The 57,671-nt window shown below is 41.4% G+C and carries 41 protein-coding genes (2 of these 41 cut by a window edge); 34 read left to right on the top strand and 7 right to left on the bottom strand.

From position 1 onward, the window contains the following. The 3 genes from ISALK_RS04030 to ISALK_RS04040 all read left to right on the top strand — a co-directional run. A protein-coding gene (locus ISALK_RS04030) for a diguanylate cyclase domain-containing protein (RefSeq protein WP_160719303.1) crosses the window boundary here: on the top strand, positions 1-165 show its end. It extends 1,089 nt beyond the left edge of the window; only the last 165 of its 1,254 coding nucleotides appear in the window; its start codon lies beyond the left edge, outside the window; it ends in the stop codon at positions 163-165. A gap of 143 nt (positions 166-308) precedes the next feature. After that, positions 309-2,162 (top strand): HD domain-containing protein, encoded by a 1,854-nt coding sequence (locus tag ISALK_RS04035; protein WP_160719305.1) that lies wholly within the window; start codon positions 309-311, stop codon positions 2,160-2,162. A gap of 165 nt (positions 2,163-2,327) precedes the next feature. After that, positions 2,328-5,072 (top strand): winged helix-turn-helix domain-containing protein, encoded by a 2,745-nt coding sequence (locus ISALK_RS04040; RefSeq protein ID WP_160719308.1) that lies wholly within the window; start codon positions 2,328-2,330, stop codon positions 5,070-5,072. 30 nt (positions 5,073-5,102) lie between these two features. On the opposite strand, the gene ISALK_RS04045 is transcribed toward ISALK_RS04040, so the two are convergent. The 5 genes from ISALK_RS04045 to ISALK_RS04065 form a co-directional block, all read right to left on the bottom strand. Then, the gene (locus ISALK_RS04045) at positions 5,103-6,701 is read right to left on the bottom strand and encodes an ABC transporter permease (protein WP_160719310.1); all 1,599 of its coding nucleotides are present in this window, start codon (positions 6,699-6,701) and stop codon (positions 5,103-5,105) included. Continuing rightward, the gene (locus ISALK_RS04050; RefSeq protein ID WP_160719312.1) at positions 6,698-7,588 is read right to left on the bottom strand and encodes an ABC transporter ATP-binding protein; all 891 of its coding nucleotides are present in this window, start codon (positions 7,586-7,588) and stop codon (positions 6,698-6,700) included. The genes ISALK_RS04045 and ISALK_RS04050 overlap by 4 nt, the downstream gene beginning before the upstream one ends. Before the next feature lie 177 nt (positions 7,589-7,765). After that, positions 7,766-9,262, bottom strand: a complete 1,497-nt coding sequence (locus ISALK_RS04055) for a sensor histidine kinase (protein ID WP_160719314.1) — start codon at positions 9,260-9,262, stop codon at positions 7,766-7,768. Further along, positions 9,255-9,938, bottom strand: coding sequence for a response regulator transcription factor (locus tag ISALK_RS04060; protein WP_160719316.1), 684 nt, complete (start codon positions 9,936-9,938; stop codon positions 9,255-9,257). The genes ISALK_RS04055 and ISALK_RS04060 overlap by 8 nt, the downstream gene beginning before the upstream one ends. Continuing rightward, entirely contained in the window at positions 9,916-10,533 is a 618-nt protein-coding gene (locus tag ISALK_RS04065) for a DUF4342 domain-containing protein (RefSeq protein ID WP_160719318.1), read from the bottom strand. Before ISALK_RS04065 ends, ISALK_RS04060 begins: the two co-directional genes overlap by 23 nt. A gap of 329 nt (positions 10,534-10,862) precedes the next feature. On the opposite strand from ISALK_RS04065, the gene ISALK_RS04070 reads away from it, so the two are divergent. Genes ISALK_RS04070 through ISALK_RS04080 form a run of 3 tightly spaced genes read left to right on the top strand, consistent with a single transcriptional unit; the run spans position 10,863 to position 14,031 of the window. After that, positions 10,863-11,810, top strand: coding sequence for an ABC transporter ATP-binding protein (locus ISALK_RS04070; protein ID WP_160719320.1), 948 nt, complete (start codon positions 10,863-10,865; stop codon positions 11,808-11,810). 12 nt (positions 11,811-11,822) lie between these two features. Next, on the top strand, positions 11,823-12,977 hold the full coding sequence (locus ISALK_RS04075; RefSeq protein WP_160719322.1) for an ABC transporter permease: 1,155 nt from the start codon (positions 11,823-11,825) through the stop codon (positions 12,975-12,977). Continuing rightward, entirely contained in the window at positions 12,970-14,031 is a 1,062-nt protein-coding gene (locus ISALK_RS04080) for an ABC transporter permease (protein WP_160719324.1), read from the top strand. The genes ISALK_RS04075 and ISALK_RS04080 overlap by 8 nt, the downstream gene beginning before the upstream one ends. A gap of 102 nt (positions 14,032-14,133) precedes the next feature. Here the strand turns inward: ISALK_RS04080 and ISALK_RS04085 are convergent, their stop codons facing one another. Next, positions 14,134-15,309, bottom strand: coding sequence for a dicarboxylate/amino acid:cation symporter (locus ISALK_RS04085; protein ID WP_160719326.1), 1,176 nt, complete (start codon positions 15,307-15,309; stop codon positions 14,134-14,136). Positions 15,310-15,646: 337 nt separating this feature from the next. On the opposite strand from ISALK_RS04085, the gene ISALK_RS04090 reads away from it, so the two are divergent. From ISALK_RS04090 to ISALK_RS04210, 25 genes are all read left to right on the top strand, one after another. Continuing rightward, positions 15,647-15,802 carry a hypothetical protein gene (locus tag ISALK_RS04090; RefSeq protein ID WP_160719328.1) on the top strand — a complete coding sequence of 52 codons (156 nt, stop codon included), beginning with the start codon at positions 15,647-15,649 and terminating at the stop codon, positions 15,800-15,802. A 419-nt stretch (positions 15,803-16,221) separates the two neighbouring features. Continuing rightward, a complete protein-coding gene (locus ISALK_RS04095; protein ID WP_160719330.1) occupies positions 16,222-16,821 on the top strand; it encodes a DUF1819 family protein in 600 nt (199 codons plus the stop codon). Beyond that, positions 16,818-17,399, top strand: a complete 582-nt coding sequence (locus tag ISALK_RS04100) for a DUF1788 domain-containing protein (RefSeq protein ID WP_160719332.1) — start codon at positions 16,818-16,820, stop codon at positions 17,397-17,399. Before ISALK_RS04095 ends, ISALK_RS04100 begins: the two co-directional genes overlap by 4 nt. Before the next feature lie 36 nt (positions 17,400-17,435). Beyond that, positions 17,436-21,023: a BREX system P-loop protein BrxC gene (gene brxC / locus ISALK_RS04105; protein WP_160719334.1), complete on the top strand. Its 3,588-nt coding sequence runs from the start codon at positions 17,436-17,438 to the stop codon at positions 21,021-21,023. A 12-nt stretch (positions 21,024-21,035) separates the two neighbouring features. Continuing rightward, a complete protein-coding gene (gene pglX, locus ISALK_RS04110) occupies positions 21,036-24,713 on the top strand; it encodes a BREX-1 system adenine-specific DNA-methyltransferase PglX (RefSeq protein ID WP_160719336.1) in 3,678 nt (1,225 codons plus the stop codon). Between the two features lie 15 nt (positions 24,714-24,728). After that, a complete protein-coding gene (pglZ, locus tag ISALK_RS04115; protein ID WP_160719338.1) occupies positions 24,729-27,293 on the top strand; it encodes a BREX-1 system phosphatase PglZ type A in 2,565 nt (854 codons plus the stop codon). A gap of 17 nt (positions 27,294-27,310) precedes the next feature. Then, complete coding sequence (locus tag ISALK_RS04120) at positions 27,311-29,014, top strand: nuclease-related domain-containing DEAD/DEAH box helicase (protein ID WP_160719340.1); 1,704 nt, start codon at positions 27,311-27,313, stop codon at positions 29,012-29,014. A gap of 15 nt (positions 29,015-29,029) precedes the next feature. Beyond that, positions 29,030-29,998, top strand: a complete 969-nt coding sequence (locus ISALK_RS04125) for a hypothetical protein (protein WP_160719345.1) — start codon at positions 29,030-29,032, stop codon at positions 29,996-29,998. A gap of 13 nt (positions 29,999-30,011) precedes the next feature. Beyond that, the gene (locus tag ISALK_RS04130) at positions 30,012-31,628 is read left to right on the top strand and encodes a RecQ family ATP-dependent DNA helicase (protein ID WP_160719349.1); all 1,617 of its coding nucleotides are present in this window, start codon (positions 30,012-30,014) and stop codon (positions 31,626-31,628) included. Between the two features lie 21 nt (positions 31,629-31,649). Further along, positions 31,650-33,695: a protease Lon-related BREX system protein BrxL gene (gene brxL / locus ISALK_RS04135; protein ID WP_160719353.1), complete on the top strand. Its 2,046-nt coding sequence runs from the start codon at positions 31,650-31,652 to the stop codon at positions 33,693-33,695. 5 nt (positions 33,696-33,700) lie between these two features. Next, positions 33,701-34,285 carry a hypothetical protein gene (locus tag ISALK_RS04140; RefSeq protein ID WP_160719356.1) on the top strand — a complete coding sequence of 195 codons (585 nt, stop codon included), beginning with the start codon at positions 33,701-33,703 and terminating at the stop codon, positions 34,283-34,285. Positions 34,286-34,389: 104 nt separating this feature from the next. Beyond that, positions 34,390-35,793: a hypothetical protein gene (locus tag ISALK_RS04145; RefSeq protein WP_160719358.1), complete on the top strand. Its 1,404-nt coding sequence runs from the start codon at positions 34,390-34,392 to the stop codon at positions 35,791-35,793. Between the two features lie 80 nt (positions 35,794-35,873). Further along, positions 35,874-37,937 (top strand): DUF262 domain-containing protein, encoded by a 2,064-nt coding sequence (locus ISALK_RS04150; RefSeq protein ID WP_160719360.1) that lies wholly within the window; start codon positions 35,874-35,876, stop codon positions 37,935-37,937. Positions 37,938-37,985: 48 nt separating this feature from the next. Next, positions 37,986-39,224 (top strand): topoisomerase IV, encoded by a 1,239-nt coding sequence (locus tag ISALK_RS04155; RefSeq protein ID WP_160719362.1) that lies wholly within the window; start codon positions 37,986-37,988, stop codon positions 39,222-39,224. 346 nt (positions 39,225-39,570) lie between these two features. Beyond that, positions 39,571-42,837 carry a sigma factor-like helix-turn-helix DNA-binding protein gene (locus ISALK_RS04160; protein ID WP_160719364.1) on the top strand — a complete coding sequence of 1,089 codons (3,267 nt, stop codon included), beginning with the start codon at positions 39,571-39,573 and terminating at the stop codon, positions 42,835-42,837. Between the two features lie 51 nt (positions 42,838-42,888). Beyond that, positions 42,889-43,311: a hypothetical protein gene (locus ISALK_RS04165; RefSeq protein ID WP_160719366.1), complete on the top strand. Its 423-nt coding sequence runs from the start codon at positions 42,889-42,891 to the stop codon at positions 43,309-43,311. Between the two features lie 441 nt (positions 43,312-43,752). Continuing rightward, complete coding sequence (locus tag ISALK_RS04170; RefSeq protein WP_160719368.1) at positions 43,753-44,034, top strand: phage integrase N-terminal SAM-like domain-containing protein; 282 nt, start codon at positions 43,753-43,755, stop codon at positions 44,032-44,034. A gap of 180 nt (positions 44,035-44,214) precedes the next feature. Beyond that, entirely contained in the window at positions 44,215-44,571 is a 357-nt protein-coding gene (locus ISALK_RS04175; RefSeq protein ID WP_160719370.1) for a PadR family transcriptional regulator, read from the top strand. 12 nt (positions 44,572-44,583) lie between these two features. Continuing rightward, a complete protein-coding gene (locus tag ISALK_RS04180; protein WP_160719372.1) occupies positions 44,584-45,306 on the top strand; it encodes a permease prefix domain 1-containing protein in 723 nt (240 codons plus the stop codon). Positions 45,307-45,413: 107 nt separating this feature from the next. Further along, positions 45,414-45,887, top strand: coding sequence for a hypothetical protein (locus tag ISALK_RS04185; RefSeq protein ID WP_160719374.1), 474 nt, complete (start codon positions 45,414-45,416; stop codon positions 45,885-45,887). Positions 45,888-45,963: 76 nt separating this feature from the next. Next, positions 45,964-48,300 (top strand): hybrid sensor histidine kinase/response regulator, encoded by a 2,337-nt coding sequence (locus ISALK_RS04190; RefSeq protein ID WP_236660262.1) that lies wholly within the window; start codon positions 45,964-45,966, stop codon positions 48,298-48,300. 185 nt (positions 48,301-48,485) lie between these two features. Beyond that, positions 48,486-50,093, top strand: coding sequence for a GGDEF domain-containing response regulator (locus tag ISALK_RS04195; RefSeq protein WP_160719378.1), 1,608 nt, complete (start codon positions 48,486-48,488; stop codon positions 50,091-50,093). 117 nt (positions 50,094-50,210) lie between these two features. Further along, positions 50,211-51,266, top strand: coding sequence for a HEAT repeat domain-containing protein (locus ISALK_RS04200; RefSeq protein ID WP_160719380.1), 1,056 nt, complete (start codon positions 50,211-50,213; stop codon positions 51,264-51,266). A 7-nt stretch (positions 51,267-51,273) separates the two neighbouring features. Further along, positions 51,274-52,677, top strand: coding sequence for a glycosyltransferase family 2 protein (locus tag ISALK_RS04205; RefSeq protein ID WP_371723503.1), 1,404 nt, complete (start codon positions 51,274-51,276; stop codon positions 52,675-52,677). Positions 52,678-52,850: 173 nt separating this feature from the next. Further along, the gene (locus ISALK_RS04210; RefSeq protein ID WP_160719382.1) at positions 52,851-54,284 is read left to right on the top strand and encodes a polysaccharide deacetylase family protein; all 1,434 of its coding nucleotides are present in this window, start codon (positions 52,851-52,853) and stop codon (positions 54,282-54,284) included. Between the two features lie 123 nt (positions 54,285-54,407). Here the strand turns inward: ISALK_RS04210 and ISALK_RS04215 are convergent, their stop codons facing one another. Next, on the bottom strand, positions 54,408-54,890 hold the full coding sequence (locus ISALK_RS04215; RefSeq protein ID WP_160719384.1) for a diguanylate cyclase domain-containing protein: 483 nt from the start codon (positions 54,888-54,890) through the stop codon (positions 54,408-54,410). A gap of 249 nt (positions 54,891-55,139) precedes the next feature. Here ISALK_RS04215 and ISALK_RS04220 point away from each other — a divergent pair, with 249 nt between their 5' ends. The 3 genes from ISALK_RS04220 to ISALK_RS04230 all read left to right on the top strand — a co-directional run. Then, complete coding sequence (locus ISALK_RS04220; protein WP_236660255.1) at positions 55,140-56,063, top strand: MBL fold metallo-hydrolase; 924 nt, start codon at positions 55,140-55,142, stop codon at positions 56,061-56,063. A 283-nt stretch (positions 56,064-56,346) separates the two neighbouring features. After that, on the top strand, positions 56,347-57,114 hold the full coding sequence (locus ISALK_RS04225; protein WP_160719388.1) for a SurA N-terminal domain-containing protein: 768 nt from the start codon (positions 56,347-56,349) through the stop codon (positions 57,112-57,114). 180 nt (positions 57,115-57,294) lie between these two features. Beyond that, positions 57,295-57,671, top strand: the 5' end (the start) of a protein-coding gene (locus ISALK_RS04230) for an acyltransferase family protein (RefSeq protein ID WP_160719390.1). It continues 778 nt past the right edge of the window; 377 of the gene's 1,155 nt are visible here — the first part of the coding sequence; its start codon is at positions 57,295-57,297; the stop codon falls past the right edge of the window.

Consider the following 57,671-nt stretch of genomic DNA (forward strand, 5'->3'; position numbering starts at 1 on the left):
GACAGAGCCGTAGATTCCATCCCCGTGAGCATTGCCCTGGGCGTTGCTACAAAAGAAAGAGAAGAGGAGCGGATCGAAGATATCTTTAAAATCGCCGAGGACCGGATGTATGAGAATAAAGAGGATACCAGGGATCAACGGCCCGATATTCATTGTAATTGTTGATAAGAAGAGGTTCTGCAAATTAAGAACCTTCTTTTTATGCCCGGATTAAAAAACTGTCGAAACCTGTCGAATTGATTTTTTTGTGGTATACTTATTATGTGATGGATCAATCTTTTGTCCTGTACATAGAAAGGAAGAAGTATATGAAACAACAAATATTAGTAGTGGATGATAATAAAATCAATGTGAAACTGCTAGAGAACATGCTGAGTCCCGAGGGCCCGGCAATTGTAACGGCTTTTTCCGGAAAAGAAGCCCTGGAAATGGCAAAAACGGAGTTGCCGGATGTCATTCTACTAGATATTATGATGCCGGATATCGACGGTTATGAAGTCCTTCGACGGTTAAAATCCAAGGAGGGAACCAAGGATATTCCCGTGATAATCATCACCGCCCTGTCCTCGAAGGAAGACCGGATCAAAGGCCTGAAGCTGGGAGCCACGGATTTTATCTTAAAGCCCTTTTCCAAAGAAGAGGTTGTACTCCGGGTAAAAAACTGTCTCAGCCTGCTTGAAACCCAGAAAGCCTTAAGGCGAACCCTGGACAGTCAAACCTTACTGCTGGACCATATCGATCCCATGGTATGGTATTTGGAGGATGAGAAAACCCTGGGAAAAATCAACCAAAGTTTCGCCACTTTTTTTTATCGGACCAAGGAAGAAGTGGAGAACACCTCCCTGGAAGTTCTTTTATCCAAAGAGGAGTACCAAATGGTGATCGACAGTAACACCAGGGTATTTCAATCCACCTGCAAAACCCGGGAAAACCACGAAATTACCAACGGTTTCGGGGATAAAAGAATGCTTGGGGTAACAAAAACTCCGAAGATAAGTGCTAGCGGAGGGGTGGAATACGTGATCTGCTCCGCCGAGGACATCACCGAGCAAAATAAAAAGGCGAAGAAAATGAAACACCTGACCTTCCACGACGCCTTAACCAACCTTTACAACCGGGCCTATTACGAGGAGGAGCTGAAGCGTCTCGATGTGAAGCGAAACCTTCCCTTAAGCGTGATCACCCTTGACGTGAACGGCCTAAAGCTGGCCAACGATATTTTCGGGCACCACACCGGGGACCAACTGTTGTTGGCGGCGGCCACGGTGCTTCGGGAGGCCACCCGGGAAGATGACATCATCGCCCGGTGGGGCGGGGACGAGTTTGTGGCCCTGCTGCCGGCGACCACAAAAGAGGACGCCCAAGGCATCGCCCGGCGGATCGCGGAGCTGACAGAAAAGCATAGCGTGGGACTGATTCCCTTAAGCCTTGCCACCGGCGTGGCCACAAAGGAACGTTCTATACAGGAAGCCCAAGACATCTTTAAGCGGGCCGAGGACCGGATGTATCGGAACAAAACCCACGTCAAGGATGATGAGGACAATCTGATGCTGCAGCGCTTTTTATTGAAGTTCTACGGCATTGAATACAAAGACATGCAGCACAGCCCGGAACTGTTAGAAGCCGGGAAGTTACTGGGGGAAGCCCTGGAACTGGATCAGCCGGAACAAAAGCGCCTGGAGCTGCTGATTAAGTATCATGACATTGGAAAAATCGCCCTGCCCGGAGAGGTGCTGAATAAAAACAAAGAACTGACGGAAGCAGAATGGGAGCAATACAAAAACCATGTGGAGGTCGGATACCGGATTGCCAACTCTTTTAAGGGCATCGGATCCATTGCGGAAGAAATCCTTCATCACCATGAACACTTTGACGGCAAGGGTTTTCCGGGAAAACTTCAGGGAAAGGAAATTCCCTACCTTGCAAGGGTCCTGGGGGTCCTGGATTTTTACGACGGTCTTCGGTGCAGAATCTACTATCCCTTAGAGAAGGACCGCTACTTTAAGGAAGGGCTTTCCTCTGAAAGGGCCGCCGCAGAGTTGCAACAACGAAGTGGCACCCATTTTGACCCGACAATTGTCCGAGTGTTTCTAGAGCAGGTGGTGCCGGAGTTGAAAGGATCATTGAAAAATCGGGGATTATCCGAAAGAGTAATGCAGTAACATTTATCCGCTGAAAAAGGGCAGCCCTTTTTCGGCGGATTTTTAGGTTGCGGCAGTAGGTATGTTTTTGAAGGGGCAGCAATAATGTTTTTGAGTGAACCCAATTATTTGTGGTATGATAAAATAAATGACAAAATATTCACTTAATATAAAGGAGGAAGCCCCATGGACCGTAAAACCATGATTTTGGAACGGAAAATTGCACCGCCGCCGATGCCTTCCAACATCATTTCGAGAACCGGACTCTTAAGGGAATTCAATGAGAAGATAGGTAGCGCGGCCCCTTATCCTCAAATTATTTTAATCACTTCCCCCGCAGGATATGGAAAGACCACCTTCGCCGGACAGTGGATCGCCGCCGGAAAAGAGCCCGGGGTGTGGTTCAACATCGACGAAAACGACAATGATCTTCACCGGTTTTTTACCTATGTAATCCACGCCCTAAGAAAAGAGCATCCCGACCTCGGCAAAGGAAGTCTGGATATGCTCAGCCGCTATAATGCCTTAGCAGAGGGGAGCCTCACCATCGAAGGAATCCTCACCCCCCTGATGAATGAGCTCTACGACTTACAAGAGCCTCTTTACCTCCTGTTGGATCATTACCACCATATTACGGATCCCGGCATCCATAAAGCCATGTATTTTTTCCTCGAAAATCTTCCGGAAAATGTTACCCCTGTAATCCTCAGTCGAAAAGAGCCTCCCTGGCCTCTTCATCAGTGGCGATCCAAAGGAGGGCTTTTGGAAATTACCGAAGACGGCCTCGCCTTTTCCTTAGAGGAGACAAAAACCTATCTGAGAGAAAAAGCAGGGCTTTTAATAGCCTCGGAAGATATTAACGCCCTGCAGGAAAAAACCGAAGGATGGGTTACGGCCCTGCAGCTGATTACGGGATCTTTTGGACAGTCCCCGGATATTGGGGAACTCATCCGGGCCCTCTCGGGAGATCATCAGCAAATTCTACGTTACCTTACCGAGGAGGCCCTGAATCGTCAGCCGGAGAAAATCCGGGAATTTTTGTTGGATACCGGGGGACTTTCCCGTTTTTCCCCGGAATTCTGCAACGTCCTGCTAGGCAGGGAGGACAGTGAAGAAATTATTCGGTTCCTTCTAAAGGGAAACCTTTTTATCGTAGCCCTGGACACCGGGGGAAAATGGTTTCGCTACCACTCCTTGTTTCAGGAAATTCTTACCCGTCACCAAAGCCGGGAGCAGCGAATGCCCACGAGGGAATTATACCGAAGGGCGGGAAAATGGTTTGAAGAGGAAGGGGACCCGGCGGAAGCCATTCGAGCCTACTTAAAGGGAAAAGACTACTCAGAAGTAGGGGAGATTCTGGACTATAAGATTGATCATCTTTGGGAGACGGAAGGCTTTAAACAGATCCTGCAATGGATGGAGCAGCTGCCGGAGGAAGTGCGGAATCAGTCTCTTCGCCTTACCGTGTACTCCGGCTATATGTATCTGTTAATCGGGAACCTTGAGGCGACCATGAAGTGTTTTGCCACCGCAGAAAAAATTGACGACCCGAGTGACATGGAAGCCTTGGGAATTCTTGAAACCCTTCGAACCACCTTTCATCTTGTTAACGGCAGCATGGAAGAAGGGTTCCAAAGTGCCCGAAAAGCCCTTCAAGTCCTTCCGGACAGTTCCTACTTTTGGAAAATATCCGCATCCATCGTCTATGGAGATGTAAAAACCTTCAGCGGCGATCTGATCGGTGCCTATGAAGTCTTCCAAGACGCCTATCGCCTAAGCCGACGGGCAGGCAATGCTCTTAGCACCGTTTCTGCGGCCATGAATATCCTGAAAGTTCTCTGGATGAGAGGAGAGCTTCATGAAGCGAGACGCTTTGCGGAAGAAACTTTGAAAATCGCCAAAGAGGAAGGCTATGCCAACCTCCCGAGGATGGGAGTGGTATGGGTGTTTTTAGGGGAGCTTCTCCGGGAGAAGGGAGATTTTGAAGAAGGGGAACGGTGTGCTAACCGCGGCCTTTCCCTGTGTGAACCGGAAAAAATGCTCTACGGGATGTGCTGTATTTTTAGAAGCGCCCTCAGTCTTTCACGGAAGGATTATGATGCAGGGCTGGAATATTTGGGACGGTTGGAGGAGATGAACCGGGAGACAGTGCTTCCGGTACTGATTATTCATTTGATGAATTCCTGGAAAAGCCGGCTCCTGATGGAGAAGGGAGAGATCGACCGGGCCCGTGAGCTGATGAATGAAGTGGACAGGGATGATCTGACTACCATTTTCTTTCCCTGCAGTCCACCGGTTATGAATGCCCGGCTTCTGCTGATGGAACAGAAAACGGAGCAGGGCCGGGAGGCTGTTCAGTTCTTGGAAAATCTCCCCCAGTTTGATGTATCCAGAAGACTGATGATCGAGCTACTATTGATGAAAGCCCATTTAGAGGAACTGTCCCGAGAACCTGAAAAAGCTGAGACCCTCGTAGTTAAGGCCCTGAAAGTCGGGAAAGGGTATGGGTTTTATCAGATATTCCCTGATGAAGGAGGGCCGATAAAAACGGTATTTGAACGGCTCCTTACCCGTGAAAGCACCGGAGCCGATGCAAGTTATCCCGTCTTAAAAGAGGATACCGGTCTTTTGCAGTACCTTCAAAGAATTGCTGAGGCCATGGGAATCGTTCCTTCCCGTGAAAAAAGCCCTGAAAGTTTAAGCCCCGACGCTTCCCATCCCCCCTATGAGGAACTGGTGGAGGGGCTGACCGATCGGGAACTGGAAATTTTACGAAGCATCAGCCGGGGACTTTCCAATGTGGAGATCTCCAACACCATGCATCTTTCCATCCATACGGTAAAATGGCATAATAAAAACATTTTCGGAAAGCTCGGTGTGAACAACCGCACCCAGGCAGTGGCCCGGGGGCGGGAGCTCAAGCTGATTTAGAGTTTCTTTATTACGCTTTACGCCGTTCATCTAGGGCAAATCCAGGGGCCGTGTACGAATTCGAAGGGTCCCCAGAATCAAGGTTACCACCCCGAGGACCGCAAAGATCCAGTATCCTATTCCCTCCAGATCCTCAAAGAGATAAGGAACGTGGGTAAAGGGGGAGAGGTTCTGCAGAAACTGGGGCAGATCCATGGCGGGACCGAAAAAGGGTCCGAAGCCGAGACCGATAATAAGCATAGCCCAGGGAACTGCAGGAAACAGTTTGTGGGAAAGGGAATAGGCAAAGAGGGAGATTCCCGTAACCGCCAGAAAAGCGGGAAACAACAGCATGGATGTCTCCAAAAGCATGCCAACGGTAAAGGTCTCCTGAGGTGCCGCTAGTCCCGTGGCCAAACCAATGGCCAGAAGTATTAAAAAGCTTCCCAGAATTGTCATCAATAAATGACCTCCAAGCCAGGTTCTTCGGGAAACCGAGGCGGACAGTACGGATTCCACACCGCCGCTGCTTTCTTCTCCCGCAAGGATCAGTAAGGCCTGAATGACGTAGATCACCATTAAGCTTCCTAATATACTGATGATGCTAAGCAGCATCATTTCCTCGGAGAAAAGGGCCTCCGCCTGCTCCAAAGCGCCCAGGGCCTCGGAAAACTCATCGCTGATGGCTCCGAAAAGGGCACCCAGGGAAAGGGAGATGATAATCCAGATGAGCATCAACTTTCGATGGAGTCTCCAGGCAAGTCCCAGAGGAGACCGCAGGAAAGGCGATGCCTCGGTCCGGCCTTTCTTCGACGGAAGGATTCCCGCGCCCAGATCCCTTCGCTGAAGCAGGAGATAGGGGATGGGAAGGAGCACAAGGATGGCCGCCGCATAGAGTAAGAGAAAAATCCACTGATTATCATGGAACGCATGGATCTGCTGATACCATCCATAGGGAGACAAATAGGTGTACCACTGACTCTCCACGGTCAGGGTATCGGGATGGAACTCTCCTAAGGCATTAGCCGTACCGGAGATCAGAAAGGTCACGGCCATAATCATTCCGGCAAGTCCCGAAGCTCCCCGGGAGGTGCCGGCCAGCTGTGCAGTAATGGCTCCCACTAGGGCAAATAACATTCCGAAGAGCCCGAAGCTGATTGCCGCAAGCAGGGAGCCCTCTGTGGGAAGTCCGGACCCCCGAAAGATTCCAAAGGTGATCAAAGTCAACAAGAGGTTCAGGATTGCCATGAATACCAGTACCGAGGTCACGGTGCTGTAGCGTCCCACCGCGGTGGAGCCGAGAAGCTCCAGTCGTCCCAGCTCTTCACTTTGACGGGTATGACGAATGGCGGTCAAAAACCCGAAGAGGCCGAAAAAGGTGATGATCGTGGTGGAGACCCTAAGCATGGTAAACCCTCCCAGACTTACTCCCGAGGCCGGGGCCAGAAATATCCTGGTTGCGGGACTGCTGGATTGGGCTATGGTCATAGTAACAATGTCCTCCGTGGTGGGCAGTAAATTTCGAAACATCATCGTGAACAGCAGGATCATGCCGCCGACCCCAACAAGCCAGATCAATGCACGGATCCGATCCCGTTTTATGGCAAATTTCAATAATTGGAAAGTGTTGAAGGTGTTTTCGTTTTTCATGAAACTTCCTCCTCCCGGTAATGATCGATGAAGATATCCTCCAGTTTCGGCGGATGAGATTTGACGGATGCGATGGTATATCGGCTGAGCACCCTAAACAGATCATTGATGTGGTGCTGTTCCACTTCGAAATCCAGCTGATTGTCGGTTTCTTTCAGATTGTGGACATAAATCAGGTTTTTCAGCGTATCCTTTATATTCTCGGCCACGATGGTAAAGTGGGTCCGCTTTAAGTGTTCCATCTCATGAATCTCCCCGGTTTCCACAATGGTGCCTTCCTTGATGATGGCGATCTTGTTGCAGAGGCGTTCCACCTCCGCTAAAATATGGCTGGAAAGCAGGATGGTTTTTCCCTGCTGGTGCAGCTCCCGGACACACTCCTGAAACACCCTTTCCATCAGAGGATCCAGTCCCGAGGTGGGCTCATCAAAGATGTACAGATCCACATCCGAAGACAGTGCGGAGATCAAGGCTACTTTTTGCCGGTTTCCTTTGGAGTAGGTCTTGAATTTCTTTCCCGGATCCAGCTGGAACCGCTCGATCAGTTCTGTTCGCTTACTTTTGTTCATGGAACCCCGAAGGTCTCCCAAAAGATCGATGATTTCTCCGCCGGTAAAGTTGGACCACAACTGCACATCTCCCGGTACATAGGCCAGGTTCTTATGAATCTCCACATTTTTCTCCCAGGCGTCCTTCCCGAAGACCTCCACGGTGCCCTCATGCTTTTTCAACAGTCCCAGTAAAATTCGAATCGTCGTGGTCTTTCCCGCGCCGTTGGGTCCGATAAAGCCCATAATATCCCCCTGATTTACCGTAAGGTTTAAGTTGTCCAGGGCTTTAAAAGAACCGTAATACTTGGTTAAATTTTCAATGTTGATCATTTTCATGGTGATCCCTCCTTGATTATTTGTCTTTATCATATCAGGAGAAAGGAGGGGTTGGCCCCACCCTAAAGTGGGGTTTTAGAAAAAAAGACAAAAAAAATTTGCAAAAATATTTTGTTCCCGGGGATACTATACTTGAATATGAAAAAAGCCCGGTTCAGGGCTTTTTTCATTGAAAATTTACTCGAAAGATTTATCATTAAGGCTTGCCTCGGGAAGTTCGATGGTAATTCGGGTGCCGATCCCTTCCCGGCTTAAAACTTCCAGGTTGCCCTGATGCTTTTCAATGATCCATTTGGCGATGGAAAGACCCAGTCCCGCCCCGCTGGCGGTCCCTCCCCGGGCACTTTCCGAGCGGTAAAACCGGTCAAAGATACGGGGCACCACTTCGGGCTGCATACCTTCTCCCTGATCCTGCACCTGAATATAGGCCTTTTGGTCGTTGTAATAAATCCGTAGTAGAATTTCATCCCCCTCCGGGGTATATTTGATACTGTTGTCCACTAAAATCCGGATTGCCTGTTTGATTAATTGCGGATCCCCTTTAAGATATACATTGTCCACAGCATTAATTTGAAAGGGATGCTTCGAATCAATGAGCTTGGCTTCCCGAATCACCATGGTTCCCACCTCGGAAAGGTTCATCACTTCCGGCTGCAGCGGCAGGTTCTCGCTGTCCCCCCGTGCTAAAAAGAGCAGTTGTTCCACCAGGTTTTGCATGTTTTCCGTCTCGCTTTTTATGGCATGGATGGATTCGTCCAGGGTTTTCGGATCGTTTTTTCCCCAGCGGTCCAGCAGGTTGGCATAGCCCTGGATTACCGCAATGGGGGTTCGGAGTTCGTGGGAGGCATCGGAGACAAAGCGCACCTGCGCCTCATAGGACTGATTGATCCGATGGAGCATCTCATTAATGGCTCCCGCCAAGTCCTTTAATTCATTCTGGGTCTGCTCCAGGGGAATGCCTTTTCCCATCTTTGTTGTATCAAACCCGCTGATCACCCGGGCCAGATCCTCAAGGTCCTTCTGATCCGTGATTCTTCCGTCGGAGTCCAATCCCGCCCGCAGTTTGTTTGTGGTTTCCGCCAGTTGCGACAGGGGTCTGAGTACCCTTCGAATGGAATTTCGATTGTTTTTCAGACTGACTAATAGATAGAGGAATTCCAAAATAATCAGTACAATGAGGATGAAAAAGAAAACATGAAAATCCCGCTCCAGGGTATAGGTAACGTGATGAAAACCTCCCTCAACCGGGATACTGATATCATAGCGGGCTCTTTCCAATCGACTGAACAACGCTTCCCCTGAAGGGTCCTGGGCTAAACTGAAACTTCGAATGCTGTCATCCAAGGGAAAAGGAAGCCAATGCAGAATAGTGCTGAAAAATACGTTTCCGTCCGGTTCCGTATCCGAGAAGCGAAGGTGATAGGAACCGATAAAGATTTCTGTATCCTCTGTAAGGGAAAGCTCCTGACCATAACGGGTAAGAAGATCCTCAGCGCTCTGCTCGGCTCGCCAGAGGGTGGTGGAAAAGTAAAGAATGGAGATAAAAAAGTTCATAAGAAAAAAGGCCGCAATCAAAATGCCTGCCATTTTCAGGTTCAGTTTAAGTACTAAGGAGGAACGGATCTTATCAGGGATTACGGGATCCTTTGGGGTAGTTGCTGTATTTTTACTCATCTTTAATCACATATCCCACTCCCCTTACGGTGTGAATTATTTTAATCCCAAAGGGTTCTTCGATTTTCCCCCTGAGATAGCGGACATAAACGTCCACGGCATTGGTTTCTCCCTGAAAATCATATCCCCAGATGCTCTCTACAATCCTTTCCCGCTCCATAACGATGTTTTTATTTTTCATCAGGTATTCCAACAAATCAAACTCTTTTTTGGTAAGATCCACCGCCGCAGAATCCACCCTAACACTCCGCTTTTGAGAATCCATGGTGAGGGGACCGATTTTCAATATGTGGGAGGACGGGGCTTCTTCCTTCCCATTATGGGCTCGTAAATGCACCCGGATTCGGGCTAAGAGCTCTTCAATGGCAAAGGGTTTGGTAATATAGTCGTTGGAGCCTCCGTCAAGGCCCATGACCTTATCCATAACCGAATCTCGGGCCGTAAGAAGGATGACGGGAACCCGGGAAAACTGACGGATTCTTCGAAGGACTTCAATGCCGTTGATTCCCGGCAGCATAATATCCAGCAGAATTAAATTGAAGGGCTGAACCTTCAAAAGCTCCAGCCCGTCCCGTCCATTGGTCACCTTTGTAACCTTATAGCCTTCATAGGTGAGTTCCAGCTCCACAAAGCGTGCAATTTTTTCTTCATCCTCAATGATCAGTATGCTCTCCATTTTTCTCATCATCCTTTTTTCGAAAATCCTTGGCGGTATCCTTCGCGGTTTGGGTTACGGAATCTACGGCTCTAAGGGTGGCATCGGAAACCTTATCCACGGTTTCATTAACTTTGGTCTTTTCAAAATCCGCTCCTTGAAAGCGGTAACGGTAGCCTAAAACAAGGCCGAGAATAGATACGGGGATAACGACCCAAAAGGCGAAGAACAGTAAAAGCACCAACAGGGTAATGGGGATCATCATAATGCTTTCCCCGTCCTTTTCAACCCGAAGGCTGTTGACGTTTCCTTTATGGAGCATTTTACCCGCCCATCGGAAAAAATCTCCTAAGACTTCTCCGAAAGAGATGCGGTCCGCCTTATCCTTAGATTGTTCCCCTTGGCTTTCTTTTTTCATTTCCTCAGGCGTTACCTCCGGCTCTTCCGCCGAGCGGTAATACCCGCCTTCCTTGGGAGGCTCCATCCGGTTTTCCCTCTCAAGAATAATCACGGCCTCTAAAATATCCCCATTGGCCCTCTCCAACACTTCCTTTGCTTCTTCATAGGTGATGTCTGCATGTTCTTTCAGTTTTTTTACCTGCTCTAAATTTGTCATGATGATAACCTCCTTTTATTATTAAATTCATCATAACAAGAAAAGATTTGAGGGCCATTGAGGTTACATTAAAATCAGATTAAAAAATCCTTAAAGTTTTTCAAGATCATGAGTCTTTCTTCTTATTTTACTACAGGGAGGGGACTGCGTCCAGAAATACCATGGGAATCAAGGCTGGGCTCCATTTTTCTGTGTTTTTTTTAGAATTCCAAGAGGAATATCAAAACAAACAGCGAATACGTACTATATCGATAAAAAACGATGCTTCAATCCTAGCGGAAATGGTATATACAATATAGGATGAACAACAATCACAGGGAGGAAAAACCATGGAAAAGACAGTAAAGGACAGTGAGAATAACAGCACCAGGGAAGACATCATTGAAGTGAAAAATCTTAGAAAAACCTATAAAAACGTAAAGGCCGTGGACGGGATTGACTTAAAGGTGAAAAAACAGGAGATCCTGGCCATCCTCGGGCCCAACGGGGCGGGAAAGACCACCACGGTGGAAATGCTGGAGGGCCTTCGAAAACCCACCGGGGGAGAGATTTACTATTTCGGTGAACACGTGAAAGTGGTGGATGAAAAGATTAAAGAACGCATCGGGGTCCAGCTGCAAAAGAGCACGTTTTTTAAGAATCTGAAGGTAAAAGAGATCATTACCGCCTTCGGCGGCCTCTACGAAAAGCGGCTGCCCACGGAGATGCTGATCAAGAAGTTCAGTCTGGACGAGAAGAAAAACGATTATATGAAAAACCTTTCCGGAGGCCAGGTGCAGCGGGTGGCCCTGGCCTGTGCCGTGGTCAACGACCCGGATATCGTATTTTTGGATGAGCCCACCACGGGACTGGATCCCCAGGCAAGAAGAAACCTGTGGGATGAGATCAAAGCCTTAAAGGAAGAGGGAAAAACCGTGGTACTGACCACCCACTACATGGAGGAGGCCGAGGCCCTGGCGGACTACGTCTACATCATCGACCACGGCAATATCATCGCCAAGGGCACCGTGGAGGAGCTGATCAACAGCCTGGAGAAATCCTCGGTGGTGGCCTTTGAAATGGATCAGAAGGACTTTGATCCGAAAACCCTGTTTAAAGAAGAGGTAAAATCCGTGAACGGTCGCTATGAGGTCCGAACCAACGACGTGGAAAAATCCCTGGCAAAACTCTTTCAGTACACCCGGGATCACCAGGCACATATTGCCAACATGCGGATTCGAAAGCCCAATTTAGAGGACGTATTTCTAAGTCTTACGGGTAGAAAACTACGGGAATAGGAGGGAGTGGAGATGAAACTGAAAAGCTTAACCATTGCCATGCTGAAAGACCAGTTTCGGGACTTTGAAACCGTGTTTTGGACCATTCTCTTTCCCACGGGGATGCTGGTGCTCTTTATCAGCATTTTCGGCCAGGTTTTCGGAGACGGCGGGGTGGAGGCCCGGGTAAACTACGGGGTCCATTACCAGGAGCCCACCTACGGCATCACCGACGGGGTGGTCCGGGGAATCTTTCACGAAATGGAGACCACGGACCAGGGGGACTTTTCCTTTCGGGAGGTAAGGGACCTTAAAGAGGGACAGGACCTTATCCAAGAGGGAGCGATCGATCTTGTAATCAGCTTTCCCGAGGGCTTCTCCCGGTTAAACCCGGTGTTTGAAGGAGAACCCCCTAAGGAGACTCCGGTAACCAGCCTCACACTGTATCATTCCTCCCGGGCGGAGTCCCTATTGGCCAAGGACATTTTCCACTCGGTGATTGACGAGACGAACCTGCAAATTTCCGCCCAGGGCCAGGAAGTGCCCATGGAATTTCAAAGAGTGGCGGTGGGAGCCCCGGAGACCGGAGATTTTAGCTACGAGAACTTCATCTTTCCCGGAATGATTCTGTTGGCCCTGATGACCATCAGCTTTTTCAATCTGCCCCTGGGCCTTGTGGATTATAAGGAGCAGGGGGTGTTTAAAAAGATCAACGCCTCTCCGGTAAAGGGGAAGGACTACTATTTAGGCATCCTTCTGTCCCAACTGGTGGTTTTGATCCTGGCTTTGGGGGCCCTGTACACCGCGGGACTGTTCTTTGACATCTCCCCCCGGGTATATCAACCGCCCTTTATCGCCTTTTTGCTTTATGCTTCGGTGACGGTGCTGTCCTTCGGACTGCTGTTTACCGCCTTTTTCAAAAACACCGCCACCTTGGCGCCCTTTAGCAATATTTTATACTTTATCACCATGTTTCTCAGCGGACTGTACTTCGAAATCCAGGCCATCCCCATATTTTTACGGTGGTACTCGGTGATCAACCCGGTAACCCATTTGGTGGACGGCCTCCGGGCGATTATCGTGGAAAACCCCCTACCCCAAACCAGTGTAATCATCCCCGGGGTATGGTTTCTCATCTCCCTAGGGGTGTATACTTTTAATCAAAAGCAGGTGAGCCGCAATGAATAAACGACTGATCCATGCAACGAGAACCTTTATGAAGGAAACCTTTCGAAACAAACTGGATATTTTCTTCACCGTCTTCTTTCCGATTCTCTTTATTGTGATCTTCGGAAACATGTTCTTAATGGGCAGTGACCAGGACCAGATTTGGCGGGTGGGGCTGATCGCCGAAGAAGCCGGGGAAATAGAGCCCTATTTTGCGCCCCATAGGGTAACGGTCTATGACGATGAAGAAAGCCTCAGCACCGCCGTGGAGGAGCGCAGGGAGCAAGTGGGGGTGGACTACCGACCGGGGGCCGCCACCATCTATCTGTTGGAGGATTTACAAAGCATGGGGGAGGGGATTTTCCTTCAGGGCTTTGTGGAAACCACCCTTCGCCAGTACGCCCTGGGCACCGATCAGCAGTTTATTGCCCTGGAGGATGAGCTGGTGGCCGTAGGGGCCGAGGCCGCCTTTGAAATCGACTATCTGATCACCGGGGTAATGGCCCTGTCCCTTCTATCCGGAGGAATGTTTGCCACCATCGGCGTCTTCGGCCGGTATAAAAAGCAGGAAGTGATCAAACGGTTTATGGCCACCCCGATGAAACCCTGGGAGTTTGTCACCGGGGCCAGCTTTACCAAGATCCTGTTGAACTTCGCCGCCATTATGATCATCATCTATCTATCCCGGCTTCTCTACGGGGTAAGTCTGGACTTTCACTGGGGGATTTTCCTGGCGATCATTCTTACCTCCAGCATCGGTATGATGGGCTTCGGGGTATTGGTACTACTAGTCTTTCGAAAAACCGAAACCGCCCTGACCGGAGCCTCGATCCTGTATGTGATCATGACCTTTTTCTCCGGGGTCTATTTCCCCGTGGCCTTTATCCCCGATCAGTTTCAGTGGGTCAGCAGGATTCTTCCCGTTACCTACCTGATCGAAGTCCTTCGCTACGGCGCCGGGATTGAAGCCATGGACGCCGGCTACTTTCTGATGTTAAACGGCGTTTTCGTAATTTTGGGAGGGGGCCTGTTGGTCCTTGCCTCTAAACGCTTTGTGGATTCGGAGAAGCAGTAAGGATAGATCCTGAAGGTCCCTCGTGAAGCAGTCCAAAAGAAAAACCCTTCCGCATCCATCGCCGAAGGGTTTTTTTAATGGCACCGAGTCCAAGTCGAAATCTTAGGATTTCGCGGACTGGGGCTTATTGGCAAAGGTATCGATAAAGGAGGCAATGGCTCCGTCACCGGTGATGTTGCAGGCGGTACCGAATCCGTCCTGGGCCATGTAAAGGGCAATCATTAATCCTTGTTGGGCTTCGGTAAAGCCAAGGATACTGGACAGTAGTCCCAGGGCCGCCATAACTGCGCCGCCGGGCACGCCCGGTGCCGCCACCATGGTAACCCCCAGCATGACAATAAAGGGTAAAAACTCAAGGAACTGGGGCGTCTCTCCACCCAGTACCATTACCGCCACGGCGCAGGCCACCAGGGAGATAGTACTTCCCGCCAGGTGAATGGTTGCGGAAAGGGGAACCACAAAGTCCGCCACCCGTTCGCTGACACCGTTGGCCTTGGTGCTTCGTAGGGTTACGGGAATCGTCGCCGCACTGGACATGGTACCTAAGGCCGTGGTATAGGCGGGCACCATTTTTTTAATGGCGGCGAAGGGATTTCGTCCCGTTCGGGTAGAGGCTAAGGTGTACTGCAGGATAATGTATCCCAGGTGCATTAGAATAATTAGAATAAATACCTGTCCGAATACCTGCAGGGTTTGAAAGGCTTCCCCGGAAGCGGCCATATCCGCAAAAATACCGGCAATATGAATGGGAAGGAAGGGAATGATCACCTTCTTGATAAAGCCCACAATGATGGTTCGAAACTCTTCCATAAAGGTAAACAGTACTTCCTGGGCCTTTTCATGGCGTAGGAAGTTGATTCCCAGGCCGAAGATAAAGGCGGTGACCAACGCGGTCATAACCCCCATGATCGGTGGAATTTCCAGCTCCAAAAAGGAGGTCAGTCCCACCGCATCGGGATCCCCGGCGGTTCCTCCGTCAATGATTCCCGGGATGATCAAAATGGAGATGAAAAAGGCTACAATTCCCGCCGCTAGGGTGGAAAGGTAGGCCATCCCGGCGGTACCCGCCAAGAGTTTCCCCGCTTTTGATCCCAGTTCTGCAATTCCCGGTACGATAAATCCGATGATAATCAGGGGCACAATGTAGCCCAGCAGCTCACCGAAGATGTGGGTAAAGGTATAAAGAATCCGACCGATCCACTCCGGGAAAAACAGACCGATTAAAATTCCGGATATAATACCGATAATCAGTCTTGGAAGTAATCCAATGTTTTTCATAGTATCTCTCCTTTTCTAATAGATTTTAGTATCACGGCCCCATTTTAACATGGGAAAACCGATTCTTTCAACCCATTGAAATAGCCTCAAAAAACCGACTTTTCACCGAAGAAGGGCTGGTTGCAAAAGTTTTAACAAACTAAACGGCAAAAAAACCCTCCGAAGTTCTTTAATTCAAATTATTCAAACGAAATTTCTTGGAGACATTTTCCATAACAAGCAGGAATTTCGAACAAAGAAATAGAAGTAATACAAGTAGCCCTGATCTTAATCCTGGCAGGGTATTTTATGGTGATTATTACAAAGGCGGCTTTTAAAAGAGAAAAGGAGAGTAAGGATGCAGATGAAAACCAGAGGTATTTCAATGCTGATAAGCTGTGTGGTACTTACCGCAGCCCTAAGCGTATTTACGGACCTTGGGCTGTGGGTGTTGTTGGTGCCGGCGGTGTATGGGTTTGTGTTTTTTGCCAATGTTGTTGAGGCCAGGAAATAATGTAGATTATACTAAAAAATTAATAGGGAGGCCATTATGAAAAATGGGATTGGTTTTTCTTTTATGGTTAGCGGTTTTTCACCTCACTATGCATTAGGCAATTACTCAAAGGTTCTTAAATCCATTTCTTTAAATAGGATTAAGAACCTTTAATGATTATCTGTGGCTACTTTCTTTGTTGGAAAACAAAAAATGTCGAAAACCATGTCGAATGGTTTTCGTTGTGAATTCTTTAAAAATAAAGGGTTTGATAGAGGTTTTGTAGAATAATATGGTAAGGTATGTAAATTTCAGAAGATGTTACCGGTATAGTATAAAACTTTTATAACAAATTTTTCAAACCCATAGTCTTGCTACTTCTCCAATGATATAATAAACATATAAAAACTGGCCATCAAATAGGAGAGGAATGGAAACTAATGGGAAAATACAAGTCTACAATTAAATCACTTTCATTTCTGCATTTAGAGCTGAAAAAAGCTTCGGAACTGAGGTTGGAAGGTTTCAATGATAAAGAAATTAAAGAACGCATACGGGAAGATAACATCTTTATGCTTAAATCGGATAACCGAAAACGGGCGATTGCTTCAGAAATAGTGGCGCGATTAAGTCAACTGGATGAAGCATTAATGGAAATGATTACTACAAAACACAGCAGTATCGGAAAACTCATTACGCTGTATAGCATTATGAAAAAAGACCAGCTTTTTCTCGCTTTCATGCAGGAGGTGTACCGGGACAAACTAATACTAGGGGATCACCGGGTGACCGCTAAAGACTTTAATCTGTTTTATCAGGGAAAGAGGGAACAGGAGGAAGTGATGGGTACCTGGACAGATTACACCTATAAAAAGTTAACCCAGGTTTATAAGCGAATACTCGTGGAAGCGGGACTCGCTAAGCGTGTGAATAAGGACATTGAAATCCAACCGGCGATTATTGATTATGATTTGGAAGAAAGTATTAAAGCCGTTGGGGATGAAGATTATGTAAAGATTTTACAAGGAGTGAGACAATGAGTGATATCTTAAAAAAGCTGGATAAGATCAAACCGATCATTGAAGACCCAAGATTCTTAGAAGGTAAAGGATTGGGTAATGAAATCGGCTTCTACATTTTTGATTATGACCCGAAAGAGGAACTATTGGTTCGGGATCATATAAGACTGTTAAAGGAGAAATGCACAAAATCCGGTGGAGAGACGTTAATACAGGAATTTGATTTATACGAAATGATGCTTGATATATTGGAAGATAAAGGCTACCTTCAAAAGGTTTTCGACATGGAAAAGAAAAAGGGTACGGAAGCTTTGGTAAAACCGATTAAAAACACTCTTCGCTTAACAATGAAAAACGATTTAATCGTAAAGTATATAAAAGAGCGACTAGCCGATGACAAAATTGTATTTCTAACCGGAGTAGGAAAAGCCTGGCCTCTCATTCGAAGTCATACGGTACTGAATGTCCTTCACTCGGTGATTGATCATGTACCTGTGGTAATGTTTTATCCAGGTAGTTATACCGGTCGAGAGCTCTCACTGTTTAATGAAATAAACGATCAGAATTATTATCGTGCCTTTCAGCTGGTTGGGGAATAATTATTTGAAATTAATCTAAAAGGGGGAATACAAACAATGAAACTGCACAAGATGTTTAATAAAGAGATCGATCGTGATATTAAAGGTGTTATAAAAATCGGACAGGAAGACGATGAAAATGTCTATCAGGAGCTGGAAGAGTATGTGGTTACTCGAGAGCTGGATCGGCACTTTAGTCGTTTTTTTGATGCTTATAAAGAAGGTATCGGCGATTATACGGATAAGATGGGGATCTGGATTTCCGGTTTCTTCGGCTCCGGTAAATCTCACTTTTTAAAGATCCTTTCCTATCTGTTAAAAAACCGAACCGTAAACGGCAAGAAAGCCGTGGAGTATTTTACTGATAAGATTGATGATCCCATGGTGATGGCGGATATTACAAGAGCCGGCAATGTCAGCTCTGATGTAATATTATTTAATATCGACTCTAAATCCGATTCCGATACCAAAAGTGATAAAGAACTGATTGTGAAAGTCTTTAATAAAGTTTTTAACGAAATGCAGGGATTCTCCGGAGCCAGTCCATGGCTTGCGGACCTGGAGCGCTTAATGACCAAGGAAGGAACTTACGGGGCTTTTAAAAGCAAGTTCGAAGAAATTAACGGTGAGCCCTGGGAAGAAATGCGGGATGAATACTATTTCATTGAGGACGATATCGTAGAAGCCTTAACCCTTACCACAAAAATGAGCGAAGATGCTGCACGTAATTGGTTTAATAAGGCTCAGGACAGTTATTCCTTAAGTGTGGAAAAATTCGCGAACAAAGTAAAAGAATATATTGAAGCAAAAGATCAAGAGCATCATGTAATCTTTCTGGTAGATGAGATGGGTCAGTATATCGGAGAAGACAGCAACTTAATGCTAAACCTACAAACCGTAGTGGAAGATCTGGGTACGTACTGCGGCGGAAAAGCTTGGGTGGTGGTTACTTCTCAACAGGCCATCGACTCTATCAGTAGTAAGGTTAGAGGCAATGACTTTTCCAAGATTCAAGGACGGTTCAATACCCGTCTCTCATTATCCAGTGGTAACGTGGACGAGGTTATTAAAAAACGTATTCTTGCCAAAAGTGAACCGGCTGAGGAAACCCTGGAGCTGATTTATAATGAAAAAGAAGCGGTCCTAAACAACCTAATTACCTTTAGTGCCGATACGGCTGAAATGAAAACCTACAAAAATGCGGAAGACTTTGTATCGGTCTATCCTTTTATACCCTATCAGTTTAATTTATTACAAAGTGTATTCACGGCGATCCGTCGTCATGGAGCCAGCGGAAAACACCTGTCGGAAGGGGAGCGGTCCTTACTTAGTGCCTATCAAGAAACCGCCGTTCAAGTAAAAGACGAAGAAGCAGGCGTACTTGTACCCTTTTCTTCCTTTTATGAAACCATAGAAACCTTTTTGGATCATGATGTTCGTACCGTGATGATCCATGCAGAGGACAACGACCGATTAAACAGCTTCGATGTGGAAGTATTAAAGCTGTTATTCCTAATTAAATGGGTGGAAGAAATTCCGGCCAATATTGAAAACCTTGCAACCCTTCTTGTGAAAAACATTGATGACGATAAAATCGAAATTAAAAAGGCTATTGAGCAGTCCTTAGGGAAGCTCATTCGAGAGACCCTAATTCAGAAAAATGGCCAGGAATATATTTTTCTTACCAATGACGAGCAGGATGTAAACCGACAAATCCAAGAAATTCAGGTGGATATTAAGGAAGTCATTAAAGAAATCGGGGAAGAGATTTTCACTGGAATCTACGGGGAAAATAAATTTAAGTATAACCATAAGTATCACTTTTCCTTTAATAAAATCATTGATGATCGACACATCGCCAATCCTCACCATGAATTTGGCATCAAGATCATCACTCCCTATTTCGATATGGGTGGGGCTTTAACCGAGCAGGAAATGAAAATGATGTCCTCCAGGGAAAATAACTTAATCATTAAACTGCCGGAAGACACTGCTGCCATTACTGAAATGGAGGAAGTGAAAAAAATCACCACATATCTTCAACGAAAAGGCGGACAAACAGGGAATACCAGCATTGATGAAATTAAAATCCGAAAGGGACGTGAACGAACCGAACGTAGTGAGCGGGTAAAGCACTTATTAACCGAAGCCCTACGAGAAGCGGAATTTTATGTGAACTCGCAAAAACTGGATATGAAAACCAAAAGCCCGAAAGAACGGATCAATGAAGGGTTAAAAGCCGTTGTAAACAATATCTATAATAAACTAAGCTACGTTAAAGCATTTGTGGAAAGCAATAAGGATTTACATGACCTGTTATTTAATGATGAAAACCAAATCGAATTTTTCGGTGAAGACAAAAAAAATGGCAATCACTTAGCCGAGGATGAAGTCCGTCGCTACGTATACCTGGCTAAGGAAAGAAGTATGGCGATAACGGCAAAAACCTTAATGGAGCATTTCAGCAAACTTCCTTATGGGTGGCTGGATAACGATATTCGGGGGATTTTAATCGCACTCCTACGAAAAGAAGAAATCCGCTTTCAGCTGGGAAGTGAATACATCCAATCGAAGGACGATAACCTGATTACCTACCTAACGAAAAAAGAGTATACCGATAGACTGGTCATTGAAAAACGGGATAAAGTCAACTTAAAACATCTGCAAATAGCAAAGGAACTGGGAAAAGACCTCTTCGGGTATGCGTCACTACCCGATGATGAAGATGGTTTAATGGTACGGTTGAAAGAACTGGCGAAGGAAGAACTTGGTGAGATCAATAACCTTCTTGTTCGCTACGAACAGCGAAAAGACTATCCCTACCCGGGACGAAGGATTTTGGAAGACGGAGAAGCCCTTCTTAAAGAAATTTTAGAGATCAAAGAACCCGCCGGATTTTACCGAAAACTGGTGGATTTAGAAGAGGAACTGCTAGATTACAGTGATGATGTAAAGGAAGTAAAAGGGTTTTTCAATAACCAAAAAGAAATTTTTGATAAAGCGGCGGAAAAGCTTAAGATTTATCATGCCAATGAAACCTATGTTACGGACCAAGAACTAATCGATCTGGTAAAGAAAATTGAAGACATAGTTACGGATCGTACCCCCTATACAAGGATAAAGGAATTACCAAACCTTTCCAATGAATTTGTCGAGGGCTATACGGACCTATTGGAAAAAGAAGCAAAACCGATAAAAGTCATTATCGATGAAAAAGAAAGCATTGTTTTGGAGGAGTTGGAATCCTCAGAGTTTAAGGAAACCTTGGAAAAACCTTGTAAAGAGAAATTTAAGAGTCTTCGAAGCCGATTGGAATCCGCACAAAACTTCCATGAAGTAATTGCGAAAAAAGATGAGGCTGATCGCATTAAAACCGCTTGTTTAAAAGAATTGGATAAGAAAAAAGAAGAAGCTCGAAAAGAACGGGAAAAGGTAGATGAGGTCCCGAAGGTAAAGCCCGGAGAAAAAACGCCTCCTCCCTATAAGCCGGCACCACCAAAACAGAAAAAACGAATCAGTGCCGTAGAACTGTTTAACACCGTACAGGAAATAGAAACCGAGGAACAGGTGGACGAACTGGTGGATAACATTCGCAAAACACTAAAAGAAGAACTTAAAAATAATACCAAGATCACATTCTCCTAGGGAGGGACGAAAATGAATAAAACTGCCATTAAAAACTTTGCCGTAAGGGCAAGACGACAATTAATTGAAGAAGTTAGTCAAAAGGCCTATGAAGTGGGAATTGAAGAGGGAAAAACCCATGAGATTCAGGACTTCGCCGGAGGTTTTCGGATTAAAGGACGGGAGAACGGACGAGTATTTAAGGACTTCGAAAAATCTCAACGAAAAAAACTGATAGAAAAACTGAGTGAAAAAGGGTATGAGCAGCTGATTGAAGAAGTTGCTTATACCTGGTTTAACCGTTTTATCGCCATTCGTTTTATGGAAATCAATGAATATCTTCCATCCAAAACAAGGGTCTTATCCTCAGAGGAAAAGGGAAAAACGGAACCGGATATCCTAACCCATGCTCTTCAAATTAATTTGGATGTGGAGAATGAAGATAAACACCGAAAGAAAATTTTCGAATTGGAAGAAACAGGAGATAGAGAGGATCTTTACAAGTATTTATTGGTAAAGCAGTGTAACCAATTAGGGAAAATTATGCCTCAAGTATTTGAACAAATTGGAGACTACACCGAACTCCTTTTGCCGGATAAACTTCTAGCAGAGGGTTCGGTTGTTCGTGATTTGGTTACCAGTATTGAAGAGTATGACTGGATGATCGAAGTAAGCGGCGAAAAAGATGAAGAAGATAACGGAGAGCATGGAATAGAGATTATTGGATGGCTCTATCAGTATTATATTTCGGAGAAAAAGGATGAGGTTTTTGCAGGGCTGAAGAAAAATCAAAAGATTACAAAGGAAAACATTCCTGCTGCAACCCAGTTATTCACACCTAAATGGATTGTAAAATACATGATTGAAAACTCTTTAGGTAGATTGTGGTTAGAATCACACCCGGATGAAGAACTTCAAAAGAGTTTTAAGTATTACCTAGAGGGAGCCGAGCAGGAGCCGGAGGTTCAAGCACAATTAGATGAGCTTAAAGATCCAAACCTTGATCCTGAAACCATTACAGTTTTAGACCCTGCCATGGGAAGTGGACATATTTTAGTGTATGCCTTTGATGTGCTATATGATATTTATCAAAAACAAGGGTATAATGAGCGGGACATACCAAAAACCATCATTGAAAGAAATCTTTATGGCCTAGATATTGACGATAGGGCAGGACAACTGGCGTCATTTGCCCTACTTATGAAAGGGAGAAGCAGGAATAGAAGATTTTTTAGAGATCAGGTGAAACTTAATGTTTGTGCTATTCAGGAAAGCAATGGGATTCCTAAAGAAGCTATTGAATATTTAGTGAGCCCGAAAAACACAGAACTGGAGAAACTGATTCGTAAAGAGGATGTAGAGTATTTGGTATCAGTTTTTAAAGATGCAAAAGAGTGTGGGTCTATACTTAAAGTGAAACCTATTGATTTTGATGCAATAGAAAGAAGAGTTGGTGAACTTAAAAATGAAACACCTACGGACTTCTATGAGTTGCGATATAGAGATTTGCTTATTGAGAAAGTAGAGCCTTTAATTAAGCAGGCTAAGATTATGAGTGAGAAGTATGATGTAGTTTGTACGAATCCGCCATATATGGGCAAAAAAGGTATGGATTCAAAGTTACAAACATATCTAAATGACTCATTTCCAGATACAAAAAGTGATTTATTCGCTTCATTTATTGAAAAAGGGTTTTATCTAAGTAAAATGAATGGTTTTAATGCTATGGTGACAATGCAATCATGGATGTTCCTTTCTACTTTTGAAAATTTCAGGAACAAAGTATTACAGAATTACTCAATTTTGACTATGACGCATATGGCAAATATGGTTATGGGTATTGCATTTGGTACAGCTGCAACAATATTTAGAAAAAACATTAGTAAAGTAAGAGGGATATATCAATACGTAGAATTAAAAGATATCAAAAATAATGAACCAAAAAAGTTTCCGATTAAGGATCATAGATACAACGAAACAGAATCTGTTAAATTTAAGATGATTCCTGGTAGCCCAATTGCTTATTGGGCAAGTGATCAAACTAGAAAAATTTTTTCCAATGGAGAATCATTAGGGAATATTGCTGAACCTAGACAAGGTTTAGCAACAGGTGAAAACAATAAATTTCTTAGATTTTGGAGTGAAATTAATATTAAAAAAGCTGGTTTTGATTGTGAATCTAGAACTGAAGCTAAAGAAAGTCAATTAAGATGGTTTCCTTATAACAAAGGTGGGTCTTTTAGACGGTGGTATGGAAACAATGAATATTTAGTCAACTGGGAGCAAGATGGAATTGAAATCAGAAATTTCAAAGATAAATCTGGAAAATTACGGTCAAGACCTCAGAACATGGAATATTACTTTAGAGAATCAATTACCTGGTCATTTGTAAGTTCATCATACTTTGGTGTACGTTACTGTCCTCCAGGATTTTTGTTTGACGTTGGGGGTTCATCGGTGTTTCCTAAGAAAAAAGACATAAATTATTTATTAGGTTTTTTATCAGGGAAACTTGCATATGAATTTTTAAGAATTCAAAATCCAACGTTGAATTTCCAAGTGGGAAATATCAGTAGGTTGCCAATAATATGGCCTGAAAGAGAGAATAAAAGACAGGAAATTGATAATATTGTCAATGAAAATATATCAATATCCAAAGCTGACTGGGATTCTTTTGAAACCTCCTGGGATTTTCAAATACATCCAATCATGGAGCAAAAGGAAAGCAATCATATTACTTTAGCTTTTTCTAACTGGTCAGACTTTGCTGAAAAACAATTCTATGTGTTGAAAGAAAACGAAGAGGAACTCAACCGGATCTTCATCGAAATCTATGGTTTGGAAGATGAATTAACCCCCGAAGTCGAAGATAAAGTTGTAACCGTACGAAAAGCTGATAAAGAAAAAGATATCAAATCCCTTATTTCTTACGCCATCGGTTGTTCTTTTGGCCGTTACTCCTTAGATGAAGAAGGCCTTCAATATGCAGGTGGAAACTTTGACCAACATTTCAAAGAAGAAGATGAAAATTGGATGATTAACACAGACGAAGGATGGAAAGAATCCAGCATCCCATTAGTAAAAACCAATATCGCGCCGATCATTGACGGTGATTACTTCGAAGAAGACCTTTTAGAACGGTTAGTACAGTTTGTGAAAGTCAGTTTCGGAGAAGAAGCTTTGGATGAGAATTTAGAGTTTATTGCCGACGCTTTAGGAAAGAAAAAAACAGAAACGCCACGGGAAGCGATTCGTCGCTACTTACTAAAAGACTTTTATAAAGATCATGTGCGAATCTATAAAAAGCGACCGATTTATTGGCAGTTTGAATCCGGTAAGCAGGGAGCTTTTAAAGCCCTTATCTATATGCATCGCTACGACCCTTACCTTGTGGCAAGACTTCGAACCGAGTATCTTCATCCGCTGCAGAAGAAATACCAAGCAGAGGCTTATCAAATTGATGACTTAATGACAAATGAAGAAACCAGTAAGTCGGAAATTGGAAAGCTTCGAAAACAAAAAGAAACGTTACTGAAAAAGATTGATGAACTGAAAGTGTATGACCAGGCTATTGGTCATGTGGCAAACCAAAAGATTGATTTCGATTTGGACGACGGAGTAAAAGTAAACTACGAAAAATTCCAAGGGGTGGAGATTCCTCAAGGGGAAGGTAAAAAACCTTTAAAGGAGAACCTTTTGACAAAGATCTAGCGAGGAGTGTTTGATATGAATCTTACGGAAGTACAAAAGAAGTTGGAAGAGTCCTTTCAACAAAAGATCCCCAGGGGAGGGAGTCGAAGCATCATCTTTTGGTATGATGAAGAAAAGGAGTTTGTAGAAGACATTCCGAAACTGGAACTGCAAGGGGGGAAGGTGTTAATACTGGAAGATAATAATGCCTTTTCCATTAAATACACACTGGAGAAGGAAGACCCTACATCCAACTATCTGATTTATTCCCCTATGGCAAAACCCAGTAATCGGGATAATTGGTTGATGGATATTTTAAAATACAGCAGCGAATTTTTTACCGACAAAGCCTCTCTGATTATGCGAGAACTGGGAGTGGAAGAGGAACACTTAACCCCTGTATTTAAAAAGCATACGACTTTTTTTAATAATCAGGAAAGGTACCGAAAATTTCAAAGTTATAATATTTCCATTCAAGATGAGGAAGATCTGGAAATTGGGATTTTAGCAGCGCTTACGAAAGCAGATTTTCCAAAACTGGATGAAGTTATGAAAGCGTTACTGATAGAAGAGAGTCAAAGTACCGATAAAACGATGGTGGAGATTCGAAAATTTGGAGACGAAGAAGCCCTCTGGAAATTAATTGAGAAGTACTACGGTTATCACCGGGAAGAAAAGACTATGGAATCTTTCATAACCATGCTTTTGGTTACCCATTTCTCTTATACCACCGGAGAGAAGATCCCTGAAACTTGGGAGACTTATCTATCAACCAAGCCTAATGACGTATTGGTTTTTGTCAATCAATTGATGAATGACCGCTCTTTTAAGACGGGTTATGACCAAATGGCAGTAAACGTGGAAGAAGCGATCAATTTTAAGGAATATATGAACCAATGGAAGATTGAAGAACTGGCAAAACAGGATACGTTTAAGGGTATTGATGAAGGGGTTGTTCAGTGGATCGCTCGGAATCTTACTGAAAATGTAGGAGAGTATGATCGGTACCGAAAAGTGATCAACCAACGAAGGAAAACCCATTGGTTCAGTCATTTTGAAATTACCTATGAAACCTTGTATTATGCATTATCTTTCTTAGAAAAAATAAAAAGCATTGAAGATGCTTTTGTAGAGACCACCGCGGAAGCCATGATGGAGAACTACGAGAAAAGCTACTACTTTGTGGATCAGTGTTATCGAAAGTTCTATTTCCATTACGACCAACTGGAGGATAAGGAGCTTTTAAGCAGTTTAAAAGATCTTATCGAAAACACGTACAACCAGGGATTCCTGAAAAAACTTTCCTATCTCTGGCCGAAGCTATATGAAAAGGATTTATTAAATGGACAGGAGCTTCCGGCTTATAATAAGCAACAGCATTTTTATCAAAAAGAAGTAGCTCCCTTAGTGGATAGCGGTGACCGGGTATTTGTGATTATTTCTGATGCTCTTCGGTTTGAAGCTGCTAAGGAATTGGAAGTTAAAATTAATAAAGAATTGCGGGGGACAACGAAGTTAAAAGGGTTGCAAGGCGTTATCCCCTCCGCTACGAATCTAGGTATGGCAAGTATTCTTCCGGGGAAAGCACTGTCTTATAAAGAAGACAAAGGGTATGTGATTGACGGTGTCAGTACGGAAGGTACGGAAAATCGGACAGCAATTCTACAAAATGCGAATTCAGAAAGTATCGCTATGCTCGGAAAAGATCTGTTGGAGATGAAAAAACAGGAGTATAAGGATGTATTTAAAGGGAAGAAATTAATCTATATCTACCATAATATTATCGATGCTTTTGGGGACCATGCAGCAACGGAACGGGAAGTTTTTGCCGGTGTAGAAAAAGCTTTTGATGAAATCGTACTACTTACGAAAAACCTTGTAAATCATGTTTCTGCAACTAATATTATCGTTACGGCAGATCACGGTTTTATCTACCGGCGATCCCCGTTGATGGAAATGGATAAAATTCAAAAAGGAAAATTAGACAGCGGGAAAATACTGGAGAACAAACGACGATATATCTTGGCGAAGGAAGAACTGCACTTAGACGATACAGTAAGCATCTCTATGGATCATTTGCTGCAAGAACCTAAAGGGCTACAAGCTATCGTACCAAAGGGAGACTTCCGATTTAAGGTACCGGGAAGTGGAGCGAATTTTGTACATGGAGGTCTGTCCCTACAAGAAATCTTTATTCCGATGATCCAGTTTAAAAACATCCGTAAAGATGAGTACAAAGCAAAGAAAGTACGGGTAAGTCTTACAAATATCACACGAAAAGTAACAAACCGAATCTTTAATCTTGACTTCTTCCAGGAAGAACCCATCGATGAGAAAAAACTATCGGTTTCACTAAAAATATACTTCATTGATGAACATGGAGAGCGTATCTCCAATGAAAACATCATCATCGCCGATAGCCGATCAAAAAAACCTGAAGAACGAACCTTTAAAGAGAAGTTTACCCTAAAGAATAAAACGTATGATAAAGCCAAAACCTATTATTTAGTTATGGAAGACGAAGAAGAGAAAGTGGAAAAGATTTATGAGAAGATACCGTTTTCAATAGATTTGCTGATTAATGATGATTTTGGGTTTTAAACAAGAGAGGTGATTTGATGGCAGTTTTCATTCCGACAATACCTAAAGACTTTAACTCAAGTTTTGGAGAGCTTAAAGCATATGAAGCATTGAGACATTTAAATGACCAATATACAATTTTTCATTCCTATAACTGGGTGAGCATTGAAGAAAACCGTACCTTAGGGGAAGCTGATTTCGTTGTTATTCATCCTCAAAAAGGTATCTTAGTAATTGAGGTTAAATCTGGTGGGATAGAATTTGATAATGGACAATGGAGGCAAATCAACTCCGTTACCGGATTTACCAAAACTATTCATCCCTTCACTCAAGCTATAAAAACCAGGTTTGAAGTTTTAGATCGCCTAAACAAAATCTCTACCTTAAAAAAAGCACCATTGGTCTGTCATGCAGTATGGTTCACTTCAGCCAAGATCAATCAAAAAATGAAACTCCCTGCTGAGTGTTCACATGAGATTATTTTTGATGAAGATGATCTAAATGGGTGCAACGAAAAATTAAACCTTGCTTATGAGTATTGGGAAAAAAGACATGGTTTTCAAACACGTCTAACATCTTTAGAAAACAAGAAAGTAATTGAAACGTTGATGCCCTATTTTAGAATCGTCCCTAGCTTACAGTCAACGATAACTGAGGCTGAAGCTGCATTTATAATGCTGACAAAACAACAGACATTGATTCTGGACTATTTGCAAGAACAAGACATTGCAGTTATTCATGGCTTAGCGGGTACCGGGAAAACACTTTTAGCAAAAGAAAAGGCAAAAATGCTTGCAGATCAGGGGAAGCAAGTGTTGTTCCTTTGTTATAATACTTTCCTTAAAGCTCATTTGCGTGAGACATATCCTCAACCAGGAATTGTCTATCATAATATTCATTCCTTAGCCTACGAAATGATAGCAGATCCATCAATTGATCAAAATGATATCATTGACGTATTTCAAGAATTTTTATTAGACTTCGAGAATTCGGATTGGCCCTATGATCATGTCATTATCGATGAGGGCCAAGATATTAGCGATGAGATTATAGAAAAGATTTATCTTTTGACAAAAGCTAAGAAAGGCTCTTTTTATGTTTTTTATGATCGAAATCAATACATTATGAAAAATATAATGCCTAAATGGGTGAACGATGCCGAATGTAAACTAATCCTTCATAAAAATTGTAGAAACACTGCCGAAATATTTAAAACGTCATGTGGTCTTTTAAATATTGATAGTAACCGACTATTAACACAAATCCATGGAGAAAAACCAATGATTCATTTTATTCAAAATTACAAGCAACTGACTCAGCATCTTGCTTCATTTATAAGGAAAGCGATTAAAGGGAGTATCAAACCTGAAGAAATTGCTCTGCTTACAGTTGAAACAGAAGATACCAGCATGTTAGGGCAGGTAGAAAAGATTGCAGGTTATGAGGTGACTAATACGAAAGAAATTGGCAAAATACTTTTCACAACTGTTAGAAAGTTCAAAGGCCTGGAAGCAAAAGCTGTATTTGTTGTTGATGTATCTCTTAAAAAACTTTTGGATCAAGAAAAGAGGAGGTTGCTTTATGTGGGGGCATCGAGAGCAAAACATTTGCTTGAGGTTAGTTTGATCGAAGATATTGATGCAAGAAGTTATGGAGAATACTTAAGTGAATTAGATAATAGCAGAAACGTACCCAGAAACAGAAAAGGTTTAGCCAGGTTGTTAAACGCAAAAATATGCTAGTGGAGGGTGAAGAGAATGATCAGATCATTTATGGATAGTAATGTTTGGGATTCTGAGTTTGGCTTTATCAATCAACAGGAACATTTTGAAAAAGTGTGGAAAGACGTAGAAAATACTACTAGACTATATATGAAAGACTACACAGAACATATAAGAAGCAATTATGAATCAGAAGATATAAACCAAGCAATCTTAAAGCATTTTAAAACCCTAATTGATAAACATGAAACAGTACATGAAAAGTATTATGAACTGTTCAATATGGAAGCCATGGAAGAATATGAAGAAGACGTAGATGGATTTAAGGGAAGTATATTGAGCCGACAATGTACGGTTATTCAAAAAACCTTGAACAGCAAATCAGAAGCGTTAAGGGATTGGAAATTTAAGTTCAAGATTTCCACACCGCAAGAGCTTTATGATACTTTCTACAACATAATGACTTTTGCTGAAGAATATGAAGAGAAATGTAAAGATTTAGCTGATGAAACTGGGCTTGTGGAATTTGATAGGCTTAGTGATACTGGGTTAGATAAGTTAGAGGAGGATGGCTGCTATTTGCAGGGGGTTATAGGTACCGGGATATTATCAACAGTTCTCAACGCCTTATATCCCCATAGATTCCCAGGTCAATTCAAACAGGGACTTTATGCACTATATTTTTTATCAGAAAGAAAAACAATTGATATGGGTTCAGGATCATCAGAGTTTCTTATGGTAAAAGATGATATGAAATCAAAAACTGGAATCATTGAAACTGAACACAATTACTATTATCCATATCATGTATTTGTACTGTACACCCAGAAAATTCACAATTTAATTAATGAATATATCTATGAGCATTATGGTATCCGATTTCCTACTGAATATCGCTATGTTCTAACTAACGATTTCTATCTTTTTGTCACTATGTGTAATAAAGAGAGTATTGCTACATTATCTGGTAACGACGATATAAATAAATTCAATCAAAGCGTTTAAATAGGAGAATATCATGGATAAAATAACAATAATAAAAAAATATTTTCCGAACATAAAAAAATTGCACATCCCACAAGAGAAAAGCATCGATGCGCTAACAGATGGGAAGCGAGTTCTTACTTTAATGCCAACTGGTGAAGGGAAATCCTTAATCTACCAGGTTGCGGGATTAATGCTGAAAAAAACCACTATAGTTATTTCGCCACTTATCGCATTGATGAAACAACATCACTCAGAACTTGAAGAAAGAGGGTTTAGTTCCGTTTTTATGTCAGGTTTAACTTATCAACAGCAATTCAAAGTATTAACGCAAATAGCAAAAGGTTCAATGCCTGACTTTATATTTTTATCTCCTGAGAGAGCAGATACAGATGGTTATTTAGAGTTTGTTTTAAACTTAAAAAGGGATAACATAGGCCTAATTGTTGTGGACGAAGCCCACTGCATATCACAGTGGGGGGAGGGTTTCAGACCAGCTTATAAAAATATACCTATATTTCTGCGTAGAGTTTTTGGACCGAATAATTGGCCTAGGGTATTATGTTTAACCGCAACATTAAATAATGATGATCAGAATCAAGTTATCGATGATTTTGAAATTGATGAAGTTATAAAAAGTCCTAGCCTTTGGCGAAACAATCTAGATTTGAAATTATACAACTTAGGAACTAATAAAGATAAAACGAAAGAAGTTGAGCTAAGAGCTATAATTAAAAAACACGAAGGTGATAAAATTCTCGTATTTGTACATCGCAAGTATGGTAATAAAGGAACTACAAGAACACTGTATGAAAGCTTCTCAAAAGAATTTGAACAGTGTGCATTTTATGATGCTGACATATCTGATAAAGAGAAAGATAGAGTATTAGAAGGATTTATGAGTGGTGAGATTAAAATTGTATTTGCTACATCAGCTTTTGGTATGGGTGTGAATATATCAGATATACGAGTAGTGGTTCATTATCTTATACCTGAATCAATTGAGCAGTATTATCAAGAAGTCGGTCGTGCAGGACGCGATGGTAAAACTGCTTATGGCTATCTACTTCTATCCAATCAATCAAAATCTGGACGTAAAAGGTTAATTCAAGCTTCTGTTAGCTCAGAAAGCAGTATCAAAAATGAATACGATGAGAAAAGTTCAGGTAAGAAAGCTGATTTCGGATCAGTCAAAAATGAAGATTTTACTGATGAGAAACGTATTGCTTTTGCACTTTTGGTTGAATATGGAGTTATACAAGTTAAAGCAAAAGGTGTTCAAAGCTATAAGTGCTTTAAAGCCAGTGGTAATGCGGGGAAAGCATTTTTGGAGGATATTAAAAAATACTCGAAAACAGGTCTGACGAAGGTCATCTGCAAAAAGAAAGGAATTAGTATTAATGATTTGGTGGCAAATACTTGGAGTCTTTGTGCTCAAGGAGAGCTTAAACTAGTATCATCTCCAGCTAAAGCACTATTCTACGCAATTGATGACGAACTGAGTGATGACATACTAAATCAAATTGTAAATGACCAAGAAGAAAAAAGAGAAAAAAGGTTAAATGAATTTGTAGATTTTGTAGAAGCAATTGAACGCGGTGAGAAAGCTGAAGCGATTGTCAAAAAGGGATTAAATCTTGAGGTAAAATAAATAAGCAACGGAGGTGATTACATGGGAAATGCCATCGAAATCTCATTAAACCAAAAATTGAATAATACTTTTTCCGGCAGGGTAGTTCGAAAAGACCTTACCACAAAAATTAAAGAAGGAGCGAATGTTCCGGTATACGTACTGGAGTACCTTCTCGGAATGTATTGCGCCACTGATGATGAAGAAATGATTCAGGAAGGGGTTCAGAAAGTTAAAAACATCCTTTCGGATAATTTTGTGCGCCCGGATGAAGCTGAAAAGGTAAAATCAAAGATCCGGGAAGCCGGAATTTATACCGTTATTGATAAGCTTACGGTAAAGCTTAACGAAAAGAAAGATGTATATGAAGCGGAATTTTCTAATCTTGGTATTAAAGGGGTGGAAATTGGATCCGGTTATGTACAGCAATTTGAGAAGCTGCTGGCAGGAGGAATCTGGTGTATTACAAAAGTAGAGTACTATTATGATGAGGAAGTAAGAAATTCCAGTCCGTTTTTTATCGGTAGTTTAAAACCCATTCAAATGCCAAACCTGGATCTAAATGAAATATTTAATGGCCGCAGGGAGTTTACTAAGGATGAATGGATTGCTGTGCTTCTTCGGTCTATTGGTATGGAGCCGACACAATTAGAAGATAAGGTTAAATGGCACCTGCTTGCCAGAATGATTCCATTAGTGGAAAACAATTATAACCTATGTGAGCTGGGGCCAAGAGGTACCGGTAAATCCCATGTGTATAAAGAAATCTCCCCTAATTCAATTTTAATATCCGGTGGACAAACAACGGTTGCGAACCTATTTTATAATATGAGTTCCCGTAAAATCGGCTTGGTCGGTTTATGGGATGTGGTGGCTTTTGATGAGGTGGCAGGAATCACTTTTAAAGACAAAGATGGTGTCCAGATCATGAAGGACTTTATGGCATCGGGGTCCTTTGCTCGGGGAAAAGAACTGAAAAATGCCTCGGCTTCCATGGTCTTTGTCGGAAACATTAATCAAAGTGTGGATGTACTATTAAAAACCTCGCATCTGTTTGATCCATTCCCGGAAGCGATGGCCTATGATTCAGCATTTTTTGATCGTATGCATGCCTATGTACCGGGGTGGGAAATCCCAAAATATCGACCGGACTTCTTTACACAGGAATACGGATTTATTTCCGATTACCTATCCGAGTTTTTTAGAGATATGCGTAAAAGGTCCTTCAGTGATGCAACCGATCAATATTTCAATTTAGGTAGCAATTTAAATCAACGGGATACCATTGCTGTTCGTAAAACCGTATCCGGGCTTATTAAATTAATTTACCCAAATGGTGAGTACACTAAAGAAGAGTTAGAAGAGATTCTTCGGTATGCATTAGTAACCAGAAGAAGAGTTAAGGAGCAATTGAAGAAAATTGGCGGCATGGAGTTTTATGATGTGCACTTCTCCTATATCCATAAAGACACTTTCGAAGAGGAATTTGTATCCGTGCCGGAACAAGGTGGAGATAAGCTCATCCCTCAAGGTCAATCGAAAGCAGGGCATGTTTATACTATCGCCCATGGTGATTCAGGGATGATTGGTGCATATAAAATCGAGACGGAAGTTGTTCCGGGCACAGGAAAGTTTGAACGGACCGGGCTTGGTTCCAACCGGGAAGCTAAAGAACACATTTCTACTGCATTTAACTACTTTAAAGCAAATAAGAAAAATATTAGTGGTACCATCTCGACTCAAAATAATGATTATTTAATGCATATACAGGATATGCAAGGTATCGGTATGACACCGGATCTCACGCTAGCTGCTTTTGTAGCATTATGTTCCGGTGCACTGAAAAAACCGGTACAAAGTCAGCTAGTGGTTTTAGGGGATATGAGCATCGGCGGAACCATTAATAAAGTGGAAGAACTATCAACCGTGCTACAGGTTTGTTTTGATGCCGGAGCGAAAAAAATCCTTCTTCCAATGGCCTCCGCAGTGGATATTGCCACGGTACCACCGGATTTATTTGCAAAGTTTCAGGTATCTTTTTATCAGAGCCCGGAAGATGCAGTGTTTAAGGCGATGGGGGTGGAGTAGAGCCTATGAAATCATTAAACTGGGACGATATCAAATCCTTCGCGAATTCAAAGTTTCATGTTTTTGCTACGGATGACGGTTTAGATTGGTGTAAGAAATCTTGGGAGATGATAAGCAGTAGAGGTATGAATACTTTTAATAGTGATGAAGAACGATTAATTGTAGAATTAAGAGTTCTCACTTTAGGTATTATCTATAATGAATTTTTCGATTTAATTGATCATGAATACTTTGATGATTCAATGATCGAAAGTGAGGATTGGCTGTGCGAAGATGAAACAATGTTACTATGTAGCTTCTATAACAAATATCCAGACCCGGAAAACCGAATAAATAAAATTAATGATTTGATTGATGATTTATCCTTGCGTTCCGAAATCGCTAGAACGTTAGTCAGTGGATATGGTGGGCCGGATCGTTTATTTATATCTTTGTTATCCACTGCATACACAAAAACTGGTGATGATAATTATGCATATTATTTTGAAAATGAGGTAAATATATACAATGAAGTAACATATGAAGAAGAGCGGGCTTTGTATTGGATCTATCAAGAATTTTGTAGAAATCCAAAGGAGAATTGTATGTAGTGGTAAAACTTTAGGTGGGAATTTGATTCGAGTAATTCAGACTAATTGCAGAAGTTAAGGCTGTGGTTACCATTGATGAGCGTTAGATCAAGGAGGGAATATGGATGGATAGTAGAGAAGAAAAAATAATTAATGATATTCAATCAGATAAGCCTCACGTGTGGTTAAGTGCTTTAAAGTCTTTTTCTGAATTAGATCAGGGCAGTAATCATAAGGGTATTAAATATATTGAAAATAAATTCTCCGATTCAAATGCAGACCTAAATAAATATGATTTAAAAAACAAAGTGCCAAATATTTATAAAACTGAATCACAATTAATTAGAAGTTATTTGGATGAAGATGAGATAGCTTCTTTTTGCTATGCAATAATAAAGCAGACTACTAAAAGCAAACTAAAAAAAGAGGCAATGGAAGATCTTCTCTATTTAATAAGCAGTGGAAATTATATTGCTAAAAGAGAAATTAATAAATTAACTGAAAGCCAACGACAAGAGTTTACTGAGACAGCGTTTTTTAATAAAAAATACAGAAACAACCCTCATGTTAATACATTACTTAAGTTGAGAAAATACATAATGGATATTGCATTGGATGATGAAAATCTACTTAATAAATGGAATAGGCTTGAACGGTCTGAACAACTAAAAACCATTTATATTCGCTTATCCAATAATAGAAACATGGAAGTACTAAACGGTTTAAATGAAGGCGATCCTATAGTTAATTCCATTTTGGATTTAATTAATGAAAGCCCCAATACGCAATATAAAAGTAAAGAATTAGATAAATTTAAAGAGTTATTGAATAAGTTTGTAGCTGAAAGTGCCACAAATATGGAAGAACCAATTAATGCAAAATATTTGCTTCCTAAATGCTTTTATTCCTCTAAGACAAAAGTAGAGTATTGTGAAGGTAGAGAATGGAAAAAACAAGACACAATTTATTGTCCGCGCTTAGGAAGTAGTTGTCCTGCAAAAGAAGCGGGTGATTATCCTATATATCCGAATATAGGACGGAAATGGCATGAGTGGTCACTTCATGAGATTCTTGATATTGGTGGGTATCTCCACTCAAAAGAGGATAAAGAGTTTGTTAACGGCCTAAGTGGTTGGGTTAATAGACTCAATGAGATAAGAAATACTTTAAAGTGTAGCAAATGCGGACAACCACTTGTACCGGATTTAAAGTATGCTAAAAATATGGCTAAATACAGAAGAACCGTATTCTACTGTAAAGATCAATGTGATAAAAATACAAACATTTATATCAGCCATTGTTGGTGTTGTAACAAGACGATAGACAATAGAGTTGATAAAGTAAAAGTAAACAATTACTATTTGTGTAGAAATTGTGGATCTGGAGAAAGGGGAAACTATAGAAGGGATTACTGTCCGGATTGTGGTAGTTATGCTATGCACTTCAATGAAGATTATCCGAAGGGAGAAAAGATGAAGTGTAATGCATGTGAATATATTATAAAAATTCCTAATAGGTGCCTTGAATAAACACTAAATTATACGATGAAGCTAATAAGCTAATAGTAATAACAAGAATTACAATTAAATGCTAAAGAGGAGGATAATTGATGCAAGCAAATGAAACCAGAGTAGAAGATTTCTTATCAGCAAATAAAACCAAATATGTAATACCGGTATATCAGCGTAATTATGATTGGACAATTAATCAATGTCGCCAGCTGTTTCAAGATATTTTAGAGGTGGGTTCAAGAGAAAGCTTAGACACCCATTTTATAGGTAGTATTGTGTACATACATGATGATATTTATACTTCCTCAAGGATCAAAGAATTGACAATCATTGATGGCCAGCAACGTTTAACAACCCTTACGTTAATTTATGTAGCATTATATAAACTTGCAATTGAATTAGAGGATGAAGAGTTGAAAAGCGAAGTATATGAGACTTATCTCATCAATAAGTTTGATCAAAGCAAAGAAAAAATCAAGCTCAGGGCAACGGATGAGAACGACAAAGCATTAACCTTTCTTCTTAGAGAAAATAAAAATGAAAATTTCCCTAAATATTCTAAGGTAATCGATAATTATGATTTTCTTAAAGCAAGTATCAATGAGAAGAACTACCAATATGTGTTAAAAGGGTTAGGGAATTTAATGTTTGTTGAAATCTCTCTAGACAGGGATAAGGACAACCCCCAGAGAATTTTCGAAAGCTTAAACTCAACAGGATTAGAGTTAACTCAAGCAGACTTAATTAGAAATTATATTTTAATGGGATTAGAAAGAACGCAGCAAAAGAAGATATATGAAGAGTACTGGACCGTTATAGAGGAATACGCTAAAGAAGAAAAAAGCAACACAAGCAAAGTGTCGGATTTTATTCGAGACTATCTTACCCTATTAAATAAAAGAATACCGAATAAAAAACGTGTGTATGAAGAGTTTAAGCTGAAATATCCTACATCTTCATTTAATGTACTGGAATCAAGTTTGATGAAAATGAAACAATATGTAAGCCATTACAACAAGTTGATAAACCCACAAAACGAAACGGATAAGGATATAAAGGAGCAACTGGAATACATTGATCGCTTGGAAATAAATGTCGCATTTCCATTTTTGCTTAAGGTTTACGATGATTATTGTAAAAAGGATATAGACAAAGAATGTTTTATAAGTATTTTGGAGCTGGTACAAACCTTTACTTGGCGAAGATTTATTTGTGGTCTTCCTACGAATGCCCTTAACAAAATTTTTATGAACTTATCGGAAAAAGTAGAGAAAAATGATTATCTTCCATCTATCCAACGTGCTTTTAAAGTTAAGAAAGGGTCCCAGCGATTACCTGGGGATAAGGAAGTTCTCGAAAGCCTTAAAGTTAAAGATGTCTATAATATAAAATCAAAGAATAGGATTTATTTACTTGAACGATTAGAAAACCACAATAATTCAGAAAAAGTTAGTATCCTGGATAATAATAAGATTACGGTAGAACACATCTTCCCACAAAACCCGGATCCGAAATGGAAGATTAAACTGGAACCTGCAGAATATAAAGCCGTTAAAGAAAATTATTTAAATACGCTATCGAACTTAACACTTTCTGGAAACAACGGAAAGTTAAGCAATAAAATTTTTGAGGAAAAAAAGAACTTGCCTGACTATGGATACGGTGATAGTAGACTTTGGCTTAACAAGGACCTTGCAAAATTTGAGAAATGGGGCATTAATGAGCTTGAAAGAAGGTATGAAAGATTAAGTAGTAGGTTTCTTGAAATATGGAAATATCCTGATGTTGAGCTTGATGAAAACCAAGAAAACGGAGAGGTTAATATTTTTGATGCTGAAGAACCAAGACATAAGAAATTAGATTATGCTATATTTTTTGACCAAAAGATAGAAACAAATCAAGTTTCAAAGCTTTATTTGGAAGTTATTCGACAGCTGTTTGAACTACAACCGGATACTTTTTTTACTACAGATTTATCCTTAAAGATTGGTTTAACCAAAGATGCAGAAGCGATGCGATTAAGAGAGCCAAGAAAGATTAATGATAACTACTATATCGAAACAAATATTGATAATAACGGGAAATTTGAAAGACTCAAACAACTGCTCACGGTATTTGATCTTGAAGATGAGCTAGTAATAAAATATATGAATGAAGGGTAAGGCGTTTCGCAAATTAATACTAAATTATACACCCAGGGAGGTTGGGATATGGAGCTTATGATCGTAATTGGCTTGCTTTTAATAATCATAGCTTTTGTAATCATAAATAAAAAGAAAAATACAAAGATAGAAGATGCTGAAATGAATTCTTTTGAACTTATGGAGTTTGAAGGAGATAGTGTATTATTGCCGATAGAAAAAAATCCGGTACTAAACTTAAAAGAGAAAGCAAATATGGTTGAGATTACCGATGACACAGTAATAGCCAGGATAACCCAAGGGTTTCCGAACTTCGCCAATAAAGCGGCAAGCACTGTAACGAATAAAGCTATAGAGAATGCTGAGATCTACAAAGTTATTATTCCCAAGGGTGAGACCCTTACAAAGTCTAAGAATATGAAAAACGCCTATCGTGGTTATTATCGAAATGCTAAAAGCATAAAAGGACAAGCAAACCTGGTGAAGGTGGATCCTAAAAACTTATCGAAAGCCACGAAGGCTGCGAATATTGGTGCTAATGCTGTGAACGTAGGTGCCCTGGTTGTAGGACAGTATTACATGGCTGAGATTAATTCAAAACTTGAAACAATGAGTGAAAGTATTAGTAAGATCAGTGACTTTCAACAAAGGGAGTTTAAGAGTCGCATTACATCGTTGGTTGCCCTGGTTGGCGAAGTATCCCAGTTCAGTGCAGAAATCCTAGAAAATGATGAATTGAGAGAAAGGAAACTTAACATGTTGGAAGCCCGAAAAGCAGATGCTATCCAATTACTAGGACAAGTAAATGAGACGATTACAGATCTTACTCATAGCAATACGGAACCAAACTATAAAGACTATCAAAAGACGGTAGACGATTTTAATCGATTACTGGAATTTCAAAATGTATTGATTGCTACACTAGAAGAAATCAGTAAGCTAACATACCTATTAGGAAAGGGAGAAATATCTAATGAATTAAGTTATGCAACCTACAATAAATACAAAAATGTCGCTGAAGGAGCAAGGGACGCGCTGGAGGTGTGGCATAGCAAACATTTAGAAATGCATCAAATAGATTTGTCAAATAACCGGAGAACCAAGCGAGGTATTGAAGGTTACATTGGAAAGATCCCAGTCTTAAAGGATGAGAAGTGGAAATACAAAACCTTGGAACAAGGACTGGCTGAAAATATTAATGCAATTAGCAATTTAAGATTTAAAAGTGAAAAAGTACCGATGGAAGTTTATAATCAGGATGTGAAAATTATCTTGAAAGAGGGGAAGTATTATTATTTACCTGATTAACTATGCCCTTTTAAGGAGAATAAGGTATAAAAAACATGAAAAACTCACAGAGGACGGTACCTATGTGAGGTTGAAATTTAAACATATATATCACTCGGGAACAGTGGTTTTGTGAGATCGCCATACAAACGCATATAGAAATAACCTATGTAACTGTTCAAGAAACACTGAGGCACGCTTTCTTTCTGCTATAGAAATCGAAACGAATAGAGAGCAATATTTTTGATCTATGGTACTAATCCAGAAAAAACTATTATTAAAAATGAAAGTCCCGACAAGAATACAGGTGAATATCCGTCCTTGTCGGATCTTTTGGTAAAAATGATTATTGGGGAGGATCACACTGATGCATGGGACAGAATATATAAGAAAACCAAAATGGATAAACCTCAAAAGACTCTATACTGTCAGTTACTACTTTCATGATTTTATCGATGCTCAACAAGTTAGCCTCGAAGGAGATACGATTGATTTAGAGGATTTAAAGACCTATTATCGATTGGATCCGATAAAAGCAAAGATTCTCATTACGGAACTAAAAATCAGGGGCTTTGGGACGGAGCCCGATCAACCATCCATGTTATGGGATAACTGGGTAATTCAATTCCCTTATAAATACATAACAGCGGAGTTGGAAGCCGGGAGTGAGAACTTTAGACAGGTTGATTTTAAGGAACTGGGGCTTGGATCTTTTCTTGAACAGTTCAGGGTGACGGAAGATGCTTTTTTTGAAGGTGTTTTACTGAACGGTTTGGCAAAACTAAATGAATATACCACCATGGACGCTTTAGAAGAGGGGTTTACGAAAGTCGGATTTATGGTTAATGAAATTGTAAAGGAAGAAGTTTTAGAGGAAATCCCTTCAGAAGTAAAAGCCCGGGCCGACGAAGCATTGATTGAAGATGTATTTGAGGAAAACGGTTTTACTGCTTTTCGCAAATACTGCAGTGCCCAGGGGTTGGTATACATCAAAGATCTTGAGCATATTGACCTCGATGGATTGCAGGCGGTAAAAGGTTTTGGACTGACGAAAGTACAAAAGATTAAGGAGCGGTATCAGCAGCATCTGATCTCTCCGAAAGCCGAAGAGGAAATCCCGAGAATTTCCTTGCCGAAAGACAAAGAAAGCCTGGACCTCCTGATTGAAGACTATTTTACCGGGAACCCGCTTCGGATCTTCCGGGAGTTCTGCATCAATAAAGGGTATCAAACCATACAGGACTTAGAAGGACTACCCTACGAAGAACTATACAATATAAATGGCTTCGGGAAAAGAAAAATTAAGGATGTGATTGATAAAATAGAGAATCTGGATAATCTCGAAAAAAAAGAGATCGTTCAACAGTTACAAGCAGGATTCTTTGAAATCAGCAAAGATTTTGAAGCGGTACCTGTCGAAAAAGTATTTGACGGAAAAGCGCTCCGGTATCTAACGGATCGAAGAGTAAACAATCTGGGAGACTTGGCAAGTATTAAAAAGGCCGAGTTGAATGGAATCCCAGGCATGGGTAAAAAGAAGGTCGGGGAACTGAAAGAGGAAATCCGACTATACAGCAACAGTTTGGAGGGTTACGTGGCAAAGGCTTTTCAATACTTAGAAACCCTGGAAAACTATCAAATATTTAAAGAACGGGTTATTAACAAGGCGACATTGAGTGAAATTGGAAACAGGAAAAATGTCAGTCGGGAGCGGATCCGTCAAAAAGAGGCAAAAGGGGTTAAGCAGCTGAAGGACATTCTTACAATCACCGAGTCAGTTTTTGAAAAGAAAGGGTATTTTGCCGACCGGTCCGTAATAGAGTTTGATGAGTTGGTGGATTTGTTTCAAACCTATGAAAGAGCCCTGATCGTAAAGCACTTTTTAAATGAGTATGGATTGGAGAACCTCACTTACTGGGAAGCGGGAGATACGATCCTGGTGAATCTGGACGGTAATCGAGTGTCGGTAAAAATTAAAGCCGTGGTGGACTCCTACGGAGAAATAATTGAAGTCCCGGAGACGTTAAATGAAATGGAGGAGGTCTTACACGCACAAGGTCTTTCCTTTATAAATGAAAAGATTTTAAAAAGATTTTTAACCAGTGCCGGCTACGTTCGATATAACAATCTCTTTTCCCGTTCAAGACTTTACAAATTGGATATGATGGGACTCCTGATCAAAAAGCACTTCCCCTATGGCATTGAAAGAACTGCCGAGAAAGCTGAGCTTATTAGAGACTACATGTATAAAGAGTTCAAAATCGATCCAAAGGAGTATGTAAATGACCGACCTCTTTGGGCCTTAACGGAGAACAACGAGGAGTTGATTCTATGGAAAAGCAATAGCGTAAATCACATCGAAAATGTTGTCATCGACAGTTTATTATTAAATAAAATCAAGGACTATATTGATCATTCGATAAAGAGCAACCGATCGGTTTCAGCCGATTATTTATATAACCATTTCAAAAGCAAGTTGGATAAGCATACCAACATATCCGATAAAAATGCTTTGTACGGGATTTTAAAGTACTATTATCAAGAGGAGTACACTTTTAAAAAGCTGGTGATCAGCAAGCGGGATGGCAAAAAAACAGAACTCTGGAAACTGATTGAAGACTATGTCTCTGAGCAGGGTGGAAGGATTGATAGCCGCACTATAAAAAAAGAGTTTAAGACCTCGGATATCATGATGCAGGGGGCGATCAATAACAGCGAGAAACTGCTGTCGTCTAATCGAGGCTCGGAAATAATCCATTATGATTATCTGCAGTTCACAAAGTTTTTTGAAGTTCAGCTGTATGAAAAAATCCTAAGCAGTTTTCATAATGGATATACCAACGCCTATATGACTATGAAAAATGCCAAGGATTTATTAGAAGAAAACAACATTGATGATCACGATCTTCTTTATTCCATTATGAAGCACCTTTTCAGCGATAAATTTCACTTTGTAAGACGGCCCCATGTTCTAAAAGCTTCACCCAAAACAAAGTTTACGGCAGATAAGCTGATCTACAGGGCGTTTGACAAGGAAAAAATTAAAACCCAGGAGGATCTAAAAAAGCTGCTGCAAGAGAGATACCGCTTTAGTTATCTCTCCACGGCGGCGCTGATCGCCAAAGCCAAAGAAAATTTGTTTCAGCTGGACAAAGATAGTTTTACTCTTTTTAAACTTGTTTCCATCGAAGAAAAATTGATTGAGAACGTAAGAAAAGATGTGGAACTGCTGTTAGAGGAAAAGGATTACATTGTACTCAATGATTTTAAGAGATTTGATTTGACAGAGAGAACAATAGATGTGGACGGTGAAACACTTCCATGGAATCCTTATATCGTAAAGGCAACCATTGAGAAATATTTAAAAGAGGACTATAAATTCCTGTGGAAAGATATACCGGATTGGAGATACGACAAAGTAATTATTATAAGAAAAAATTCATCGATCGATACCTTAGGTGAGTTTATGATTGAACTTATTAAAAAAGAGTTTAGTCAGGAGAAGTACATTACCTTAAAACAAATAGAAGATTTTATGCAAAACGAGGAAGTGATTTATAAAAAGCTTCCTGAAGAGTTTTTTCAAGAAAACCAAGTAAAGATTGATGATTCAGGAAGAGTATGGATCCGGTAACACCTAATTTACTCAATAGGTGTAAAAGAAGAGATATTAATAAAGGAAAGGGTGTTAAATATCAATAGAGAAAAGAAAATCGCAATTGTCGCTTTTGTATTAGGGGTAGTGGTAACGTTAGGCATAACGGCCGTGGTTTTGGGGGAAGCAGAACCTTCCGTCAGCAGGGTCGGACGAACAGAAGAGGACCCTTTTGCAAGGCCTAGATTAAAAGCCGATTTTGATTACAATGTACCCGAGTATCTTGGAAAAGAATATGACCTCTTTGAGTACGTGAAGGCAACCGTCGACATCGATTCCGTAAACCCTCGATCAACGGAGGAAATTGCAGCGGACCTTCGTCAATTGACCCATAACTTGGTAAAGGGTGACGAAATGGTGTATCTATATTTAGGGGACGAAAATATGATTATCCTACTTTCAGAACTGGCAGCCATTGAAGACCGAGCTCACAACGGGACGGTTCTTTTGTGAGGCAGCAATATAAATATGTAGAGCATCTAATGTATCATTCTTCGTATTATATAGCAATGAAGCAGGCAAGCATATTTGGATATAGTTCAGAAAATGTTTTCTCTAATTTATAGCAGATTTTCATTTTGTATTCCATTATTTAAAAAAGTTATGGGATGAACCAAAGAAATGTTGTTATTGCTTGAAAAACTCACAAAAGAAGAACGAAATCGCTTCGCGATGGCTTTTAAAGAAAAAGATAAAAAAGTGAAAAAGCATACCCAAATGTGATATTGTTAAGCTGCGAAACAATAACAAGTCACAAGGAGGCATACTTTTTCATATCATGATTATAACATGGGATAAGAAAAAAATACACCGGTTACATGGTTATAGCCGATCTCCACCTTCCTGATTCTTAGTACTTATCATGCATTATTAAATGATCAGGAGGTAGAATCGATGCTGAACTATGACAAAGATATTGAGATGTACTTTGAACTTAAAGGTTCACCGGCTTCTTCAAAAGAGTCTTACGTAAGAAGAATGAAGGCATTCGTTCATTTCATGGAAACACATCAAAAAGACGTAGAAAACGTTTCATTTAGTGATATACAACAATATATTCTATATCTTAAAAACGAAAGAAAGATCTCAGCGGGAACGATCAACAATTACATTTCCGCAATTAAATTTTTCTATACTTATGTGCTCGCTACTCACAAGGGGACGGTGGTTTTGTGAGGTAGTGCCGTTATCGTTTGAAAATCTCACAACAGGATCCGCATGAGGAGTTTTCCTAAATGCATCCTCATTAATAATAAATGATATTAATCCTTGTATTACCTAGGTGTTCTATGTATAATATAAACATAGAGTGTCTAGGTAATTTTGCTGTGTTATCTAGTAAAGGAGGAAAAAGACATGAAATATGATAAAGGATTGGTTGGAGGTAGCACGGTCCTAATGATCTTATCTCTGCTAAAGGAGGGGGACCGATACGGCTATGATATCATCAAAGAGCTGGAAGAGCGATCGGAAAAAGCGTTTCAGTTTAAGGAGGGGACTCTTTACCCCGTTCTTCATCGGCTGGAGGCAAAGGGATGGGTTACATCTTACAAGGCAAAAGGGGATCGGGGAAAAATGAGGAAATACTACAGGATTACCAAGGGGGGAGCGGAGGAGCTGGAGGAGGAGCTGAAGATGTGGGAATCCTTCACAGAAAATGTCCAAAAGGTTTTACAGGGAAATCAGGGGAAAAGCCTTCAGACAATCAGCTAAAGGGGGGAGATCATGAAAAAAAAGGAAGATACTGCAGATCAGATATTTATTGACAAAGTGCTGAAGGAAGTACGATTTTCTCTAGTAAAGCCGGAAATCAAAAAAGAGCTACAGGATCATATTGAAGATAAAAAGGAAGACTTTTTTCTGAAGGATGAGATGACGGAAGAGGAGGCCCTAAAGAAAACCATCGAAGAAATGGGAGAGCCGGTGGAGATCGGAAAGTCTTTAAATGAAGTTCACCATCCAATCCTTGGCTGGGCTCTGGTCCTCAGTAAAGGGCTAGCAATCCTTATGGTAGGCCTTACGATCTTCTCTATATATACCGAGCTTCACCGAGGGGATTTCTATGGACAACCAGCGCCTTTGGATTCCGGAAAAATTCTTGCTGAAGTTTCCATCGATGAGGAGATCACCCTGGATCACAGGACCCTTTACTTTGACCGTGCCATCTTCCAGGAGCCTGATGAAGTGATTGTTTTAATGAAGTCCACCCTCTATACAAGAGGACCAAGGAATCATCATTTGTTCTTTGAATCCGTCTCAAATGTGAAGGAGGAAGAGAATTATCATTACTTGGCCAACCCTTATCAAACCCGGTTTTTTTGGGGGAAATTGGCACTGACTCTCTATGGAGCTGATTTTAACGCAGAGACTATTACACTTTCCTATGATCAGGCAAATCGGAAGTTTGAGATAGAAATTCCCGTACCGGAAGGGGTGAGTTCACCATGAGCAAAAAAAAGAAATTGGCATTTTACCTCGGAATTATTATAATCATCAGCGCTTTTCGGTTCGCTTCTCTCGAACTTTTTTTTACATGGGAATCCGCATACAAACATATGGAGAAAAATACCCACTTTGGACCGGCAACAGAGATCGAGAGCATTGAAGATGATTCAGGCCGATTAATCTTTGCCCGGTATGAGAATTGGTTTTCCCCTTTTTATGTAAAGGAAGTTTATGGAGTCTTTCACCGTCCGGGGATGTTCTTGGGAAGGCCTCTGGAGCTTTTTAATTGGACTGATGAAGAAGGGGAAGAGGCCATTGTTTTTCGGAAGAGAAGGTTTTATCTGGGAGGAGAGGATATGATCACCGCTTTTTACGGCTATGCAGATGAATCCATCGTAACCATTGAAATTGAGCTCAGAAATGGAGAAACAAAGACAATGAAGGACTTTTCCGAAGGGGTTTTTTATTACGTTTATTATTCGAATACGTCGAGTGTCGCTGACACTGTGGAGGAAATTAGAGGATATGATGATGTGGGGAAACTGATGTACAGAAAAGAGGGGGATAATTTCTTCAGGTGGTAACCGAGAGAACAAGAGACCAAACCAACAACAGCAGCTGCGAAATTATCTACTGGAAATTGAAAATATTAAAAAAGCCCTGGATCAATCGGCCAGTGTTTGTATTACCGATGAAAAAGGTGTGATTGTGTCGGTTAATGACCGATTCATCCAAAGTACCGGATACCAAAGGGAGGAACTGGTGGGAAATACCACCAGAATACTAAAAAGCGGGTACCATGGCGATACCTTTTATAAACATATGTGGGAGACTATTAGCAAAGGAAAAATATGGAATAATGAAATGAAGAATAAGCGTAAGGATGACCGTTTTTTCTGGGTCAATGCCACTATTGTTCCCTACCTTAGCACGGAGGGCAAACCCTTTCAGTACATATTGATCGGGATTGATGTTACGGAGACTAAGGAAATTCAGCAAAAAATGAAAGAGTATTTAGAGGAAATGCAACGTACCAAGAATAAAATAGAGAAATACAGCAGTTTAAATCAATCCTTAACCATGACCTTGGACAAGGAACAGTTTTTTGATATCGTATTTACCTACTTTCAGGAAACTTATGGTTTTGATAAGGGAATTCTTATGGACGTGAAGAAAAAGCAGCACCGGACCAAGGGATTAAGGGAAGAAAAAATAGAGTCCCTTCTGGAAAAAGAGAACGTAGAAGAAATCCTTTCCAGACTGGAGGAGGAAAAGTTTTTCGTGATCCGTCGTAAAGCCTATGGGGAAGAGCAGGGAATTGCTGAAGAAGCTTTTGACTGCTATGACTTCTACACAGGTATCCTGAGTACGGAAGGGACCGTGGAAGGTTTTTTCGCCCTGACAAGACTGGGGCGGCCCTTTAGCGAAGAGGAAATTGAAGAGATTAACGGACTGATGAAGCAACTGGCCGTGGCTCTGAGTCGGATTGACATGTATGAACAGGTGGAAAACACCAAGAATCTAAATGAAAACATTATAGAAAATGTTAATGAGGGGCTGCAACTGGTATCCTTGGAAGGAAAAATGCTGCAGTATAATAACGTGTTAGCGGATTTATTGAGACTTAACGGTTACGAAGGGAAACTCCGGGTGCAACAAAGTATTTGGATTGATGATTTTATCGAAGGAGCTGTTGAAAAAGAGAAATTGAAAGATTTTTTCCGGGAATCTATAGAGTTTTCCGCTAATAAATCCAAAAACCTGCGATTTACCCTGGAAGGGGAACCGCCGGTATTCGTGGAACTTTATGCCTCGCCGGTTTTCATGCATGAGCAAAAGATCGGAACGATTTTTGTGTATCGAGACATCACTAAGGAGTACGAAGTGGATCGGATGAAATCGGAACTGGTAAGTACCGTCAGCCATGAACTTCGAACTCCGCTATCCAGTGTACTGGGCTTTTCAGAAATGTTGTTAATGAAGGAATTGAAGCCGGAAAGACAAAAGAAATATCTGGAGACCATTCATAAAGAAGCCACCCGTCTGACGAATCTGATCAACGACTTTTTAGACCTTCAAAGAATGGAGTCGGGGAAACAGGAATATACCATGGAACTGCACTCCGTCAATGAAATTGCCATGGAAGGGATTGAAAAGTTTAAACACGAATCGAAACACAATGTAAACATCGTGGATAATGCCCGTTTCGCCAAGGCCAAAGTGGATAGGGACCGAATCAACCAGGTGTTTACGAATTTGATCAGTAACAGCATAAAATTCTCTCCGGAAGGAGGGGATGTAACCATTACTCTGAAAAATCGTAAGGATGATCTGGTGGTTGGTATTAAGGATCAGGGGATGGGAATTCCCCCGGAGGCCCTGACCAATATTTTTGATAAGTTTAGAAGAATCGATAACAGTGAAACCAGAAAAATCGGAGGAACCGGTTTGGGACTTTCCATTTGCAAAGAAATTATCGAAGCCCACGGAGGCCGGATCCGGATCGAATCCATTGAAAATCAGGGAACTACGGTGTACTTTTCCCTGCCTGCCCATATTGAGGATCATGAAGGTGATCACGGAGTGTTAGAAAAAGAATCCGAAGATAATTCCGATGAAAATGGGGACAATGTGATGCTGGTGGAGGATGATATCAGTTTAGCCCTTCTGTTGTCAGAGACCCTGAAAGCCAGGGGATTTAAAGTCTTTCATCATATCCGTCCCCAAAGTGCTTTGAAAAATGCCAAGGAAACTAATTTTTCAGCGGTGGTGGTGGATTTGATGCTGGGGGATGATATGACAGGCTGGGACCTTATTAAAGAGCTGAATGAACATAAGGCTACAAAGGATATTCCCGTGATCATCTCCTCCGCTTTGGAAAAATCAGAGGAACTCATAAAAAACTGCAAAGTCTACGATTATCTGGTAAAACCTTATTCTGCCGAGGAATTGCTCAGGATTATGCTGGAGATTCAAGGTAAGAAGAAATCAGATTAAGAACAGCGGATAAAGTAAACCAATCGGAAATAACAAGCAAAAGGAACTAAAGCAGGGGGAAGCGCCTCTCAAGATAGGATGTGAAAAGAATGAACAAGGAAAAAATGCAGGCCATATTACGAAAAAGCCGTTATCAGTTTTTGACGGAAAAAATTGACGAGCTCTCTGATGTTACGAGACAGTAATTGTACTTGGTCACAAAGGGAAAAAAAGGCGGCTATGAAGCGGTGCATCGTTTCTTTCACAGCGTTAAGGGGACCGCAGGAACACTGGAACTTGAGGAAATTTCCCACTCCGCGGAAAAACTTCAGTTACTGTTGGAAGAAAAGGAAGAGGCCGGTTTTCTGGAGGACCATGAAATTGTAACCGTGATCAGGGGGCTGGGAGAAGTCCTGATATTGATGGAAAGTCGTATGGAGGAGGAATTCGGCAAGGAGTCCAAGGAAAATTTTCGGGGTTCTGTAGCCCCGGAGACGGGGGAATTACTCTCAACAGAAGATATGAAAAGAGGCCTTTCCCATAGGGAACCTTCTTCCATACAGGCTACAGGAAGGATCCTGCTTATTGATGACGAGGTATCCGTATTAAACTTCATCGGTAACATTTTACGAAATTACGATTATGAAGTGATGGTATCCCCGGATCCGGAGGAAGCCATGGAGACCTTAAAATCGGAAGCCTTTGATTTGGTAATTGTGGATGTGGTGATGCCCGGGAAATCCGGTTTTGATATCCATGAGTTTATTCTCCGGGAGAAAATTCATATTCCCGTGGTTTTTCTCACCGGCGTTCAAAACAAAGAGCTCCGTTACCGGGCCTTAAGGGACGGAGTGGATCATTTTCTGGAAAAGCCGATAGAACCGGCAGAGCTTTTATCCAGAGTTGAGGGAATTATGAAAAAGCAACATAATAAAAACACGGAGGTTTTCACCGACGAATTAACCGGTGCCTTCAGTCGTAAATACTTTACCAAACGTTTTGAAGAGGAAAAACAGCGGCATCATCGTCAGGGAAAATTTTTTTCCATTGCCTTTATGGATCTGGACCATTTCAAGGAAGCCAACGATACCTACGGCCATCTTTTCGGAGATGAAGTATTAAAAGGGTTTGTGGAATGTATCCGCCGAAATTTACGAGAATATGATCAGGTGTTTCGCTATGGGGGAGATGAATTTTTATTACTGCTGCCGGAAACTACGAATGAAGAGGCCTACATTGTGGTGGAACGAATCAGAAAATCCGTTAAGGAAAAGGTTTTTACCCCGGAGGGGGAAGAAGAGTATCAAATTTCCTTTAGCTCCGGTATTGCCATGATGAAAGAACCGAATGTATCCATGAGGGAACTGGTGGAAAAGGCGGACGAGGCCCTATACCGAGCAAAGGAAAAGGGAAGAAATCAAACGATTTATGCCCCGAACAAAAAAGAGCAACGAAAAAGAAAAATACTGATTGTGGACGATACCCTACTTATAGCAAATCTTATAAAAACCAGACTGGCCTATTTAAACTATGAAATTGCCCATGCCCAGGATGGGGAGGAAGCTCTGGAAATGATTCGGAAATTTCCACCGGACCTTGTGTTGCTGGACATTATGCTTCCAAAATTAACGGGAACCGAAGTTTTAAAAAGACTCAAGGGAGATCCTGATTATAGGGACTTGAAAATCATCATGATTTCCGCGAAAAATAAGGAAAAGGATATCCTAAGCAATATTCGACTGGGGGCCAATGACTTTATCACAAAGCCTTTTTCCCTGGAAGTATTGGAAGAAAAGATTAAGAAGCTTCTATAAATTAAAAGAGAATCGGGTGTTAGTATGATGATAGAAAATTACATTATGCCTATATTTTTGTTTATGCTTCTGTTAAACCTTCTGTTGTTTTTCTTGTTGTTGGTAAGGAAACTATATATGATCCGTGCCTTAAAAATAAAAGAAAACCTTCGAAAGGAGTTTGAAAAGGAACTGGCGGATTATATCTCTCATAAAGATCAAAATCGATTAAGGACCCCTGCAACGAAACGTGAGCGAAGGGTCTTTGAGGAGTTGATTTTAAGTTACGGAATCTTTTTAACCGGAGAGGCAAAAGAAAGGCTCCTGGAGGTAATCGGAAGGGAACACAAAATTGAAGAGATTAGGAAGAAGTTAAAAAGCAGCAATCCCTGGAGAAAAAGAATTGCCACCTACCAGGGGGGCGAATTCGGATTGAAGGAAATTGCCCCTTTGCTGTTGGAACAGTTAAAGCTTAAGGATCGGGAGCTGTTGTACATTACGGCAAGAGCCTTGATTAAACTGGAGGACCGAAAATATTTAAAAGAAATCTTACAGGCCATAGGAGAAGATCGTTCCATGGAGAAGAATAATGTCCTGGTACTGGTGGAACTGGTTGAGGGAGACATTCGTGACATATTGGAAGAGATCATGGAAGGGAGTGATTCCTTTCTACATGCTCTGGCCTTGGAAATCTACGGTAAAAGACAGTATATGGAAGGTGTTCCTAGGATAGAAAAGATGGTGGAAAGTCCTTTAAAAGAAATCAGAATTGCCGCCTTAAAGGGAGCTGCCGCCTTGGGAGATATCGGAGATGCGGACTATTTTAACAAAATCGCCGCATTAAAAACCGACGAACAGTGGGAAGTAAGGGCTTTTTTAGCCAAGTATCTTAAGTATGTGAAAAATGGCCACGGGATTGAGATCCTGGGCAGTTTAATGAAAGATTCCAATTGGCATGTGCGAACCAACGCCGCTAATGCTCTTAAGGAGCAAGGGGAAGAAGGGTTGAAAATTTTAGTGGCGATGATGGACTCTGAAGACGGCTTTGCAGCGGATAAAGCTACGGAAGTCATTCAAAAAGAGGTGATCTTTCATGGGCTTCTGGATAATTTGGAGGAAGGTACAATTAAAAACAGGATTGTTCAAAATATGGAAAAAGAATTGATGGAGGTGGGAGAAAATATTTACGGATAATTTTTGGGTGCAAAGCATTATTCATTTCAATTACTTTATTTTGTTTTATATAATTTTTGTAAACCTGGTGTATACCCTTCTTTTTCTTTTTTCCATTCGGGGGATCTACATCCATCGAAAAAAGAATCGTTACTGGTCCTATGAAGATATGATTGCATCGAGCTATACACCACCCTTATCCATATTAGTTCCCTGTTTTAACGAGGCGGAAACCATTGTGGATAATATAAAAGCCTTACTTAGTTTGGAATACGGAGAGTTTCAACTGGTTATCATAAACGACGGTTCGAAGGATGAAACATTGAAGGTATTGATGGAGGAGTTTGATCTGCACCGCGTGGATATGCCCTATAAAAAGGAGATTTCTACGAAAAAAGTGAATAGGATTTACCTCTCCGCAAGTTCGGAAAATATTATTGTATTGGACAAAGAAAACGGAGGGAAGGCCGATGCACTGAATGCGGGAATAAATGTGGCGGAATATCCCTTGATTACCGCTATCGATGCGGATTCCATTATAGAACGGAACTCTTTGGTTAAAGTAGTACGTCCCTTTGTGGAAAATCGGGACGTGGTGGTATCGGGAGGGATTGTACGACCGGTTAATGATGCAAAGATTAGTAAAGGATTTATTGAAAAAATCAGTCTGGGTAAAAAATCCGTTGTTCGATTTCAAGTCGTGGAATACCTAAGAGCTTTTTTATTCGGCAGAATCGGCTGGGGGATGATCAATTCTCTGATGATTGTTTCCGGAGCCTTTGGAGTTTTTAATAAAAAAGTGGTGATCGAAGCCGGGGGTTATACGGAAGAAACCATCGGGGAAGATATGGAACTGGTGGTGAAAATTCATCGACTGATGAAGGAGAAGAAAAAGAAGTATGAAATCGTCTTTGTTCCGGACCCCGTTTGCTGGACTCAGGTGCCGGAAGAACTGAAAACATTAAAAAATCAACGTAAACGATGGCATAAAGGGCTGATGGACACTATGCTGAATCATAGAGGCATGCTATTAAATCCGAAGTACGGAACCGTGGGTCTTTTGGGAATGCCCTACTTTTTTTTCGTGGAGATGCTGGGGCCGGTAATTGAAATCATCGGTTACATAGCTATTCTGCTTTCCTTCTGGTATGGGATTATCAGCTTGGAGTTTGCCCTGGTATTCTTTGCTTTTGCTGTTGTGTACGGCGTTTTTTTATCCATCGGTGCAATTTTATTGGATGAATACAATTTCAAAAAATATAACAATATTTCCGAATACTTTACACTGGTGATCTATAGTGTTCTGGAAAATTTCGGATACCGGCAGCTCACTACCTGGTGGCGCTTTGTGGCATTTTGGCAATATAAAAGAAGGGGTAACAAATGGGGAGATATGAAGCGAAAAGCTTTCAGTGAAAAGAGTCAAGAATAAATCGGGTTCTTCACGTTAAGCATAAAGCCATCATGAAAAATCCCCTTATCGATGAAGTGCCTTTTAATTTTTTTTAATGGGAACCCTTCGGCAAATCTCATCGTCATAAGAGTATGACAGTAAAACTAAAGCAAATGACCTTATATAGGAAACACACAGAATGGAGGGGAAAAATGAGAGGAAAAAAAGTGGCATGGAGTTTGGTTTTGATCACCATTTTGTTTATGACGGTAATAATCTTAGGAGACGATGGATTTGGAAACAATGGGGATTCCAATGCAGACTCTGAAGATGATGTTAAGATTAGTGAATCCGCTTATCCGGGAATTGATATCAAAGCGGTGATCGATGAATCGGAAACCTATCGAATGGCTATTCATTATCCGGTTTTTGAGGCGCCATCCCTGAATCAAGAAATTGAAGCCTATGTGGATTCGGCAAAAAAACAATTTTTCCGAGAAGTAGACAAGAATCAGCAGCACCTAAAGGAACGACCGGCTACATTTAATGTATCTTTTGATATTTATCGAGTTTCTGATGAAGTGTACGGGATCGCCTTTGATGAACAAAGCTTTGTCGGTGGGGCCAATGGCCGACAGGAAGGGCAGATTTACCATATGAATTTAGAGTCAGAAGAAGTATTTAATCCGGAGCAGGTGATCGTGGACAGTCAGAATAATCGCAAAGCGCTTTATAACTATGTTCTTAAGGAATTTCAAGAATCGGAAGAATACCGAGATTTTTTCTTTAAAGAGTATTTGCAGGACTTAATGCTTAACTCACCGGATCTTTTTAGAAAAATCATTCTAAAGGACCGGGAACTCCTTCTAAAGTTCGATAAATATGAGGTAACGGCAGGTGCGGCGGGAATGCCGGAAATAACCGTTCCCTTAGAGGAGATTAATCTGACACTGACAGAAACGGGTCAGGACTTCCTAAAGGTTGATGGGAAGGACGAGTCCGTAACCGAATCCGATGATGAAGAAAAACAGGAAGATCAAAATTCTGAAGTGGGGAATGAAGAGGAAGAGGATAAAGAGGAGCCTTTAAAAAAAGTTGCGTTGACTTTTGACGACGGTCCCCACTCCCAATACACTCCGGAAATACTTGAAATTCTTGATAGATATGATGCAAAAGCCACATTTTTTATGTTGGGGAATCGAGTGGAATTCTATCCGGACTTGGTCCGGGAAGTATTTGATCGGGGACATGAAATCGGCAATCACACCTATGATCATAAGGACTTAACCGCTATGGGAGCTGAGGCGATTCAAAATGAAGTGGGAAAAGCGAGCCTAGCCATTGAAGAGATTATCGGCCGGAAGCCCAAGATCCTAAGACCTCCCTACGGAGCTTTTAACGAAGCGGTTGAAAATTCCGTGCAGATTCCCTTAATTCTGTGGACGGTGGATACCCTGGATTGGAAACATAAAGATCCTCAAAAAATATTGGAGAGTGTAAAATCTGATGTAGAGGAAGATAGTATAATTCTGATGCATGATATTCACTCGGGGACTCCGGAAGGGTTGGGAAAAGTACTCGCTTATTTGGACGGGGAAGGTTACGATTTCGTTACGATTTCAGAGTTAAGGAATCAGGGCTCATAATAAAAGAACCGCCTTGGGATCTTTCAATCCTTCAGGCGGTTCTTTATATCTGTATGTTAATTTTCCTTATTGGTTGTATCTTATTCTTCATTATTCGTAGTAGCCCTCAAGTCTAAAAAATCCTTATTGAAAAAAATCATAACCGCCTTTACCGTTTCTTTTCACTTCGTACATGGCAGAGTCCGCATTCCTTAATAAGGTTTCGCTATCAGTGCCATTTTCGGGATAGGTGGTAACACCGATTGAGGAATTTACATAACAGGCATTCCCTTTTATATGCATAACCTCTTGTATATTTCGATGAATTTTTTGAATAAGATCGGTGACCGCTTGTTTGTCTTCGGTATTACGCAGGATGATGGTAAACTCATCGCCACCCATTCGAGCAACGGTATCGGATTTTCGAACATCATCCGACAAACGGTTTGCAACGGTAACTAAAACCTCATCCTCGGCTTCATGACCATACTGATCATTAATTTCCTTAAATCCGTCTAAATCAATAAATAGCAGCATAAATTTATTTTGATCTCTTTCGTGTTCCAGGATCATCCGTTGTAATACTTCAAAAAATAATCGTCGATTGGGCAGCCCGGTGAGCTTCACAGAGGGACGGTTCTGTTGTGAGGTAGCAATACAAACGTGTAGAGCATATAATTGATCATTTTTTTCAGATTATAAGAGTATTGAAACCGACAATCATATTTAGGGAAAGTTCGATAAATGGTTTTCCATAATTTATTAGAAGTCTCAATTTAGAGTTCATTATTTAGAATTATGTTGCTCGATGGACCAAAGAAATGCTTTTATTATATGAAAATCTCACAACAGAACCGTCCCCGCGTGAGGAACGGAATGGATCCAACCTCCCTGGGAAGTCTTATTTGGGACTGGATCACTCAGGATGGAGAACGTGTCCCTTCACAAAAGGTTCCCATGGTACCCTTGGACTGGGCGGGGATTAACAGTGATGTGGATAGCCTTACCTGGTTTGGGCACTCAAATGTCCTATTAAGTATTGATAATAAAAAAATATTAATCGACCCCATGTTTGACGATATGGCATCTCCGGTATCCTTTATCGGAAGCCGGAGGTTTACCGAGGACATCTTCCATGTGATTGAAGATTTACCTCAAATTGACGCCGTGTTTATTACCCACGATCATTATGATCATTTGGATTATCCCTCGATTCTTGCCTTAAAGGATAAGACGGAGCACTTTTTCGTGCCCCTGGGTGTGGATGCCCATCTTAGTGAGTGGGGAGTGGAGCCTGAGAACATTACTGCCATGAACTGGTGGGATGAGGTAGAATGGCAAGGGGTGGATATTGCAGCGGTTCCTGCCCGGCATTACTCCAGCCGAGGTTTATTTGATCAAAACAGTACCCTGTGGTCCGGCTGGGTAATCTCCGGAGAGGAGACTAATATCTATATTAGCGGCGACACAAGCTATGGACAACACTTTCAGGCAATCGGAGAGACCTACGGCCCCTTTGATCTGACTTTAATTGAGGGTGGCCAATACGATCGCCGATGGGCGGACTCCCACATGTTTCCCGAAGAAGCGGTTCAGGCCCATATTGATGCCCGGGGAGAGGTAATGATGCTTATGCATTGGGGTGCCTTTTCTCTATCACTACACGATTGGTCAGAGCTAATTGAAAGAGCCCTTGTGGAAGGGGAGGACCGGGAGGTTTCAATCATCGCCCCCCAAATCGGCGAGACCGTGGACCTTCAGGATTTGGATCTTTCCATCACTCCTTGGTGGGATTTTTAAAGGAATTAGGCAGGTCGAGGCTTTGCCCTGGTGGCCGAAGAAATTCTAAAATTGGCAGAAGAGCTACATGAGGTTTTGAAAGAATTTAAGTATAAAATGGTTAACGAGGTATTTGCAAAAAGCACCCGGTAAAGGGGTGCTTTTTTCTTGTGAAATACTAATGAAACATTTTTCTGTTACGGTGTAGTCGTTGTAGAAAAATACATCCGAACTCATGGATGAAAGGAGTATGCAACAGGGGGTATTTACCCAAAAGAGAAGACAATTTATAGGAGGTTTTATTTTGAAGAAAAAAATTATTACAGTATTGCTGATCATGGGTATGGGCCTTTTGGTTTTGACGGCTTGTGGCAACGGTGATACAGACAACAATGACAATGCAGAAGAAAATGGAGAAGCTACAGGACAGGTACCGGAAGCAACGGAAGAAATCGACCCGGATGACTATGAAGACGATGATGTTTTAGTTCGGATAAATGATGAAGAAGTACTTTTTTCCGAGTTTGAAGAGGAATTTGAGCGAAACAAACTTGCGGCCTCTCAGCAATATGGAATTGACTTGGACAGCGAAGAGGGTGCTGTTATGATCCCGCAAATTCAGCAGCAGGCAATAGAGTCGTTGATCAGTCAGAATGTGATGCTGCAGGAAGCCGAGAATCAAGGGATCGATGTCAGTGATGGAGACGTCGAAGATAATATTGATGATTTAACCGAGCAGTTCGGCGGAGAAGAAGGGCTGGAAGAAGCCATGGAAGTCGAAGGCTTGGATGATGAATCCTTACGGGCATTTATACGGGAAAATCTGATGATCGAAAATCTATTCAGTCAGAATTTAAATATGGAGAGCATTGAAATTACCGAGGATGAAAAAGAAGCATATTATGCTCAGCTTGAAGAAAGCTGGGAAGAACAGGGACAGGAACACGTGCCCTTTGAAGAAGTGGAAGAACAGATTGCTCAGCAGCTGCAACAACAAAAGCAACAGGAAATGCAAATGGAGTATCTCGAAGAGTTAATGGAAGACAGCGAAATTGAACGACTGTATCTATAATTATTTGCACGAAAGTAATGAAAATGCCCGAGGAACAGCTTACAATTCCTTGGGCATTTATGATATAAGGCGTTTTTTACTCTGGGAATAAGAAACCCTGGATTTTATTGATCAAACACATATCAACGTTTGTCCGAAAAGAGGAAGTTGTCTAAAAACCGATTAAAAAGGAGCGGTTTCATGAGTCGAAAACGAATACAGGAGCTTGATCTCCTAAGAACCGTCGCAATCATTATGGTGGTGTTTGTACATGCAATCACCCGGGCCATTGAAGTACACCAGACCAACGGAGGTCTGACTGAAAACATGGAAACGGCACTGCTTACCCTTCGCCTGTTTGCCACCTTCGGAACACCGATTTTTGTGTTTCTAACGGAATTTTTACTATCCTACTCCTATCAAGAGGGGCTTCCTTCGGGATTCTTCAAAAAACGGATCAAATACATTTTGCTACCCTACGTATCCATGGGGGTACTCTATGCCTTTGTAATGACTTACGAGGGTGGAGGTACTATGAACCTGGCGGGATTTTTTCAGTTTTTCAGGAATTTTGCCAT

Source organism: Isachenkonia alkalipeptolytica (assembly GCF_009910325.1).
Lineage (GTDB): Bacteria > Bacillota > Clostridia > Peptostreptococcales > T1SED10-28 > Isachenkonia > Isachenkonia alkalipeptolytica.

Coding starts and splice junctions, on each gene's coding strand:
- ISALK_RS04035 (WP_160719305.1), top strand. CDS start 309: ATGAAACAACAAATATTAGTAGTGGATGATAATAAAATCAATGTGAAA.
- ISALK_RS04040 (WP_160719308.1), top strand. CDS start 2,328: ATGGACCGTAAAACCATGATTTTGGAACGGAAAATTGCACCGCCGCCG.
- ISALK_RS04045 (WP_160719310.1), bottom strand. CDS start 6,701: ATGAAAAACGAAAACACCTTCAACACTTTCCAATTATTGAAATTTGCC.
- ISALK_RS04050 (WP_160719312.1), bottom strand. CDS start 7,588: ATGAAAATGATCAACATTGAAAATTTAACCAAGTATTACGGTTCTTTT.
- ISALK_RS04055 (WP_160719314.1), bottom strand. CDS start 9,262: ATGAGTAAAAATACAGCAACTACCCCAAAGGATCCCGTAATCCCTGAT.
- ISALK_RS04060 (WP_160719316.1), bottom strand. CDS start 9,938: ATGGAGAGCATACTGATCATTGAGGATGAAGAAAAAATTGCACGCTTT.
- ISALK_RS04065 (WP_160719318.1), bottom strand. CDS start 10,533: ATGACAAATTTAGAGCAGGTAAAAAAACTGAAAGAACATGCAGACATC.
- ISALK_RS04070 (WP_160719320.1), top strand. CDS start 10,863: ATGGAAAAGACAGTAAAGGACAGTGAGAATAACAGCACCAGGGAAGAC.
- ISALK_RS04075 (WP_160719322.1), top strand. CDS start 11,823: ATGAAACTGAAAAGCTTAACCATTGCCATGCTGAAAGACCAGTTTCGG.
- ISALK_RS04080 (WP_160719324.1), top strand. CDS start 12,970: ATGAATAAACGACTGATCCATGCAACGAGAACCTTTATGAAGGAAACC.
- ISALK_RS04085 (WP_160719326.1), bottom strand. CDS start 15,309: ATGAAAAACATTGGATTACTTCCAAGACTGATTATCGGTATTATATCC.
- ISALK_RS04090 (WP_160719328.1), top strand. CDS start 15,647: ATGCAGATGAAAACCAGAGGTATTTCAATGCTGATAAGCTGTGTGGTA.
- ISALK_RS04095 (WP_160719330.1), top strand. CDS start 16,222: ATGGGAAAATACAAGTCTACAATTAAATCACTTTCATTTCTGCATTTA.
- ISALK_RS04100 (WP_160719332.1), top strand. CDS start 16,818: ATGAGTGATATCTTAAAAAAGCTGGATAAGATCAAACCGATCATTGAA.
- brxC (WP_160719334.1), top strand. CDS start 17,436: ATGAAACTGCACAAGATGTTTAATAAAGAGATCGATCGTGATATTAAA.
- pglX (WP_160719336.1), top strand. CDS start 21,036: ATGAATAAAACTGCCATTAAAAACTTTGCCGTAAGGGCAAGACGACAA.
- pglZ (WP_160719338.1), top strand. CDS start 24,729: ATGAATCTTACGGAAGTACAAAAGAAGTTGGAAGAGTCCTTTCAACAA.
- ISALK_RS04120 (WP_160719340.1), top strand. CDS start 27,311: ATGGCAGTTTTCATTCCGACAATACCTAAAGACTTTAACTCAAGTTTT.
- ISALK_RS04125 (WP_160719345.1), top strand. CDS start 29,030: ATGATCAGATCATTTATGGATAGTAATGTTTGGGATTCTGAGTTTGGC.
- ISALK_RS04130 (WP_160719349.1), top strand. CDS start 30,012: ATGGATAAAATAACAATAATAAAAAAATATTTTCCGAACATAAAAAAA.
- brxL (WP_160719353.1), top strand. CDS start 31,650: ATGGGAAATGCCATCGAAATCTCATTAAACCAAAAATTGAATAATACT.
- ISALK_RS04140 (WP_160719356.1), top strand. CDS start 33,701: ATGAAATCATTAAACTGGGACGATATCAAATCCTTCGCGAATTCAAAG.
- ISALK_RS04145 (WP_160719358.1), top strand. CDS start 34,390: ATGGATAGTAGAGAAGAAAAAATAATTAATGATATTCAATCAGATAAG.
- ISALK_RS04150 (WP_160719360.1), top strand. CDS start 35,874: ATGCAAGCAAATGAAACCAGAGTAGAAGATTTCTTATCAGCAAATAAA.
- ISALK_RS04155 (WP_160719362.1), top strand. CDS start 37,986: ATGGAGCTTATGATCGTAATTGGCTTGCTTTTAATAATCATAGCTTTT.
- ISALK_RS04160 (WP_160719364.1), top strand. CDS start 39,571: ATGCATGGGACAGAATATATAAGAAAACCAAAATGGATAAACCTCAAA.
- ISALK_RS04170 (WP_160719368.1), top strand. CDS start 43,753: ATGCTGAACTATGACAAAGATATTGAGATGTACTTTGAACTTAAAGGT.
- ISALK_RS04175 (WP_160719370.1), top strand. CDS start 44,215: ATGAAATATGATAAAGGATTGGTTGGAGGTAGCACGGTCCTAATGATC.
- ISALK_RS04180 (WP_160719372.1), top strand. CDS start 44,584: ATGAAAAAAAAGGAAGATACTGCAGATCAGATATTTATTGACAAAGTG.
- ISALK_RS04185 (WP_160719374.1), top strand. CDS start 45,414: ATGGAGAAAAATACCCACTTTGGACCGGCAACAGAGATCGAGAGCATT.
- ISALK_RS04200 (WP_160719380.1), top strand. CDS start 50,211: ATGATCCGTGCCTTAAAAATAAAAGAAAACCTTCGAAAGGAGTTTGAA.
- ISALK_RS04210 (WP_160719382.1), top strand. CDS start 52,851: ATGAGAGGAAAAAAAGTGGCATGGAGTTTGGTTTTGATCACCATTTTG.
- ISALK_RS04220 (WP_236660255.1), top strand. CDS start 55,140: ATGGATCCAACCTCCCTGGGAAGTCTTATTTGGGACTGGATCACTCAG.